The organism is Citromicrobium bathyomarinum, from assembly GCF_021021475.1.
In the GTDB taxonomy this organism is placed as follows: domain Bacteria; phylum Pseudomonadota; class Alphaproteobacteria; order Sphingomonadales; family Sphingomonadaceae; genus Alteriqipengyuania; species Alteriqipengyuania bathyomarina.
In genome coordinates this window covers 54,749-108,312 of the sequence record NZ_JAINWL010000002.1, presented here as the reverse complement: position 1 = coordinate 108,312, position 53,564 = coordinate 54,749, and the positions used below count along the sequence as shown (strand labels likewise).

Sequence of the window (53,564 nt, the reverse complement as noted above, 5' to 3'; positions counted from 1 at the left end):
TGGGTGACCTTGTCGTCCTTGTGCTTCTCCTGCAGCTTTTTCATTTCCGGCTGGATCGCCTTCATGCTCGCCATGCTGGAGAAGCCCTTCTGGGCGATCGGGAACATCAGCCCGCGCACGATGCAGGTCAGCAGGATGATCGCGACGCCGAAATTGCCGACGACCGAGAAGATCTGGCGCAGCAGCCACAGGATCGGCTTTTCGAACCAGCGGAACCAGCCCCAGTCGATCGCGAGGCCGAACTGCGCGATGCCTGCATCCTGATAGGCATCGAGCACATTGCTTTCCTTCGCGCCCGCGAACAGCCGCGAGGTGCGGGTGATCTGGCGTCCGGGCTGCAGGGTCGCCGGATTGTAGATCAGGTCGGCGCGGAACAGATTGTCGCCGAGCGAGCGAAAACCGGTGTCAGGCGCGCTCCCGGCTTCGGGGATCAGCGCGCCCAGCCAGTAGATGTCCGTAAAGCCGAGCCAGGCCGGGTCGGCCCCGCCAGAGACCACCTTCTGTTCGACCACGTCGTCGTAGTCCGGCCCATAGTCGACCGTGCCGCCGAAGGTGCCGATCGGCCCGGAATGCGAAATCCAGGTGCTCTTGCTCGCGGTCAGGCTGGTGCGGGTAATGGTCGCGAAGGGGGAGACGACCACCGGCGCGTCGCCGGTATTGGCAACGGTCTGCTCCGCGGTGATCATGTAGTTGTCGTCGATCGACAGGCGGATGCGGAAGCGCTGGCCCTGCGCATTGTCCCACCTGAGATCGATCGGGGTGTCGGGCGTCAGCGCCTCACCGCTCGCCTGCCACACGGTGTCCGCACCAGGCACCTGCGTGCCCTCGCCCACGAAGCCGAACTGCGCGAAGTTCTGGATCGGCGTGCCGGCGGGCGCGAACAGCTGCACCGGGCCGCTATCCTTGTCGACCGTCGCGCGGTGGTCCTTGAGCTCGATATCGTCGATCCGCGCGCCGACGAGGTTGATCGACCCTTCTACGCGCGGCGCGTCGATCGCGACGCGGTTGCCCGCGCTCAGAGCTTCGTCGAGATCGACCGCTTCATCGATCGCGGCGGCGGCGATGGCGGGATTTTGCCCCGTGTCCTGCGTAACGCGCTGTTCCGGCGTCGTCGCCCGGTCGACCTGCTCAGTCTCCGGCGGGGTCGGATAGTAATAGGTGACCGCGGCTTCGTAGCCGAGAATCAGGATGCCGCACAGCACCACGGCGAGGATGAGATTGCGCTGGTTGTCCAAGAACTGCGGTCCTGCTGGTAGTCGTAACGCGAAAGGGAGCGGGGTTGGGCCTTGGCCCTAGGGCACCGGGTCCGGGCCGTGGCCACCCCATGGATGACAGCGCATTATACGCTTGAAGCCCAGCCATCCACCCTTGATTGGCCCATGCTTCTCGATCGCCTCGATCGCATATTGGGAACAGCTGGGCTGGAACCGGCAGGAGGGCGGCAGGATCGCGCTGGGGCCAAGCTGCCAGCCGCGGATCAGCAGCACCATGACACGTCTGACCGGCTTCATCTCGTGCGCTTCCTGCGCGGCGGACGCCCGCGCTGCCCTTCGCCGCGTGCAGCCTTCGCCAGTGCGCCGACCAGTTCGCTGGAAAGCTTGGTGAAATCGCGTTCCACCCCACCATCGCGGCCGATCAGCACATGATCGTGATCGGGCAGGCCGTGTTCGGGCAGATGAGCCCACAGCAGCTCGCGAAAGCGGCGCTTCATCCGGTTGCGCACGACCGCGTTGCCGATCTTCTTGGTCACGGTGATGCCGTAGCGCATCCCGCGCCCCTCGTTGGGGCGCACCAGCAGCACGAAGCCGCGCGCGGGCACGCGCAGACCGCGATTAGCCGCGAGGAAATCCGCGCGGGCGGTCAACACATCCTGGCTGGTTACACGCGTGCTCATGGAACCCGGAAAGGCAAACGGGCCCCCGATCGGGAGCCCGCAAGCTTGAGCGTCAGGCACAAGAGCCCTCGCTCGCGTAAAAGCCGAATCGGCTTACGCGCAAAGCTTCTTGCGGCCACGCTTGCGGCGTGCGGCGAGAACCTTGCGGCCGCCGGTGGTCGCCTTGCGCGCGAAAAAGCCGTGGCGACGCGCACGAACGAGATTGCTGGGCTGGAAAGTCCGCTTCATGATACCCTCGAGAAAACTGGATCGACCAACCGCGCAAGGCGCGAATCGGTCTCAGGTGCCTCCGACCCGAAAGGCCGGAACTTCAAGCGCGCGCCACTAAGGGATCGCGGCGGTCACGTCAAGATAGGCGATGCGTGGTGCAGCGTCCGGCGCGTTGTCGTTCGCGGCGGCACCGATCGTCCGAGCGAGCCACCCGCGCATGTCCTGCGCATCGAGCCAGCGGGCCCGGGCATTGGGCACCGAATTGGTCATCGCGTAGAAACTGCGCGCGCCCTCATCGCTCATCCCCATTTCGCGGTAATAGTCGAGGTAATAGCGGTGCTCTGATGCCCCGGCGGCAAAGTCGCGCGCCTCGCGCCCGCGGTTGTCGCGCCAGGAATGGACCGCGAAGCGCGCGCCATCCTCGACCTCGCGCCGGACGCCGGCAAGGAAGAGCTCGACCGCGCCCGAGCGGACCGATCCACCAGCAGGCACCCGCGTATCCAGCCCCGCCTCGCGGATCATCCGCCCGACTTCCAGATTGGCACGGTCGTTCTCGGTCCCCGGTGCCTCCACCAGATCGAGCGTGCGCAGCCCCGGATACGCGTTCAGCAATGCGGCGAACTGGCCCGGGGTCGCCGCATTGGTCGTGCCCACCAGAACCGCGCGCGAAGGATCGACCACGCGGAACGGGCCGAACGCGGCAATCGCGCTGGGCGCGCGAGCCCGGAAGGACGAAATCGCGCGATCGGCGATGGCGTATTCCAGCCGCGGCTCATCGACGAAATCTTCGGCATAGAGGAATTCGGGTGCCGCATCGTCCTCGTAGAAGCGGGGATCGCTCTCCTCGATCCACTCTTCCGTTTCCGTCACCTGAATCACCCAGCTCTCGGCCTGCGAGGGGGAAGGGAGCAGGCCGAGAGACGCGATCAGTGCGGGTATGAGGGGGATTTGCCAACGCACCGGCAAATTCTTGCCGCCCGCCGCGTTACCATTGCCCTCGTGAAAATGGTTGCCGTGCCGCTAACCCTTTCAGCGGGCGGGGAGCATTGCCAACTCGACAAGCCAGCGGCGACGCGGCAGACATTGCGGGGCTGGCCGCGTGGCGGCCGCTCTTGGGGGAGGGCCTGCTTGTGGTCGCGCTGGTGCGCACGGTCGCCTATCTCGGGCTCGAAGCCCGCAGCGTCGAGGTGCAGTGCCAGCTCGCCTCGGGCCTGCCGCGCTTCTCTGTCGTCGGTCTGCCGGACAAGGCGGTGAGCGAGAGCCGCGAGCGGGTGCAGGCCGCGCTCGCCGCGATGGGCCTTGCGCTGCCGCCCAAGCGGATCACGGTCAACCTCTCGCCCGCCGACCTGCCCAAGGACGGATCGCATTACGACCTGCCGATCGCGCTGGCGCTGCTGGGCGCGATGGGCGTGGTCGATCGCGAGCAGCTGGCGGACTTTGTCGCGGTCGGCGAGCTTGCGCTGGATGGGCGGATCGTCGGCTCGCCCGGCGTGCTGCTGGCCGCGATGCATGCGAGCGAGGCCGAGTGCGGGCTGATCTGCCCCGCTGCGCAGGGCGCGGAGGCCCGCTGGGCAAGCGGCATCCCGGTGATCGCAGCGCCTGATCTGGTCAGCCTGCTCGGCCATCTGAAAGGCACGCAGCAACTCTCCGCACCGCCGCTTGGCGAGGTCGAGGATGCCGTGCCCGGGCCAGACCTGAAACAGGTCAAGGGGCAGGAGACTGCCAAGCGCGCGCTGGAGATCGCCGCCGCAGGAGGTCACAACCTGCTGATGAGCGGGCCGCCGGGTGCGGGCAAGAGCCTCCTCGCCGCGTGCCTGCCCGGCATCCTCCCTCCGCTCACGCCAGCCGAGGCGCTGGAGGTGAGCATGGTGCAGTCGGTCGCTGGCCTGCTGGAGGGCGGCCGGATCAGCCGGTCGCGGCCCTTCCGCGCCCCGCACCATTCGGCGAGCATGGCGGCGCTGACCGGCGGCGGGCTGAAGGTGCGGCCCGGAGAGGTCTCCCTCGCGCATCTGGGTGTGCTGTTCCTCGACGAACTGCCCGAATTCCAGCGCCCGGTGCTCGATTCACTCCGCCAGCCGCTGGAGACGGGCAAGGTCGACGTCGCGCGGGCCAATGCGCATGTCAGCTTCCCTGCGCGGGTCCAGCTGATCGCGGCGATGAACCCGTGCCGCTGCGGGCACCTCGGCGATCCCTCGCTCGCCTGCAGCCGCGCGCCCAAGTGCGCCGCCGATTACCAGAGCAAGGTCAGCGGGCCGATGCTCGACCGGATCGACCTGCATGTAGAAGTGGAGCCGGTCAGCGCCGCCGACCTCGCGCTGCCCCCGCCTGCCGAGGGTAGCGCCGAGGTCGCAGCGCGGGTCGCGGCGGCTCGCGCGCTGCAGGGCAGGCGCGGCGAAGAGGCCGGCGTGCGCACCAATGCCGAGCTGGACGGTGACATGCTGGAGCGCTTCGCCACGCCCGATGAGGCGGGCCGCATGCTGCTGATGCAGGCGGCGGAGGCGATGCGGCTCTCCGCGCGGTCATATGTGCGGATGCTGCGGGTCGCGCGGACCATCGCCGACCTTTCGAACAGTGAGCAGATCGGCCGGGTCCATGTGGCCGAGGCGCTCAGCTACCGACGGCAGGCACCGCGCGCCTAGCCTCCAGCCCGATCGCGGGAATGGGATTGCAAAGTTGCGGCCCGCCCCATAGCCCTCCCGCAAAAGACACAGGAGAGGGTGGACTATGAGGATGATCGGTTGGGCGGCATTGGCCGCAGCGTCTGTGACCGGGGTTGCGGCGCACGCGCAGGACGATCTCGACGCGACCATCGTGCGCACCGACTATGGCATTCCGCATGTGACGGCGGATAGCTGGGAGGGGATCGGCTACGGCGTCGCCTATGCCTATGCGCAGGACAACTTCTGCCTGCTGGCGGAGGAGTTCGTGACCATACGGGGCGAACGCTCGATATATTTCGGGCCCGAAGGCACGGTGCTGCACGGTTCGAACGAGACCGACAACCTCAGTTCCGACGTCTTCATGCGCTCCGTGATCGACCTGCCGCGCCTGCGCGCAGGCGCGGGTGCCCAGGGGCGCGAAGCGAACCTGCTCGCGGCGGGCTATGTCGCCGGATACAACCGCTTCCTGCGTGACGCTGGCACCGAAGGCATCCCCGCCGAATGCCGGGGCAAGCCGTGGGTCAAGCCGATCACCAATGACGACATGCTGCGCCTGACCGAGAAGCAGATGCTGCTGGCGAGCGCGATGCCCTTCCTCCCCGCGATCGCCAACGCCGCGCCTCCCGGAATGCCCGCGCAGGCGTCCGCGATGGATCTGCCCGAGCGCGAGGACATGGGCGTGGGCTCCAACGGCTGGGCCTTCGGGGGAGATGTGACGCAAGACGGGCGCGGCCTGGTGATCGGCAACCCGCACTTCCCGTGGCAGGGGCCCAACCGCTTCTGGCAGGTCCACGCCACCATCCCCGGCAAGCTCGACGTGATGGGCAGCACGCTGGCGGGCGGACCGATCCCGACGCTGGGCTTCAACCGCGACATCGCGTGGACCCATACGGTCACCGCCGCGCGCCACTTCACGCTGTTCCAGCTCGCGCTCGATCCGACGGACCCGACCCGGTACGTCGTCGACGGCAAGCCGATGGAGATGACCAGGCGCACCGTCAGCGTGCCGATGCCCGATGGGGCGGAGCCGGTGGAGCGCACGCTCTATTCGACCATCTACGGCCCCCTCGTGGCGATGCCGCAGGTCGGCCTCGCGTGGACCGACACCATGGCCTTCTCGATGCGCGACGCGAACAGCGCCAACCAGCGCGCGCTGGGCACCTGGGTGCGTATCGCGCAGGCGACCAATGTCGACGACGTGCGCAAGGCGGTGACCGAGACGCTGGGCATTCCGTGGGTCAACACGATCGTCGCCGACCGTTATGGCAATGCGCTGCACGCCGATGTCACTTCGGTGCCCAACGTCTCGGCCGAGAAGGTCGCGGAGTGCGCCACGCCCTTCTCGGGCCTTGTCGCCTCGCGGCTGACGCTGCTCGACGGCGCGCGCTCGGAATGCAACTGGACCGTCACGAAGGGCACGCCCGTGCCCGGCCTGCTGCCTGCCAGCGAGCAGGCGATCCAGCAGCGCCGCGATTCGGTGACCAACAGCAACGACAGCTACTGGCTGAGCAATGCGAGCGCGCCCAACAAGCAGCTCTCCCCCATCTTGGGCGCCTGGGGCGAGCCGGTGACGCTGCGCACCCGGGCCAACTTCCAGGAGACCGACGCGGTGCTGGCGATCGGCCCGCTGACCCGCGAACGCGCGCAGGCGCTGGCCTTCTCCAACCGCAGCCTCGCGGCGGAGATGGTGGTCGACCCGCTGCTCTCCCTCTGCGAGGCCGAACCGGCGGCGAAGGGGGCGTGCGGCGTGCTGGCGGGGTGGGACCGCCGGGTCGAGATCGACAGCCGCGGCGCGTTCCTGTTCACCACCTTCTGGGACAAGGTGAGCAAGCGCCCCGACCTGTGGAGCACCCCGTTCGACCCTGCCGACCCGGTCAACACCCCGCGCGATCTCAACACGCAAGGCGAGGCAGGCACCAAGCTGCTCGCCGCGCTGGTCGAGGCGGCAGGCGAGGTCGAGGCGAAGGGCATAGCGCTCGACGCGCCGTGGGGCGAAGTCCAGTTCGCACCGCGCAACGGCACGCGGATCCCGATCCATGGCGGACCGGGCGATGCGGGCATCCTCAACGTGCAATACGCCAACCCGATCGAGGGCGGGATCACCCCGTTCCACGGAACCAGCTACATCCAGATCGTCGGCTTCGACGAGGACGGGCCGGTGGCCGACGCGATCCTGAGCTACTCGCAATCGACCAACCCCGCCTCCCCGCACTACGCGGACCAGACGCAGGCCTACGCGATCAAGGCCTGGAACCGCCTGCCCTTCTCGCCAGAGGAGATCGAGGCCGCGCGGCAGGGCGACGTACTGCGAATCGCGGAGTGAGCAAGACCTGTCGGGGCCGGCCGGAGGGTCGGCCCTGACACACCTGACACACCTGACACACAGTCCAGGGGTAGAAAACCGGACCCTTTGTGGTCACGGGCTCACAACGGGCTTGGGGTGCGGATCGACGGTTGAAAGAGCGCCGTCCGTATTAGCTGGGCAGTGGTGTGTAGGACAGCGACAAGAAATGACTCCCACTTATTCTCGCTGCCTGCTGATTGTCGTAACAGGAGCTTAAGGACGGGATGAGAAATGGCTGAACGGATAATTGGACTAAGTGCCTCAAAAGATTACGTCATTTACGTCGATGCCGAAGTACCTGACGACGAAGACTCGCCCATCACGATCTTGGAAGATGGCAATTGGAAGATTCATAGAGGCGATCGTTCAGACGCCTATCAAGTCCTCCACCAACAATGTTCAGACTATATTCGCGAAGCGGCCATCGACAAAGCCGTCATTAAAGCAAGTGCAGTCATGGGCCGAGGCGCTGCCAAGCTTGGAATGCTTCATACAGCGGAAGTAAGGGGAGTGATCATTGCTGCAGCCTCATCGGTCTGCTCGGTGACACAAATGAAAAAGGCGGTCGTCAGTCGAACTTATGGCGATCGCAATGTCGACGACTATATAGATGACGATGCTTTCTGGGACGAACACACTACTGGCAAAAAACTTCGAAAAATGAGTCGAGAGGTTGCAATGCTAGTAGTGGCAGCGAGGAACAAATCATGACAGGCTTCACCTCTGGCGTGAAGGTCGGGAGGAAGATTGGCAACGGTCATTTCGGTCAGGTCCACGAGGCTCTTGATCCTGCCCACGGAGACGTCGCCGTTAAGATACTTCGCCGCGGCGTAACGCTAGATGATGCCAACTGGGCGAACTATAAGGAATTCCACCTCGGCGAAGCTAAGAGGCTTTCCCGCGCTGAACACCGTAATGTCGTGAAGGTTCACTACGTGGTCGAGGGTGACGGCGGAGACAGTGTTGCAATATGCATGGCGTTCTGTCCCGGCGGCTCGCTCCAAGAGCAATTCGAGCGCGGCCCGATGACACTTTCTGAAGTTAAAAGAGTGGGCACACAAGTCTTGCACGGACTTGGCGCTTTACACCAAAGAGGAATGCTCCACCGCGACATAAAGCCCGCAAATATCCTGATTGATGCCGATGCGGTGGCACAGCTGGGTGACTTCGGGCTGGTGACGGACGACTTGGTGCTAGGTTACGGCTCGCAAGCTGGATATAGCGATCACATCGCTTACGAGGTTTGGAATGGTGTCGGCACCAGCGCAAAGTCCGATATCTGGGCCTTAGGCATGACGCTCTATCGCCTTTTGCATGGCAAAACTTGGTACGACGAAAGTCCCGATCCACGCGACCTTGTTCGTCACGGAGGTTTCGCCGACACACTTCGCTGGCTTCCGCATGTTCCAAAAGACTGGCGTCGGGTGATCCGCAAGATGCTTGCTGATGATACGGCGAAGCGGTTTCAGAGCGCCCAACAGGCGCTGAATGGTATCGCCCCGCTATCAGTCGAACCAGCGTGGGAGACCAAAGTAGCTGACGACTTAATTGAATGGCAAAGAACCAAGGGACAGCGGCGACTTCGGGTTGAATGGAAGCGTCTATCAGCGCGAAAACACGAATGGCGGGCCTGGAGCGAGCCGCTCAAGCTCGGACGCGACCGCAGCCTCGGACAGTCCAAAGGAATTGTGGGCCGGCATAAAGCTGAGACGGATTTGCGAGACTTCCTTTGTGGCTAAATTGAGCGCAACTTTCGTGGGAGCAAATAAGAGCCTGAAAAGTCAGAAGCCCTTGGCTCCCGAAGGTTGAGCTGTTTGGCAGCCTCTCCCCTTCGCTCACTAGAGCATTTCTTACAGTATGCCTTCTTGGAATTAACGTTGACCGGCGCACGCCAGTTCCTTCCACAAGAGCGGCATCTTGGGTGGGCAATGTACAGATTGGGAGTATTGCGTTTCATATTTCCCCTCTAAGGGTGGGGATAAGCTGTGAACAAATCGTGAATCAGTTTGAGCGTACTGTCAAGCAAGTGGCGCACTGATTAAGCCCAACTGCCTTGATTGCGGGTCCCGAGCGTATGCGAAATACCGCCAATCTCCGCTGCGTACGACCGCCCGATGTCGCCTTGCGAACGACCAAAGCTACTTTGCCCAAATCTTATCCGGGAGCCACCCCCACCCCCTCCAGCGTCGCCCGCGCCTCGTGCGCGATCCGTTCGGCTATCTCTCCGAACATGGCCTCGAGCGGGGAGCCGCGGCGCCAGACGGCGGCGATCGAGCGGCTGGCGGACCAGTCCTCCACCTCTACCCGGCGCACAGAGTTATTCGCGCTGGCGTCGGACAGCAGGTAGAGTTCGGGCAGCAGCGCCAGCCCCAGCCCGCTGGCGGCCATCTGGCAGATCGAATCGAGGCTGGTGCCCTCGTAATCGCCGAGCACCTGTGCGCCGAGCTCCTGCGCGGTCTGGACCACCTGCCGGTGGTGGTGGTGCCGCTTGTCGAGTCCCAGCAGCGCCGCCCCCGCCAGGTCCGCACGGGTCACACGATCACGCTCGAACAGCGGATCGTCGGGCGGCGCGACCAGCACCAGCCGTTCGCGAAACAGCGGCTGGATCTCGATATCGTCGCCGGTCAGCGGCAGCGGCGCGAGCATCAGGTCGAGATGGCCGCGCCGCAGATCGTCCAGCTGCTCGTCCGGAATACCGTCGCGCACGTGCATCCGCACATCGGGATAGGCGCGGTGCAGGCGCGAGATCACCACCGGCATCAGATAGGGGCCGAGCGTGGGTGTGACGCCGAAGCGGATCGTGCCGACCAGCCCGCCTGAGGCTTGCGCGGCGAGCTTGCGGATATCGTCGACCCCGATCAACACCTGCCGCGCACGCTCGATCACCTGCCGCCCCACCGGGGTCGGGATCGCGCCGGTCGAGGTGCGCTCGACCAGATCGCACCCCAGCCGCACCTCCAGCTGCTTCACCTGCTGGCTCAGCGTCGGCTGGGTGACGTTGAGCGCATTGGCCGCGCGACCGAAATGACCGTGATCGTCGAGCGCGACGAGATATTCGAGCTGGCGGAGCGAAACCATGCCGTGATAGATAGTGCCTATCGGATCGGCTCTGCAAATCAATTGGTATCAATTGCAGTGCGGACCTAGGTTGTTTTCAACACAAGGAGAGCAAGCATGAGCCAGCCACGCCTCGACAACCTGCGCCAGCGCCACCGCGCGCTGGATCGTCTGATCGACACCACCCGCGCGCTGGCGCGGCAGGAAGAGGTCAAGCGGCTCAAGCGCCTGCGGCTCCGCCTGAAGGACAGGATCGCCGCGCTTTCGCTGCCCGATCGCACCACGGCCAAGGGATAGGCATTTCATGATCGTATCGGCAGCAGCCGCCCTGCGCGACTTCCTGAAGCAGGAAAGCGCGGGCGGCATCGTCCTCATCGCCGCCGCGGCGCTCGCGCTGCTGGCGGCGAACACCATGTTCTCGGGCAGCTATTTCGGCGCGCTCGACACGCCCGTCAGCGTGGCAGTGGGCAGCTTCGCGATCGACAAGCCGCTGCTGCTGTGGATCAACGACGGGTTGATGGCGGTGTTCTTCTTCCTCGTCGGGCTGGAGGTTAAGCGCGAGGTGGTGGAAGGCCAGCTGTCGAGCTGGAACCAGGCCTCGCTCCCGCTGGTCGCGGCGATCGGCGGGATGGCCATGCCTGCGCTGATCTTCGTCGGCCTCAACATGGGCAGCCCGGCCAATATCTCCGGCTGGGCGATCCCCGCCGCGACCGACATCGCCTTCGCGCTGGGCATCCTCTCGCTGCTCGGCCCGCGGGTGCCGGTGGCGCTGAAAGCGCTGCTGCTGGCGATCGCGGTGATCGACGATATCGGCGCGATCACCATCATCGCGCTGTTCTATTCCGGCTCGATCGACACCGCCATGCTGGGCGGCGGCGCGCTGGCGCTGGCGGCGATGATCGTGCTCAACCGGTTCAAGGTCGGGTCGAGCATCCCCTACATCCTGCTCGCGATCGTGCTGTGGGTGTTCATCCTCAAGTCGGGCGTGCACGCCACGCTGGCAGGCGTCGCCGCGGCGATGACCATCCCGATGCGCGCGCGCGACGGCTCGCAGCCGCTCGAGAGGATGGAGCACTTCCTGCACCCGTGGGTCGCCTTCCTGGTCATCCCGATCTTCGGCTTCGCCAATGCGGGCGTCTCGCTGGGCGGGCTGGAATTTGCCGACCTGCTCGCGCCGCTGCCGCTGGGCATCGCGCTGGGGCTGCTGATCGGCAAGCAGATCGGCATCTTCGGCTTTGCCTTCATCGCGGTAAAAACCGGGCTGGCGCGGCTGCCCGAGAACGTCGGGTGGCGACAGGTCCACGGCGTCTCGCTGCTCGCCGCGATCGGGTTCACCATGAGCCTGTTCATCGGCAACCTCGCATTCGACAGCGCGGCGCAGGTGGATGCGGTGAAGATCGGGGTGCTGGCCGGGTCCGTGATCGCCGCGCTGGCGGGGTTCTTCCTGCTCAAGGCGGGCCTGCCCGCTGCGGCAGAGACGCGGGAGGAACAGACCGCCCCCGCCTGATCCTTTCCCCTTCGCCCGGGTTCCCTCCCCGCACCCTCCCCCCGGGCGACGGTTTGCGCGTGGCAGGTCAGGCTTGACCTTGCCGCGCGCAGGCCGGACCACGGCGGCCATGACCAAACCCGTCACCCTCTGGGGCCTGCCGCATTCCCTCTACACCGGCCGCGCGCGCAGCTATCTGCGCAAGCAGCGCATCGCCTATATCGAACGCCCGCCGACCCAGCCCGATTTTGCGGAGCGCATCCTCCCCGCGATTGGCCGCGCGATCATCCCGGTGGTGGAGCTGGCGGACGGCACAATCATCCAGGACACGGTCGACATCATCGACTATTTCGAGCGTTCGGGCACCGCGCATGGCCCGGTGCCGCACCCCGCTTACCCCGCCGACGCACGCCTGCTCGCGCTGGCGCATCTGTTCGAGATCTATGCCGTCGTCGGCCTGACCCGGCACGCGATGCATTATCGCTGGAGCTATCTGGGTGAGCAGGAGGCTTTCCTGCGGCACGCCTTCGCCACCGGCAGCGATGCGAGCCGCGCCGAGGCGACGATGGGCCGGATGCATTCCTACCTGCCGATGCTGGGCGTCGATGCGGCGACGATTCCGGCGATCGAGCAAAGCTATCACGAGCTGCTCGCCCATCTCGACGCGCATTTCGAGGACTACCCGTTCCTGCTGGGCGCGAGCCCGAGCATTGCCGACTACGCCATGTTCGGCCCGCTGTTCGCGCATCTGGGGCGCGATCCGGTACCGCTCGCGATCATGCAGCGCGAGGCGCCGCACGTGTTCCGCTGGGTCGAGCGGATGCATGCGCCCGACCTCGACAGCGTGGATTATCCCATGCCCGCGCCAGAGTTTCCCGATGGCGACCTGCCCGCAACCCTCGCCCCGCTGCTCGCGCAGATCGGCCGCGAGCTGATCCCCGACCTGACCGACCGGCTGGCCTTCCTGCGCGACTATGTGGCTCAGCATAAGCCAAAGGTCGGCGATCCGGTCGCGGACAAGCCCCACCGCCGCGTGATCGGCACGGTCGAGACCTCGTTCCGCGACGTGGCCTATACCGGCGGTGTGCAGCCTTACACCTTCTTCCTGTGGCAGCGGCTGATCGATGCGGGACGGCATCCGGAGGCGAGAGCGCTGTTCGCCAAACATGATCTGACGGCGTTGATCGACATCGACCTGCCGATCCGCGTCGAACGTCGCGACCAGATCGAGGTGTGGGGCTGAAACGCGCCCGATAGGCCGCCCGGGCAAACCTGACAGGGTTTGTAACTGGAGCCCGGCGGCGCCCCGGCTACCTTGCGAACTCCACTTTGCCGGGAGCTTCATCCATGAGTATCGCCTTCGCCCTCGGGCTCGCCCTGTCGCCTGCCCTTGCCTTGCAGAGCCTGACCATCGTCGACGGGCCCAAGCCCGACGCGAACGGCATGGCGGTCGACTATGGCAACGGCGTGTGCCGGGTCAGCCTGTTCGGCAAGGATGGCGATGGCGAGCAGATCCGCGCCGAATTCTCGCGCCGATTGCGCGACGGCAATCTGGGCGTGTCGCTCTACGGCCCGTTCATCCGGAAATTCCGCCAGGCCGATCCCGACGCGAACTACCCCGTCACGGTGGTGTTCGACACCGGCAGCAGCGCACCCTCGCGCTCGGGCGGATACGATGTCGGCGGGTTCGAGGAATATGCCTGGGCCGGCTGGGGTCCGGGTGCGGCATCGGATGCCACCTACGCCGCGTTGAAGGGGGCAAGCTCGTTCTCCGTCGAAATGGATGGGAACAGCTACGGCCCCTTCACCTGGACCGGTACGGGCGCGGTGTGGACCGCGCTGGACGATTGCGAGACCGATAACAGCTGATGCCGTCCCGGCTGGTCTCGTTCGTCCTTGCCCTGCTGCTGCTGTCGACGGGAGGGGTCGCGGCAGCGCAGGGCACCGATACCCAGGCCGCACGCGCGCAGTGGTGGTCCAGCCTTGAGGCATGCAGTTCGCAGAACCGTGCCGCATGCGACCAAGCGGTCGAACTCGCCGCGCAGCTGTTCGAACGCACCGATCGCGATGTCGCAACCACCTGGATGAAGGCCTGCCTTGCCGGGGATCAGGACCGCTGCGAAATCGGCTATCGCCGGTTCAAGAACACCAGTTTCGCGGAAGACCCGCACCCGATCTCCCACATGTTCGCGCGCGTTTCCTGCTTTGCGGGAATATCCGACCTGTGCCGTCCGTGGGACGATTTCGAGACCACCGATCCTGGCAAGCGCGCGCTGGTGATGGCGGACATGTGTATGCAGGGCGCATTGCCGGGGACGTGTTACCGCGCGCTGGCGTACTTCCGGAACGAGAAGGGCTTCTACAACGCGATCACCTACGACCTCGCCGAGACGGTGTGCGAGCGGTACGAATCGGGCAGCGCCTGCCGCGTCTGGGCGGAGGCGCTGGAGGCCAACTGGGATCATCGCCGCGCCTACCGGTTCCATCGCAAGGCGTGCGAAACGGGATTGCAGGAAAGCTGCCCCGACGCCGCGCGACTGAAGAAGCGCGTCGACTACGAAGATCGCCAGGCAGACGCTGCCCGAGAGGCGCAGGTGCGGCGCGAGGCGGCTGCACAGCAGGCCAGCGCATGGCGATCGCAGGCCTATAACGCAGGCTACACCTCGCCCGGCACCTACCGCGCGCCGACCACGCCCTTCGGCAGCTCGGCGCGCGATATCGCCAACTGGCAGCGGTACGAGAAGAACCTGTGCCTGGGCAATCCGGTCAACAAGTACTGCTGAGCGAGAGCGCTACGTCGCGAGCCCAAAAATGCCACCGGCGGGCACTGGCGCTAGATAAGCCCGGCGGTGAAGGCGATATAGAGCGCGTAACCGGCTACCAGCGCCAGACCTTCGATCCGCGAGATCCGCGCGCCGGTCCATGCCAGCACCATCACCCCCAGCGAGACCGCGATCAATAGCGGCAGATCGAAGCCGAGGATCGATTGGGGCACCGTCGTGGGCGCGATCGTCCCCGTGACCCCGCCGATGAACAGCACGTTGTAGATGTTCGATCCGAGCACGTTGCCCAGCGCGACTTCGGACTGCTTGCGCAGCGCGGCGACCGCCGAGGTCACCAGTTCGGGGAGCGAGGTGCCGACCGCCACGATGGTCAGGCCGACCAGCGTCTCCGACATGCCGAATTCTCTGGCGATGGTGACCGCCGAATTGACCAGCAGCGTGCCGCCCCCGACGATGCAGGCCAGCCCCGCCAGCAGGAAGGCTGTGGACACGGCCCAGCCGGGCTGGCGCTGCGTCTGCGTGTCGAGCGCGGGGTCGATATTCTCCAGCGCCGCAGCCTTGTCGAACGCGGCGCTGTGCGCGGCGGCGCGCTTTTCCTGCCGGTAGGCGAGCACGAGGTAGCCGACCATCAGCACGATCAGCGTCAGCCCGGCCACCCTGCCCAGCCCGGTGGTCAGGCCCAGTGCCAGCAACGCGACCACTGCCAGCACGCCCACGCCGCCATCGCGCCACAGCGTGCCGCGCGCGACCGCTATCGGTGCAAGCAGCGCCGCCACGCCGAGGATCAGCATGCTGTTGGCGATGTTGGAGCCAACGATATTGCCCAGCGCAATTCCCGGCGAGCCTGCCAGTGCCGCCTGCACGCTCGCGGCGAGTTCGGGCATCGAAGTGCCCATGCCGACAATGGTCAGGCCGATCATCAGCGGCGATACGCCCAGCTTGCCCGCGATCGCGACCGCGCCGCGCACCAGCAGCTCGCCACCCACCACCAGCAGAACGAGGCCCGCAATCAGAATAAGGATCGTCATGGGAGGAAATCCAGCAGGACGCGCAGCCCACCCAGCAGGGCGGCGGCGGCCGTGGCCTTGGCTGCCCTGGCATTAAGGATCTGCGCGCGGTTGAGGGCGACGACCAGCCGGTTGATATCGGCATAGTCGAAGGTTTCGTGCTTGCTGACCCGGCGCACGCGCTTGCCGCTCGCGCGTAGCCAGAACCACGCGGAAAGCACTGCCGCGATCACGATCGCCGCATCGAGGAGATAGACCAGCGCCTGCATCACGTGCGATCCGCCTTATCAGACGGCGCTACCGAAGGTGCGCGGGGGAATGAGTGCCAAAAGGACATGAGTAACGGACCGGGCTGAGCTGCGGAAAACATCTCGTTCCGACATCACGAGCGCGCAAAACGCACTCGCCAGAGGGGCCCGGTAACGTGGTGCTTTTATAATCCGCGGCGGTGCTCCGCGCAATCAATATCGATGCGCGAACAGCGCCTTGCGCCAAGCGGCGTGGCCCGCGGGCTGTTACTCCGCCGCTTCGCGCGGCAGGTCCTGCGCGGCCTCGCCGTCGGCAGGGGCACCTTCGCGGCGGTTGCGCCCGGCTTCGGGCAGATCCTTGCGGGCCATCATGTTGAGGTCCGCCGGGCCCAGAATGCGCCCGTCATGCGCCAGCATCGCGACCGGGCCGATCGGCATGCGGTCGCGCTCATCGACGATCACCGGGTCCATCCCGATGCCTTCGACGCCGTATTTGAGGCCCCAGTGCCGCAGCGAGACCATCGCGGGCAGCAGGTCGAAGCCCTTCTCTGTCAGCGCATATTCGACCCGGCGGCGATCCTGTTCGTCCTGCACCCGGTCCAGAATGCCGTGTTCGACCAGCCTGCTGAGCCGATTTGACAGGATATTGCGGGCGATGCCCAGCTCGCTCAGGAATTCCTCGAAGTGGTGCACGCCGTTGAAGCTGGCGCGCAGGATCATGAAGCTCCAGCGTTCGCCCATCACCTCCAGCGCGGCGGGCAGCCCGCAGGCGCTCAGCTCCTTCAGCGGTTCGCGAACGTCTGTACCCATCGTCAACCTCTCCAAATGGCAGGCTTACCCCAAATGCGCGGGGTCACAAAATTGAAACTCGGTTTTTAGTTGCAACCTGCAACCTAGTCAGATAGGTAGTGATTCGCAACCTAAACTGTCCGGCCAATTCTGCGGCCCGAATTATCGCCAACAGGAGATCGAGATGACCAACCGCGTGAACCCCCTTCGCCAGCTCGCCATTGGCAGCGTTGCCGTGCTGACCACCGCGCTCACCTTCGGCGCGACCGTCACCCCCGCACCGGCCTACGCGCAGTCGGGTGCCTATTACCGCGCCACGCTGCAGCAGCCGGTCGAAAAGCGGACCGAGATCATCCGCGGCGGCACTTTCATCTGCTCGGGCACCGTGTGCGTCGGCACCAAGGCCCGCTCGCGCCCCGAACTGGTGTGCAAGAAGCTGGCCGGCGAATTCGGCCCGGTCGCGAGCTTCTCGGTCGCGGGCAAGGACGTGGACGAGGCGACCCTCGCCAGCTGCAAGACCGAAGAAGCCTGATCGAACGATCCACCTGCCGGTCGGCCTCCCAGACGACCGGCAAAGGAAAAGCCCTCCGGCCATTATGGCCTGGAGGGCTTTTTCATGGCGTCGCGAATGGACGCAACGAGGGGAACGCGGGGCCCGGTGGCCCCACGCTCCGCTCGCGAAACTCTATCCGATGATAGCAGCCACCGGGGCGATTAGCCCTGGCGCGCCTTCATCCGCTTGTTGGTCTTGTTGATCACATAGGTCCGGCCGCGACGACGGATCACGCGATTGTCGCGGTGACGGTTCTTGAGCGACTTGAGGCTGTTGCGAATCTTCATGGCACTACCCTGGAAAAATCATCGACCGAAAAAATCGACTGCAAAAGAAACGGCACCGCAGAACAGCCTGCGATGCCGGCATCATTGCGGCGCTATCTAGTCACGAAGGCTCTAAAGTCAAGCATCGCGGTCGCGGGCACCTGCGCGGCCCCACGCGACGGGGCACGCAATGGGGCACGCTTTGCCCGGTCCATGCGTTATCGCGATGCCAGACCCGGTTTCGCGCCCGAATTCAAGCACTATCGCCAGAGGATGCCCACCGCCATGATCGCCCGCCACAGGACTTTCGCCCTTATCGCAGCGATCGCCGCGCTGCCGCTTTCCGCCTGCACCACCGCGCGCCCTGCCGGCCCGATCGAGGTGACCCGCTTCATCGCGCCCGATTCGCGCGCGCAGCTGGGAGACACCACGCTCAGGGTGGAGACCGCGCCCGGGTCGGAAGAGCAGGGCCTCGCGATGCTGCCTTACACGCAGGCCGTGGCGCGCGAGCTGAGCACGTTCGGCTATACCGAGAACGCGCGACCCGCAGCACGCCAGCTCGCCAGCGTCAGCGTCGAGCGCGAGCAGCTGACCGAAGGCGGGCGGCGCAGCCCGGTCTCGGTCGGCGCGGGCGGATCGGCGGGCAGCTATGGCAGCGGCGTGGGGCTGGGCGTGGGCATCAACCTGGGCGGCGGCGCGGACGAGCGGGTGATCACCCGCCTTTCTGTCAGTCTTCGCGACGTGACAAGCGGCACCGTGTTGTGGGAAGGGCGCGCGCGACTCGACGCGCCGGTCGGCTCCCGTCTTGCGCAAAACGACGCAGCGGCAGCGGCTCTCGCCGAGGCGCTGTTCCGGGGCTTCCCCGGCAACAGCGGTGAAACCATCGAAGTGGAGGTCAATCCTTGAGCAATATCACCATCGACACAGGCTTCGACAGCGGCAGCATCGAGGTCATGACCGTGCACCAGGCGAGCGCGATGCTGCGCCTGAAGAACGACCACCAGAGCGAATTCAAGCAGTGGTTCCACTTCCGCGTCGCCAATACCGGCGGGCGCGAGCTGGTGATCAAGATCGTCGGCCTGAACGACAGCGCCTATCCGGCGGGCTGGCCGGATTACAACGCCTGCGTCAGCGAAGACCGCGCCTTCTGGGGCCGCGCGCCCTCCACCTTCGACAAGGACGAGGAAGGCGGCACGCTGACGATCCGCTTCACCCCGACCTGCGATCTGGTGTGGTTCGCCTATTTCGCGCCGTTCTCGATGGAACGGCACCACGATCTGGTCGCCGAATGCGCCAGCACCGAAGGCGTGACCTACCGCAAGCTGGGCGAAACGCTCGACGGGCAGCCGCTCGACTGCCTCGAGATGGGCGAAGGCGAGACGCAGGTCTGGCTCTACGGCCGCCAGCATCCGGGCGAGAGCATGGCCGAATGGTGGATGGAAGGCGCGCTCGAAGTGCTCGGCAATCCGGCGGATACGCTGGGCCGCGCGCTGCGCGAGAAGTGCCGGTTCCACGTGGTGCCCAACTGCAACCCCGACGGCAGCCGCCGGGGCCATCTGCGGACCAATGCCAAGGGCGTGAACCTCAACCGCGAATGGGCCGAACCCACCGCCGAAAATTCACCCGAAGTGCTCGCGATCCGCAACGCGATGGACGATACCGGGGTGCATTTCGCGATGGACGTCCACGGCGACGAGGCGATCGACGCGGTGTTCCTCGCCGGGTTCGAGGGCATTCCGAGCTGGAGCGACGAGCATGGCGAGCGATTCTATCGCTACCAGCGGATTCTCGAACGCCGCAGCCCCGATTTCCAGACCGCCAAGGGCTATCCCAAGTCCGGCCCGGGCAAGGCCAACCTGACGATCAGCACCAACCAGGTGGCGGAGCGCTACGCCGCGACCGCGATGACGCTGGAAATGCCGTTCAAGGACAATGCCGACTATCCGGACGAACTGCAGGGATGGAGCCCCGAACGCTCCAAGCTGCTCGCCCGCGATTGCCTCGGCGCGCTGCTCGAATGGCTGGAGAGCGACGGGGGCTAAGGCCAACCCTGCTCCTCCCCCTCAAGGGGGAGGTTGGGTGGGGGTGTACCCCGGGCCGATGGCTGGGCGCCCCCACCCCCGGCCCCTCCCCATGGGGAGGGGAGTTGCGGTTAATCCAGATGGGCCGGGCCGAACCCGTGGGGCAGCAGGTCCGACAGGCGCAGTTCCATCACCTCGTGCGCGCCGACGCACAGGATCGCCGGGTCCGTGCCGCCCAGCTGGGCGATTTCGTTGAGCACCTGGCGACAGCGGCCGCACGGCGTGATCGGGGCATCGCCGCCCTTGCCCTTCGGGCCGGTCACCGCGAGCCGTTCCAGCCCGCCGCGCCGCCCTTCGGCCAGAGCCTTGGCGACCGCGACCGTCTCCGCGCACAGCGACAGGCCGTAGCTCGCGTTCTCGATATTGGTGCCGGTGATGATCGCGCCGTCGGCAAAGCGCAGCGCGGCGCCGACCGGATAGTCCGAATAGGGCGCATAGGCAGTGGCCGCCGCCTCGCGCGCTGCGGCAATCAGTTCGTCATCATTCACGGTCGCACCACCATCCATTCGATCGGCTCCTCGCTACCGGGGCCCACATAATTCTCGTTCGCGGTCCACAGCAGCCAAGGCCGCCCGCCGTAATCCGGCTCGAACCGCGTGCGCACCAGCCACAGGTTGCGCTCGATCCGCGCGGCGACGCCGTGTGCGGCCTCGAACTCGCGGCTCACCTTGAGGATCGCCGGCTTGCCCGCATGGGCCTCTATCTGGTTGGCGAGGATCGTCAGCTCGCTGCGCACCTGCCCGCTATCGACCGGATCGATGCAGTCTGCGCCGGGATCGCTCAGCTCGATCGCGGGCGGCAGCAGCGCGGGATCGCGCGGCACGATGGTGACGAAATTGGCCGACTGCCCGTCCGCCGGGACGCAGGGGTCGAATCGGTGGACCGCGCCGACCTCCAGCCCCGCCTTGCGCGCGGCGACCAGCGCGCGGGTGAATTCCGCCGACCGCTCGCCATCGCCCGCGCTGGCGGACAGATAGACGAAATCGGCGCCGCTGCCCTTCAGCACCTCGAAATTGACGCCCGCAGTGCCGCGGGAGAGGTCCACGCCCTGTTCGGGAAACGCGCTTTCCTCCGGCCGCCAGTGGCGCAGATCCTGATAAAGCCACACGGCGACGCCCACCGGCGCGGCGATCAGCAGCACCAGCAGCGCCTTGAGCCACAGCGGGCGCTTCGTCTTGCGGGCCATTTTGCGCCTAGCCACGAATGTGCAGGACGCAGATCAGCGTGAACAGCCGCCGCGCAGTCGCGAAATCGGTTTCGACCTTGCCCTCCAGCCGCTCGACCAGCAGCTCGGCCGCGCGGTTGTGGACGCCGCGGCGGGCCATGTCGATCGTCTCGATCTCTGCCGGGGTCGCCTTGCGAATCGCCTGGTAATAGCTGTCGCAGATCGCGAAATAGTCGCGGATCGGGCGGCGGAAGCGCGCCAGACCCAGCAGGATCGTCTCCAGCTCGTCCCCCCTTTCGGTCGTGACATCGAGCGCAAGCCGGTCGTCGCGTACCGACAGCGCGAGATGATAGGGGCCGTGCGCCCCGCGCTCCGCAGAACGGACCGGCTTGAAGGTGTTCTCCTCGATCAGATCGAAGATCGCCACCCGCCGCTCCTGCTCGACATCGGCATTGCGCCACAGGATCGTCGAGTCGTCGAGCGAGATGTTAGAGATGCGATAATCGGCCATGTCGTTACGGGTTGCCTTCGCAGACTATCGGGGCCTCGGGCAAGGCGCTTAACGCTTGTGCGCGATATTCACAGGGGGGCGAGGCATTTCTCCTGGCCGGATCGCTTGCGGGCCGCCGCCGCCTCGCACAAGAAGCGGGCAATGTCCGATAGCAGTCTGATCCTCGATTCCGCCCCCGCCAGTTCCGCAGGCGACGCCCCCGCCACCGCCATTGGCGAGGAAGGTCGCTCGCTGCCCTCCAACGTGGAGGCCGAGGCCGCCTTCCTTGGCGCGGTGCTGATCGACAATTCGGTCTACGAGGAACTGCCCAACCCGCTACGTCCCGAGCATTTCTTCGTCCCCGCGCACCGCCTGATCATGGAACGCGTGCTGACCATGATGGAGCGAGGCGCGACCGCGAGCCCGGTGACGCTCAAGCCCTATTTCGATGGTAACGAGCATCTCGAACCGCTCGGCGGGACGACCTATCTCGCGCGGCTGACCGCGGACGGTCACGGACTCCTCGCAACGCGCCAGCTGGCCGAGCAGATCTACGATCTCGCACTGCTGCGCGAACTGGTGACGGTGGGCCGCGCGCTGGTGGGCGGCGCGCTCGATACCTCGGAAACGGTCGAGCCGCTCAAGCAGATCGAGAAGGCCGAGGCCGCGCTCTACGAGATTGCCGAGGGGACCAACATCGGCTCCGACGCGAGCACCTTCAAGGATGCCTCGATCGCCGCGCTGAAGCTGGCGCAGAAGGCGATGAATTCGGATCGCGGCCTGTCGGGCCGCACCACCGGCCTCTCGACCATCGACGACAAGACCGCCGGCCTGCACAATTCCGACCTCGTGATCCTCGCCGGGCGTCCGGGCATGGGCAAGACCTCGCTCGCGACCAACATCGCGTTCAACACCGCGTACGAATACTTGAAGCAGATGCGCGACGGCGGGCCGGACAGCGGCGGTGCGCCGGTCGCCTTCTTCAGCCTCGAAATGAGCGCGGACCAGCTCGCCACGCGTATCCTTGCCGAACAGGCGGAGATCAGCTCCGAAAAGCTGCGTTCGGGCGATATCGGGCGCGACGAGTTCACCCGGCTGTCCGAAGCGAGCCAGCGTCTCGCCGACCTGCCGCTCTATATCGACGACACCCCCGCGCTCACCATCGATGCGCTGCGGATGCGCGCGCGGCGGCTGAAGCGGAAGAACAAGATCGGCCTCGTCGTGGTCGACTACCTGCAGCTGCTGCAGGGATCGGGCCGCGCCAACGACAACCGCGTGAACGAGATTTCGGAGATCAGCCGTGGTCTCAAGACCATGGCCAAGGAGCTGGAGCTGCCGGTGATCGCGCTGTCGCAGCTGAGCCGTGCGGTGGAACAACGCGAGGACAAGAAGCCCCAGCTGGCCGACCTTCGCGAATCGGGCTCGATCGAGCAGGACGCCGACATGGTGTGGTTCATCTACCGCGCCGAATATTATCACAAGGCGCAGATGCCCAACGTGCCCGACGGCTCCGAATCGCCCGACGACGCGCAGAAATACCAGGACTGGATGGAGGAGCATCAGAAGCTGGTGAACAAGGCGCTGCTGATCGTCGCCAAGCAGCGCCACGGCTCGACCGGCAACGTGCCGCTGATCTTCCAGAGCGAATACACCAAGTTCAGCTCGCCCTCCTATCGCGACTATTCGGACTTCGGCGAGGAGTAGGTGCAGGTCCGCGCACCGGATTCACGTTGAAAATCGCGGCGCGAGCCCCTATAGGTCACTTCGATCCCGAAATTTAAGTGCATGGAGTGCCTTCGCTTATGGCGCGCGTTACCGTTGAAGATTGCGTCGACAAGATTCCCAACCGCTTCGATCTCGTGCTGCTGGCTGCAGAGCGCGCGCGCGAAATCTCGGGTGGTGCGGAAATCACGCTCGACCGCGACCGCGACAAGAACCCGGTCGTCGCGCTGCGCGAGATTGCCGAGCAGACCGTGAAGCCCAAGGACCTGCAGGAAAGCATGGTCACCAACCTGCAGAAGATCCTGCCGGACGATGATGACGAGGTGGATGAAATCGGCTCGCTCAGCCAGTCGGCCGAAGCTCTGCGTGTGACCGCGGCGACCCCGGCCCGCTCGACCTCGGTCGGCGGCGACTACGAAGGCTGATCTGCCTTGGGCTGACAACGCAGCCCTCCCGAACACGCTGAAGCGGGGCGGACCTCTCCGGAGGTGCCGCCCCGTTTTTCGTTTCGGCGCCCGTTCATCCAGACCATGCGAACCGGAGAGAACCCCGCTTTTGCAGCGGGCAAACTGCTATATGTAATGAAGCTGCAACACGGCGCGCCTCTTCACCCGCGCGCAGAAGGAGACGGGCAGGCATGGCGGTCGTCGCGATCTACAGCGTGAAGGGCGGGGTCGGTAAAACCACTTTCGCCGCCAACCTGGCATGGTGCGCGGCGACCCATTCCAGCCGCCGGACCCTGCTGTGGGATCTGGATGCGGCAGGCGGCGCGGGCTTCCTGCTGGGCGTCGATCCGAAGAAGAAACGGCTCGCGACCAGCGTGATCAGCAAGGAGATCGATCCTGCCAAGCTGATCCGCAAGACCGGCTACCCCAGGCTCGACCTGCTGCCCGCGGACGAATCGATCCGCGCGATCGACGCGCAGCTGGCCGAGATCGGCAAGAAGAACCGGATCGCGAAGCTGACCGCCGATCTGATCAAGGATTACGACCGGCTGCTGCTCGATTGCCCGCCGGTGCTCAACGAACTCTCCAGCCAGATCGTGCGCGCCGCCGATCTGATTGTGGTGCCGATCCCGCCCTCGCCCCTGTCCGCCCGCGCGCTCGAGATCGTGCGCGAGGAAGTGAGCGCGGAGGGCAAGAAGGCCCCACCGATCATGCCGGTGTTCTCGATGGTCGATCGTCGCCGCACGCTGCACCGCGATGCGATCGCGGCCTCGCCGGACTGGGCGGTGATCCCCGCGTCGAGCGCGATCGAACAATGCGCCGCGCACCAGGCCCCGGTCGGCGCCTTCGCCCCGCGCAGCCCGGGCGCGCGCGCGTTCAAGGCCCTGTGGACCCGGATCGAGCGCACGCTCGCGAAGGGCTAGTCTCCGCTTCCGCGACCGGTCTTTTCCTGCAGCGCATCGATGCGCAGCGACGCGTCGGCCTTGCTCAGTTCGGGATCGAACGCCTCGGGCTCGCCAGCCTCTTCGGCCAGCGTTTTCAGATAGCTGGCCTGCGCGCCGGTCATCCGTTCGTCGCCGGTGGTCCAGTTTTCGGGAGCCTTCTCGGCATTCGAGGTCGGCTCGGCCTTGGGGTGCTGGGTGATCTCTTCCACGCTACGTGTCTCCTTTCCCGTGCAACGAGCGATGTTCCTCATACGTTCCCGTTGAGCACGATCGCACAGGCTGGCGCTGGGGAAGAGGCACGCTATGACGGCATCATGCCCGACGCCCCCTCTCCCGCAACCGAGCGAGCGCCGATGCTCGGCGGCCGTTTCGCCGACCCGCTGATTCGTGCGCTGACGGTGTTCCTTGCCGGGATGGTGCTGCTGCTCGCGCTCGACCTGGTCAGCGAGCCGAGCGGTCGGGCGGGCGAGGATATCGCGATCGACCGGGCGCTGTCGGGCACCGACCATGCGTTGGCCACGGTGGTGGGCGACATCGGTGAAGAGACGCCCGATGCTTCGGATGCGGACAGCGCGGAACGGCGCGAGCGGGCGCAGTCGGCGGCGTTCTTCGTCGAGCAGGCGAACCTCGCCTGGCGACGCGGCGAGATCGACCAGACGGACGCTGCCGAGCAGGATCGCGGCGCCTCCGCGCTGCTGACTTTCCTTGGCGAATTGTGGACGCTGGGCTGGCTGCTGCTGCCGCTGGGCGCGCTCTCAGCGCGGCTGACCTGCCCCGCCACGGGCATGCGCCATCCCCAATGGCCGGTAATCTTCGCGGGCGAAGCGCTGGGCGGCTCGGCCGCGTTGATCGCGCTCGCACTCGCGCTGCACCAGCTGGGCCTGCCGGCGCAATTTGTGCTCGCCCCGCTGGTCAGCGCGATCGTGGTCGTCAACGCGTGGCGGCTGCGCGATCATGCGCGGCTCGACCGGGCGACTACGCTGCTGCGGCTTGCCCCCCTGCTGGTACTGCTGACCGTGATCCTGATCGGCGCTCGGATCGTCCTCGTCAGGCTCGGCATGCTGGGCTGACGACTGCGCGCGTGACGGCTCGACGGGCGATGTGCTTGTGCTAGAGGCGCAGGCGGACGGACAGGGGGCAGACGGGCATGAGCGATATTCCCGAGGCGATCGGTACGGCAAGCGAGGGCGGCCTGTTCGCGCGCGCGATTTCGCGTGAGAGTGGCGGCAGCGCTCTCGACGCGGACGGACACTTCGCGGAAACCGCCTGCCTCAATTGCGGGACAGAGCTGGTCGGCCCGCATTGCCACACCTGCGGTCAGGCGGCGCACCTGCACCGCACCCTGTCCGCCGTGGGGCACGATCTGGTCCACGGCGTGCTCCATCTCGACGGCAAGCTGTGGCACACGCTGCCGCTGCTCGCGTGGCGGCCGGGCGATCTCACCCGCCGCTATATCGCAGGCGAGCGCGCGTTCTTCGTCTCGCCGATGGCGATGTTCCTGTTCACCGTGTTCCTGATGTTTGCGGTGTTCCAGGCGGTCGGCTTCACCACCCCGGCGGACATCTCCATGCCCGACATGGAACAGATCGACGGTGCTCTCAAGCAGGAGCGCGAGGATCTGACCGACGAGCGCGCCGAACTGGTAACGAGCCTCGACGCCACCGACGACGAGGCGGAAGCTAGCCGGATCCGCAGCGAGATTGCCGATGTCGATGAGGAGATCGCGTCGATCGAGGCCGGTCGATCGGTTCTGACGGACAAGGATTTCGGCGAACCCGGCATGCACGTCACGATCGGCGATCCCCGGAGCAGCGAGTTCCTGCATCACCTCAACGAGAAATGGCGCAAGAACCCCGGGCTGATGCTCTACAAGCTGCAGTCCAACAGCTACAAATTCTCGTGGCTGCTGATCCCGCTATCGCTGCCCTTCGTGTGGCTGCTGTTCGCGTGGCGGCGCGAGTTCAAGGCCTACGACCACGCGGTGTTCGTGACCTATTCGCTCAGCTTCATGTCACTGATGTTCATCGCGCTGTCGCTGCTGGCGAAGGCGGGTGTCGGGTTGGGGTGGCTGTTCACGATCTTCGCGACGATCGCGCCGCTGCATATCTACCGCCAGCTGAAGCAGGGTTACGCGCTGTCGCGCTGGTCGGCGATCTGGCGGCTGCTCGTGCTGCTGTTCGCGATCTTTATCGTGCTCTCGCTATTCCTGCAGACCCTGCTGTTGCTGGGCGCGTTCTGAAGCGGTCAGGGAGGAGGCGGCTTGCAGATGGCAAGCGTGCTGTGACGCTGGTCGATCAATACGATATGCCCCTGCAACGCATGGGCCCCGATCAGCACTTCGGGATAATCCGTGGCAACCTTTACCGCGATGCCTTCCAGCCGCGCGCCCCCTATCTCTACCGGTCCGGCGAGCTTCGCATCGAAAATGTCGATGCGCGTGTTGGTCAGGCTGCCGCCACCGGCAGGGCCTGCCGCAGTCCCTTCCAGATCGGCAAAGACCGCGCCCGGCACAACCATCGTGACATTGGCACCGGTATCCACATTGCCGGTCGTTTTGAGCGCGCCGATCGTGACCGGAATCCGGAAAGCACGTTCAAAAGTCATCGCCTCCCGCAGCGAGGCGGGCATCTCCCGGCTGCGATAGAATGTCAGGCGGCGGGTCGAAAAATCGATCGCCAGCAACCCGTCGGCGAAGAACTCGCGCCCGAGGATGCCTGAGAAGGCGGCTTCGGGAGATACCCTGCTGCGATAGTCGCGCGCGATCACCGACAGGTCGCGACGCTCCAGTCCGCCCAGCGTCAGGCTGGCAATCCTGACCTTGTCGACCTGCGAACTGCTGACGCCATCGGAAGTCTCGTCCTTGCCATCGGCGGGCAGGTTCAGCGCATCGGCGAGCGTGGCGTCGGCACGGCCCATTCCGCTGGCACCTGTATCCAGCGCGAAGACGAAAGGGCCTTCGCCATTGACCATTGCATCGAGATAGATCCGTCCGTCGATCGTGCGGAACGGCAGGCTGAACACCGCCTCGGCGGGCGCTTCGATGGCGAGAGCGCAGGCGCTATCACGGTGAGTGTCCGGTCCGGCAGCGCGGGCCGGAGCGGCTGCGATCATCCCGGCCAGAATAGTATACGTAATAAAGTGATTGAAAGACAACGCGAAACCTCCCTGCTGTATTATCCACTTAATACAGCAGGGAGGAGCGGGTCAATCGGTCCCGTCGAGCTCGCCGTCGGTGGGCTCGGATGTCTCGCGCTTCTCGGCCACGTCGTCGCGCAGGTCGGCGGCCCCTTCGCTGACCTTGTCGGCCGCGACCACGGTCGCTTCTTCCAGCTTCTCGCCCACAACTTCGGCATTGGCGGCGGTGTCGGCGGCGGCACCTTCGGCAAACGCCTTGCCGCTTTCCTGGGTTTCCTCGGAACAGGCGACGAGGCCCAGCGAGGCGGCGGCAAGGGCAAGCAGAAGAGCGGTATTCGGGCGGTTCATGGCAAGTACTCCCTGGCGTATTAGCAAATGTTAACCATCATCGGGCGAGCGGGGTTCCCGCCGCCCATGCGACCTCTAGCCCAGCCGACGCGTGGCGAGAGCAGCAAATTGGCGAAATGCCGCTGCGGGACATGAAAAGGCCTCCCGGGTGACTGAAGGTCCAGTCGCGCGGGAGGCCTGAATACTAAGCCAGCTACAGATCAGCCAAGCAGAGGGCGTTACGCGCCTTGCGGAGCAGTGCCACCTTCCCCGCCGAAGCGCTTGCCCGCCTTGGGCACCGCCGATCCGCCGACGCTGCGCGGCTTGCGCGGGCCGCGGGGCTCGTCGGGCCGGTCGAGCTTGCCGTCCTTGAGCAGCTGGTCGATCTCCTCACCCGTCAGCGTCTCGAATTCGAGCATCGACTGGGCGAGCAGGTGCAGCTGGTCTTCCTTGTCGGTCAGGATCTGGGTCGCACGCTTGTGCGCCCCTTCGACCAGCGCACGGATTTCCGCATCGATCAGCTTGTTGGTCTCGCCCGAACCCATCGTGCGCGCCGACTGGCCCATGCCGAGGTAGCCTTCCTGCTGCTCCTCGTACTGGAGCGGGCCGAGCTTGTCGGACATGCCCCACTTGGTGACCATGTTGCGCGCCAGCGAGGTGGCGTACTGGATGTCGGAGCTGGCACCGCTCGACACCTTGTCGTGCCCGAAGATCAGCTCTTCGGCGACGCGCCCCCCCATGGCGACGGCGAGGTCGGCATGCATCTTGTCGCGGTGGTACGAGTAGTTGTCCCGCTCGGGCAGGCGCATCACCATGCCCAGCGCACGGCCGCGCGGGATGATCGTCGCCTTGTGGATCGGGTCCGATGCCGGCTCGTTCAGCGAGACGAGCGCGTGGCCCGCTTCGTGATAGGCGGTCATCTTCTTCTCATCGTCGGTCATCACCATGGAGCGGCGTTCGCTGCCCATCATGACCTTGTCCTTCGCGTCCTCGAATTCCTGCATCGCGACCAGCCGCTTGTTGCGACGCGCAGCCAGCAGCGCGGCTTCGTTGACGAGGTTGGCGAGGTCTGCGCCGGAGAAGCCGGGCGTGCCGCGCGCGATGGTGCGCGGGTTCACGTCGGGCGCCAGCGGCACCTTTTTCATGTGCACGTCGAGGATCTTCTCGCGCCCTTCGATGTCGGGCACGGGCACCACGACCTGACGGTCGAACCGGCCCGGACGCAACAGCGCGGGGTCGAGCACGTCGGGGCGGTTGGTCGCCGCGATGATGATGATGCCTTCGTTGGCTTCGAAGCCGTCCATCTCGACCAGCAGCTGGTTGAGCGTCTGCTCGCGCTCGTCGTTCGAATTGCCGAGGCCATGCCCACGGCTGCGACCCACGGCGTCGATTTCGTCGATGAACAGGATGCACGGTGCGTTCTTCTTCGCCTGTTCGAACATGTCGCGCACGCGGCTCGCACCAACGCCCACGAACATCTCGACGAAGTCGGAGCCCGAAATGGTGAAGAACGGCACGCCCGCCTCGCCCGCGATCGCGCGGGCCAGCAGCGTCTTACCTGTACCGGGCGAGCCGACCAGCAGCGCGCCCTTGGGGATCGTGCCGCCCAGCTTGGAGAAGCGCTGCGGGTCCTTCAGAAATTCGACGATTTCTTCCAGCTCTTCGCGCGCTTCGTCGATCCCGGCGACGTCCTTGAACGTCACCCGGCCCTGCTTCTCGGTCAGCATCTTGGCCTTGGACTTGCCGAAGCCCATCGCGCCGCCCGCGCCGCCATTCTTCTGCACCTGCCGCAGCGCGAAGAAAGCGATGCCCAGGATCAGCAGGAAGGGCAGCGACTGGATCAGGATGACCCAGAAAATGCTCATCTGCTCCTTGGGCGTGCCCGAATAGGTGACGCCATTATCGTCGAGCAGCTTGGTCAGGCCGCTGTCGTTGCCGACCGGCACCGTGTTGAACGTCTCGTCGTTCTTGAGCACGCCGGTAATCCGGTCGTCGGAGATCTGCACCTCCTTGACGGTGCCGCTCGCCACGCGGTCGCGGAAGTCGGAATAGCTGATCGTGGTGCCGGTGTTCTGGCTGGCACCGCCGAACATCGAGACCGCAAGCAGCAGGGCGAGGAAGACCCCGCCCCAGATCATCAGGCTGCGGATCCACGGGTTGGGGCCGCCGCCCCCCGGACCGCCAGGGCCCTGCCCGTCGGGCGTGTTCTGTTCGCTCATGAAAAACCGAGTCCTTTCGCCTGTGAATGTAGGCGCAAGGGGATGAATGACAAGTTGCGCGCGCCGCTTGTGCGCGCGGTGTCACGCAATCGGCTCAGAAGCTGAAGGCGCGGCGGGCCAGCCCCTCGGACGCACGGCGGTTGCCCCGCGTGGCGTCGGGCGCATCGCGCCGCTCGGCAGAGGTTGAGCTGCGGATTGGCACGACGCGCGAATCCTCGGCCTGGGGCGCAGCATGCGGGCGGCTTTGCGGGCCGGGAAGCGCGCGCTGGCCACCGCCCGGCGGCGTCCCACCAAGGCCCATCTGATCGAGCTTCGCCTCCAGCGCATGGTGCAGATGCTCGAGCCCCTTGGCGGCGGGCGACCAGTTGGCGAAGGCGGCGATCGGCTCGCGCCGCACCGCGACCTGCTCGACATGGCTGCTCGCCGGGACGACGGGCCAGTTGGCACCCGCATTCTCGCGCACCCAGCGGTGCAGCTTGCGCCGCTGGTCGTACATCGAGAGCACCGGAAGCACCGGCGGATGGCCCGGGCGCTTCGCCAGTTCCGCGCGAATAAAGCCGAACGCGCGCGCGGCGAGCGGGGAGGCGGGCAGCGGGACCACGATCAGGTCGGCGGCTTCCATGATCTGCTCGCTCACCTCGTTGATCATCGGCGGGCAGTCGAGCACGATGCGTGGATACTCGCCCTTCATGAAGTTGAGCATCTGCGCCAGCCGCTTCTTCGCGCCGATGCGGGCCAGCTGCACGGGGAGATCGCGCAGGCTCTGGTCGGCCCCGATCAGAGAGAGGCGGTCGTATCGGGTCGGCTCGATCAAGTCGCGCGGGGCGCGGGCGTGGTGGAAGGCGGAGATCGCCTTCTGCACCTTGCGCTCTTCATGGCCCAGCAGGAAACCCGCCCCGCCCTGCGGATCGAGATCGTAGAGCAGCGTTTCGTGGCCACCGGTCTGCGAGAAGCGCCAGGCGAGGTCCACCGCCATGGTCGTTTTCCCGACTCCACCCTTCATGCTGTAGACGGCGATGACGGCCATGTGCGCTTTCCCCCTGCTTGACGGTCCGAATCGGTTATCGGCAAATGTCTGACTAACATTAATCAAACACCGTCCATGCGCCTACTCAAGCCGCACAAAGCGCCCGAACCCGGGCTGGGACACGCTTTCGCAAACAGGTTAACGGGGGCGGTATGGGAGCTGCGGTGCCAGCCCGCACTCCCGTGCAGGCCGGTGCCGAGACAATGGCGATCGCCCTACATGCCGCGCGCGATCACCATCTTCATGATCTCGTTCGATCCGCCGAAGATGCGGCTGACGCGGCTGTCGCGGAACATGCGGGCGATGGGGTAATCGTTGATATAGCCCGATCCGCCATGCAGCTGCAGGCACTTGTCGACCACTTCGCCCTGCAACTCGGTCAACCACAGCTTGGCCATGCACGCGGTCGGCACGTCCAGCTTGCCCTCCAGATGCTGCGCGATGCAGTGATTGACGAAGACCTTGGCCGCGGTTGCCCGCGCCTTCAGCTCCGCGAGTGTGAACTGGGTGTTCTGGAAATCCCAGATCGTCTTGCCGAAGGCTTTGCGCTCCTTGGTGAAGGCGATCGTTTCCTCCAGCGCGCGCTCGATCGTCGACATCGCGCCCATCGCGATGATCAGGCGTTCCTGCGGCAGCTCGCCCATCAGCTGGTAGAAGCCCTTGCCTTCCTCCCCGCCGAGCACGTTCTCCGCAGGGACGAACACATCGTCGAAGAACAGCTCGCTGGTGTCCTGCGAGTCGAGCCCGATCTTGTCGAGCTTCTTGCCCCGCTGGAACCCTTCCGCACCGTCGGTCTCCAGCAGCATCAGCGAGATGCCCTTGGCCCGCTCGTTCGGGTCTGTCTTGGCGACGACGATGATGAAGTCGGCGATCTGGCCGTTGGAGATGTAGGTCTTGGCCCCGTTGATCTTGTAGCCGTTGCCGTCCTTCAGCGCGGTGGTGGTGATCGATTGCAGGTCCGATCCCACGCCCGGCTCGGTCATCGCGATCGCGCTGACCAACTCGCCCGAGACCAGGCGCGGCAGGTACTTCTTCTTCTGCTCTTCGGTCCCGTGGCGCACGAGGTAGGGCAGGATGATCGTGTTATGCAGGCTGGCGGCGAAGCCTTCGACATTGTGCCGGCCCTGCTGGTCGATCACCACCATTTCGTGCCGGAAATCGCCGCCGTGACCGCCATATTCCTCGGGCACCGACGCACCGAGCAATCCCGCCTCGCCCGCCTCGCGCCAGAATTCGCGGTCGACCTGGCCATCATCGCGCCACTTGAGGACGCGGGATTCTGGCGCGTGCTTTTCATAGAACTTGCCGACCGCGTCGGCGAACACCGCGATCTCTTCTTCGTCCATGAATTCGGGCTGCGGCACGTCTAATGCTGGCATTGGAGATCCTCTCGAAGCTTTTGTTTTGCGGACGAGACTAGCGAACCGGTTGCAAACTGCAATCGGTTCGCTGCGCTAGGAAACCGCGCCGGATTCCCGAAATTCCGTAATCTCGCCCTCACTCAGGCCCAGCTCCGCAAGGATGTCGGAAGTATCGTTCCCCGGCATCGGCGCGGGCGAAGGCGTTGCGGTTGCGGTGCCCGAATAGCGCGGCGCGGGCGCAGGCTGCGGGCTGTCCGCCACGTCGATAAAAGTTTCACGCGCGGCCATATGCGGATGCTCGCGCGCCTCGCTCATGGTCAGCACCGGGGCGTAGCAGACGTCGCTATGTTCCAGAGCCTCGTCCCACTCGGCGCGGGTCTTGGTTCTGAAGATCGCGGCGAGCTTGTCCTTGAGCGCGGGCCACTGCGACGGGTTCATCTGCGCGTCGAAGTCCGGGTCTTCCGCAAGGCCCAGCCGCGCGCGCAGCTCGGCATAGAATTGCGGCTCGATGCTGCCGATGCTGACGAACTTGCCGTCGGCAGTCTCGTAGGTGTCGTAGAAATGCGCGCCGGTATCGAGCAGGTTTGCGCCCAGATCCTCGCGCCACACGCCCTGATTGGCCATACCGTGGATCATGCTCATGAGCAACGCGGTGCCATCGGTCATCGCGGCGTCGATCACCTGGCCCTCACCGCCACGCGCGACGTTCAGCAGCGCCGAGACCATCCCGAAGGCGAGCATCATCCCGCCACCGCCGAAATCGCCGACCATGTTGATCGGCGGGGTCGGCTTCTCGCCCGCCCGCCCGAAATGGGCGAGCGCCCCGGCGAGCGCGATGTAGTTGATGTCGTGCCCGGCATAGGGCGCGTAAGGCCCCGTCTGGCCCCACCCGGTCATCCGACCGTAGATGAGCTTTGGGTTGTCGGCGAGCAGCACTTCGGGCCCCAGCCCCAGCCGCTCCATCACTCCGGGCCGAAAGCCTTCGATCAACCCGTCGGCGCTGGCGCACAGCTTGCGCGCGAGCGCGATGCCCTGCTCGCTCTTCAGGTTGAGCGCGATCGACTTGCGCCCGCGTGCGAGAATATCCTTGTTGGAGATCGGCTGCGAGCCGCCGCGCCCGCCGCTCGCACGGTCGATGCGGATGACCTCCGCGCCGTGGTCGGCCAGCATCATGCCGCAAAACGGACCCGGCCCGATGCCTGCGAATTCGACGATGCGCAGCCCTGCGAGCGGGCCCGCCATTACCTGCCCTTCCAGTTGGGTGCGCGCTTCTCCGCAAAAGCCGCCGCGCCTTCGCGCGCGTCCTCGCTCATGAACACCTGGGGCATCAGCTTGCCCTGCTCGTCCCACCGCGATTCGAGGCTCCAGCCGCGCGATTCCTCGATCACCTGCTTGGAGACTTTCACCGCGAGCGGACCGTTGGCGGCGATCGCCTTTGCCAGCTCCATCGCCCCGTCCATCACGCTGCCATCGGTCACCCGGTTGACCAAGCCCAGCTCGTAAGCGCGGGGGGCATCGATGAAATCGCCGGTCAGCGCCAGCTCCATCGCGACCTTGGGCGGGATCTGGTCGGGCAGTTTCATCAGGCCGCCGGCCGCCGCGATGAGGCCGCGCTTGACCTCGGGAATGCCGAACTTCGCACCACTATGGGCGACCACCATGTCGCACGAGATCATCAGTTCGAGCCCGCCTGCCAGCGCATAGCCTTCGACCGCGGCGATGATCGGCTTGGCCGGGCTCTTCTGCGTCAGCCCGCCGAAGCCGCGCCCTTCCACGATCGGGCTCTCCCCGCGCAGGAAGCCTTTCAGGTCCATGCCCGAACAGAAAGTGCCGCCCGCGCCGGTCAGGATCGCAACGCGCAGATCGTCTTCGGCATCGAGCCGGTCGAGCGCGGCGGCGATCGCTTCGGCTGCCGCCTTGTTCATCGCGTTTTTGGCGTCGGGCCGGTTGATGGTGATGACCAGGACGCCGTCCTTCACCTCGGTCAGAATATCGTCGCTCATGTCTCTCTCCCATGCGCCTTCGCGATTACGTGGCGCTTTGCAACCGATGCTGCATAAGCCCGCACGCAGGGTCAAGCGGGAAGCGAGCGGAGCACGCCTCGCGGATAATGCGAATGCGTTCCACTTACATGCGCAGCCTCTTAAAGCGCCGCCATGTCGCGCGGCGCAATCCGATTCTGGTACGTGGTTCACAAGTGAAGCAGCCTGATTCCCGCGCCGTTCCTGCTGATGCTGTGCATCACCGGACTGCCGCTGATCTTCCATGACGAGATCGATGCCGCGCTGGGGGAAGATTACGACTCCACGTTCGCCGGCGCGCCCTCGGCCGAAGGCGGCACCGCCAAAGCCGATGTCGAATGGGAACTGCCCGTCGTGCCGGGCGTGACCCCGACCGGCCGCGCGCTCTACGCCGGCGAGCAATATGTCGATGCGGCCAACCCGCTGGAGATCGACAGCTGGGCGGTGTTCGACCTGGGCGCACGCTACGTCTTCGCGGCGGGCGATGTGCCCGTCACCTTGCGCCTCGCGGTCGAGAATGTCGGCAACCAAGCCTACTGGGCCTCTGCCTTCGACACCTTCTCGAACGCGCTGCTGCAGGGTCGCCCACGCACGGTGCGCGCCTCGATCTCCGCCGACTTTTGAGCAGACCAAGACCAACGGCTCGTGCCCCGAAAACCACCGCGCACGAGCGCAACGTCACGCCTTCTCCGCCGACAGGGGCGCGTTGTGGCGCAACTCTGATGCTCTGAGAAAACTGGCGCACCCGACAGGATTCGAACCTGTGACCTCTGCCTTCGGAGGGCAGCGCTCTATCCAGCTGAGCTACGGGTGCATCGCGCGATGCGGATGGCGCGCTTAGCAAAGCGAACGGATGTGCGCCAACGGAAAATCCTCGCCGCGCATCATCTTGCCGCGCGTTAGCGGATTGGCAAGGGACGGTCGCTAGCCTTGTGCAGTCATGAGCGACCTCGCCCCCGATCATTTTCCCGGCCATCCGCCCGTCCGCGCACCCGGCAGCGACAGCGACGGGTTCGAGCGGGGCAATGCGACCCTGATCGAGCAATGGGCGGCGGTGGAAGATGCCGCCCGGGTGGTCGCGCTGCTCGCGGGGCAGCCCGCGCCCGAGTTCGACGCCCCCGATCAGGCACTGATCGCCCGCCTCACCAGAGCCGACGCTGGCCGCACGCAAGCCTCCATCCTGGCGCTCGACGAACTGGTGGCGACGATGCGCTTCGGGCTCGACGCGCTGCTCGCCGCGCACGGGACGAGCGCCGATCCGCGCCCCGCGGCGCATTGCCTGTGGCGCGAATACCAGCGCGGCCGCGCGGCGACCCTGCGCGAAGCGGCGCTGGCAACGCGCGGCTGACCACGCTGCGCTTGACAGCGGTGTTCACCTCCTGTTCTTGAGGTGCATGGCCGAATCGTCCTTCCTGCTCGACCCTTCCACCAGCCCGGCACCCGCAGCGGCCCAGCATCCCTGCGATGCCAGCGGCGCGGCCCGCGGGATCATGCGGCTGTTTGCGCGCAATGATATCTGGTGCACGACCGAGATGCCGCTGCGCGGAGGGCGCCGCGCGGACCTGATGGGGATCGATGCCAAGGGCCACGTGATCATCGTCGAGATCAAGGTATCGCGCGCCGATCTGACTGGCGACGCCAAATGGACCGATTATCTGGACCATTGCGACAAGTTCTACTGGGGCATCGGCACGCATCTCGACCGGGCAATCCTCGAAGGAGAAGCCTTCCTGCCCGAACGGTGCGGGCTGATCGTCGCCGATGGCTACGATGCGGAGATCATCCGCCCGGCGGCGCGGCATCCTCTGGCTCCGGCGCGGCGCAAGGTCGAGGTGGAGCGGCTCGCCCGCACCGCGATGCGCCGCACGACCGTCGCCTGCGATCCTGATTGCGCGCCCTGGGGCGGCGAGAAATAGCGGAGCAGCCGGTAAAATGGCCGCATGCCGGGTCTTCGCACAAGCCCCTCGCCTAATCTTCGCGCGCGCGGCATAAGGCGCGCCATCATGCTGATTGCCCTGATCCTTTCCACCATGGCGATGGTCGCCATCGTGGCGCTGCGCTATCTCGCGATCAGCGGGGCCTTCGCCGCGCTGACGACGCGGGTGCGACCCGGCCATCACGCGGGGCTCAGCACACAGATCCGGCGCGAGATCGGCTGGTCGCTGGTGTCCGCCGCGATCTACGGCATTCCCGCAGGTGTGGTCGCCTGGGGCTGGGACAGCCTGGGCTGGACCCGGATCTACGCCGACTGGAATGCCTACCCGCTGTGGTATCTGCCGCTATCGGTGTTCCTGTATCTTTTCGCGCACGACACCTGGTTCTACTGGACGCATCGCTGGATGCACGAGCCGCGCGTGTTCCGCGTGGCGCACGCGGTCCATCACGCCAGCCGCCCGCCGACCGCATGGGCCGCAATGAGCTTTCATCCGATAGAAGCACTCACAGGTGCGGTGGTTATCCCGCTGCTCGTCTTCCTCGTGCCGATTCACATCGCTATGCTGGGGGTGGTGCTGACCGTGATGACCGTCATGGGGGTGACGAATCATATGGGGTGGGAGATGTTTCCGCGATGGCTGGTCCGGTCGCCTGTGGGCGGATGGATCATCACCGCGAGCCATCACCAGCTCCACCACGAACGCTACCAATGCAATTACGGGCTCTATTTCCGGTTCTGGGATCGTTTATGCAAAACCGATCGAGGTCTCTCGAAAAGCTTTCAACCCTGACGCTCGCCACCGCGGCGATGCTCACGCTCGGCAATGCGCCGGGGGTGCGGCAGGATGTGGTGGTCACCGTGGTCGACCTGCGTTCGACGCAGGGCACCGTGCTCGCGTGTCTGACCGACAGATCGGGCACCTTCCCCGATTGCGCCCACGACGAGACCTCGCAAAAGCGGGTCGTGCGGGCCAATGCGCGGGTTACCATCGTATTCAACGACGTTCAGCCGGGCGAATATGCGATCTCGCTGCTGCATGACGAGAACGGCAACGGCAAGGCGGACAAGACGCTGTTCATCCCCAAGGAGGGGTTCGGCTTCTCGCGCGATGCCAAGGTCCGCTTCGGCCCGCCGCAATTCTCCGCCGCAGCCTTTACCGTGGGCGCGGATTCGCCGGTCTATCAGACGATCCGGATGCGCTATCTCAGCCGCTAGAGCCATACCCGCCGACGGAGCGCCTTCCCGGGGCGAAGCATAACCTTAAATTTACCACGGTGCTGCACAACGGACCCGAAGTTTAAAAAGGGTCTGTTTTTGTGATGGATAGCTTGCGCGGAAATCCTGGCGTGTTCGACGAACTGCAGGACGACACGTCGTGGGAGGAGAGCGACACCGACGGCGAGCTGTCGGTGGACGAGACGCCGCCCTCCCTCGTCGGCCAGGACGAGCGCCGGATGCAGGTGCGCGCCTATAACTACTGGGCGGGACTGCTGGGCGACCGGACTTTCCCCAGCGTGGAGGATATCGAATCCGACCGGCTGCCCGATTTCAGCGAAAACAGCGTGCTGCTGGATTTCACCAGCGGCACGGAAGACCCCGCGATCGTGTTCCTGGGCGACAAGCTGGCCGGCGAATGCCATTGCGATCACCCGATCCGGACGCTGGCCGACGTGCCCAGCCGATCGCTGCTGAGCCGGATTACCGACCACTATCTGCAGATCCTCGCCAACGAGGCACCGATCGGGTTCGAGGCAGAATTCGTCAACGATACCGGCGCGACCGTGCTCTATCGCGGAATCCTGCTGCCCTTCTCGTCCGACGACGAGACGATCGACTTCATCTACGGCGTGATCAACTGGAAGGAAGTCGCCGACCAGCTGACCACCGATGCGCTGCTGCTCCAGATCGATCAGGCGCTCGACAGCGGGGCGCGCCCGCAGAGCGAGGATGACGACGAACTGCCCGCCCCCGAGCGGCGGGTTACCGCGGTCCCGTCGATCACGCGCTGGGCGGATGGCCCCGGCTCGTCCCCCGACCAGTCCCATGGTGAGGAAACCGCACGCGAAGCCGCGCGACCGGTGCCCAACCCCGTCCCCAGCCCCACGTTCGCCCGGCTCCACGCGCATGTCGGCGGCGGCCCGCTCTCGCCGCCGATGCCGGGCGCGACCGGAAACGATGGATCACGGGGGTCTGCAAACGCGACCGGCCTCCACGCCTGCCTCGCCGAGGCACGCGCGCTGGTCGAAGCCGCCGGGCATGTCGATGCACGCAGCCGCGTGGCGCTCTACGCTGCGGTGTCGCGTGCGCATGATGTCGCCCTCGCCGCGCAGGCGGAGCCCGACGCCTTTGCCGCGCTGCTGCACGAGCATGCAATCGAGGCTGCGCCGCGCGCGCCGATGACCCCGGTGGTCAAGCTCGTCTTCGGGACGGACTACGACAAGTCGCGCATCGCCGAATATGCCGCCGTGCTCGCCTTCGCGCAGCGCGAGGGGATCGCCCATGGCGCCCTCGCCGCTTTCCTCGACGCGGCGGACGGCGGCCTGAAAGGCGTGGTTGCGCGCGAGCGGGCCTTCCGCCGCGAAGCCGCAGGCAAGCCCGCCGCCGGCGGCGCAAAGGCACGCGTGCGCCGCAAGCTGGCCACTCTGCCCGCCCAGCCGATCGACGCGATTCCGGTCGAGGGCGCGGAGTTCTCCGTCTGCGTGATCCGCCGCGATGCCGACGGGGCAATCGCCTTCCTCGGCGAAGTCGCCGATGACGAGCGTCTGCTTGCCCGCGCGGCGAAACATCTGGCCCACGCCACGCGATAACCCCCGTTTGTGCCGCATCTTGCGGCATTGAGGGGTTCACTCCGCGCGAGAGGCCCGCTAGCGCGCCTTGGATGGGGATTTTCACTCGCCGACCGGTCCGCGTGCAACCCTTCTTCGGGTATCGCAACCGCGAGCGGCTGGTGCTCGTGGGGCGGACCCAGCGCTCGCGCCCGCCCGAGTTCGAAGAAGCGGGGCGCTGGCGCACGTTCCGCGTGATGATGTCGCAGTTCTTCGCCTCGGAAGTGCGCAATGTCGGCGTGACCTTGTGCCTGACCCGTTCCGACGGGGAGGATTTCAGCTACACGACCACCTCCGACGACGACGGCTATTTCCGCTTCGAGATCGATCTGGAGGGCGACTGGCCCTATCCCGCGCAGACCGCCTGGGAAGTTGTCCGGCTGGGATGGGACAACCGCGACGGGCACCAGAGCGTCACCGGCCATGTGCTGGTGCCGGGAGCAGACGCGCAGATCGGCGTGATCTCCGACATCGACGATACGATCATCGAAACCGGGATCACCGGCGGCTGGCACAATGTCGTGCGCAACTGGAAGCGGATCTTCGCGCAGATGCCGCACGAGCGGATTCTGGTGGAGGGCGCGGACTCCTTCTACGGCGCGATCGGTGGCGGGCTGACGGTGAGCGAGTCCGAACCACCGACCGGTGCCGTCATTCCCACAACGCACCGGCCGTTCTTCTACATCTCGTCCTCGCCGTGGAACCTGTTTTCCTACCTCGTCGCGTTCCAGCGCTCGCGCGAATTGCCGCTGGGCGCGTTGTTCCTGCGCAACTGGGGCTTCAACCGCGCGACCATCGGCAAGAAGAGCCACGGCGCGCACAAGCATCAGGCGATTGGCGAGATCCTCGCGCATTTCTCGCACCTGCGCTTCGCCTTCATCGGCGACGACACCCAGGGCGACCTGCCCGCCTTCGCCGAAGCGGTCGCGCGCGAGCCCGATCGGATCGCGGCGGTGTTCATCCGCACCACCGAAAAGGCGCTGTCGGAAAAGGAACTTGACGCGAAACGGGTCATCGAGAGCTTTGGGGTGCCCCTGTGGCTGGGGAACAGCTATGCCATCGGTCGGGATTTCCTGAGAGCAGCAGGGGTGGCACCGCATGGGGAAACATCGCGCATCGTGGAAACGGTGGGTCCGCGAAATGGAGAAGAAGCCTAAGGAACCAGGCGGCTGCTGCCTGGTCCAGATGATCTTCGTCCTCGCGCTGACGATCCTCGCATACAACCTGTACCACGGGGTCTGGCCGGATCTGCGCCATCACCTGCTCGACAAGGCGGACCTTGCCTTCACCTTCCGCAACGATGTCGAGGTGCGCGGGCCGATCGCCTACGGGCGGCACGAGGATCAGGTTCTCACCATTACCCGCAGAGAGGCGGCGCGCAGCGATGCAGCGCTGCCCGTGCTGGTGTTCTTCCACGGCGGCAGCTGGGCGAATGGCAGCCCCGAGGCTTACGGCTTCATCGGCCGCAATTTCGCGCCGCGCGGCTTCGTGGTGGTCAATGCCGGTTACCGGCTGGTCCCCGAAGGACGCTATCCGGCGATGCTGGCGGACAGCGCGGCGGCGGTGAAGTGGACCGCGCGCAACATCGGCAGATATGGCGGCGATCCCGACCAGATCTATCTGATGGGCCATTCCGCCGGGGCCTATAACGCGGTCATGCTGGGGCTGGACCGGCGCTGGACCCGCCGCCTGGGCCTGCCCGACGACACGATCGACGGCGTGATCGGGCTGGCCGGGCCGTACGACTTCCTGCCGCTGGAGGGAGAGGGGATGACAAACGCGTTCGGCGAAGCAAAGCCGCTCGCCGCGACCCAGCCGATCCGCTTCGCGCGCAAGGATGCGCCCCCCATGCTGCTGATCACCGGCGCGGACGACGAGCAGGTGAGCCCCGACAATGTGCGCAAGCTCTACGATGCGCTCGCCGCGAAGGGCGCGCCCGTCCGGCGCGTGGTGCTGGAGGACATCGGCCACATTACGCTGGTCATGGGCCTCGCCAAGCCGTTCGATCAAGACCGGCGGGTGAAGGACGAGGTCTCCGGGTTCCTGCGCGAGCAGATCCGCGATGCCGCACGCGAACGCGTCCGTTCGGAGCGCCGCGCACGCGAGATGGCGGCGACCCGCGATGCCGACAGCCCGCCTGCTCGCGAAGTCCGCGACCCGGCTCCTCCCGCAGCGCAAGCTTCAGGAGACATTCAGCCCGCCGGGGGCTAGCATGCCGGCATGATCGCGCACCTCCCCCGCATCACGATGCCCCCCCTTGCGCTGCGGCGGGTTGTGGCCCGATTCGTCGCGCTGCTGCTCGCTTTCTCGCTGACCGCCCAGCCCGCGATGGCGCAGAGCATCCTGCGCGATGCGGAGACCGAGGCGCTGCTGCGCGACCTTGCCGATCCGCTGGTCGAGGCGGCGGGGCTGCGGCCCGGCAATGTCGACGTGGTGCTGGTTAACGACCCGTCGATCAACGCCTTCGTTGCAGGCGGGCAGGTGGTCTATCTCCACTCCGGCCTGATCAACGCGGCGGACAGCGCCAACGAGGTTCAGGGGGTGATCGCGCACGAGCTCGGCCACATCACCGGCGGCCACGTGATCAACACCGACGGGGCGAGTGCGGCGCAGACCATCTCCATCCTCTCGCTGCTGATCGGGGTCGCGATGGCGGCAGCGGGCGGCGGCGATGCGGCGATGGGCGCAATCATGGCCGGGCAGCGTGCGGCGATGGGCAAGTACCTGGCCTTCAATCGCACGCAGGAATCCTCTGCCGATGCCGCCGGGGCGCAGTTCCTTTCCGACGCCGGGATTACGGGCAAGGGCTCGCTCGAATTCTTCGGCAAGCTGCTCAACCAGGAATACCGCTACAGCCGCAGCCAGAGCGAAGAGGCAGGGTTCAACCGGACCCACCCGCTCTCGGGCGATCGTATCGCACGCCTGCGCGAAGTGTACGAGAAAGACCCTGCGTGGAACACGCCGCCCGATCCGCAGCTGCAGGCCCGCTTCGAACGCGTACGTGCCAAGCTTTACGGTTATCTCGCCGAACCCGCCCGGACGCTCAAAGCCTATCCGGTGACGCGGACCGATATCCCCGCGCGCTACGCCCGTGCCTATGCCTATCACAAGGATGCACGGATCGATCAGGCGCTCGCCGAAACCGACGCGCTGATCGCCAGCGATCCCGACAACCCCTATTTCCTCGAACTGCGCGGCCAGGTGCTGCTCGAATCCGGACGGCCCGACGAGGCGCTGCCCGCGCTGCGCCGCGCGACCGAGCTGACGCAGAACGAACCGCTGATCGCATCGCTGTTCGGCCATGCGCTGATCGCGACCGAGGATCGCAGCCACTACGACGAGGCGGAAAGCGTGCTGCGCGCCGCGGTTGCCAAGGACCGCCGCAATCCCTTCGCGTGGTATCAGCTGGGCCTGGTCTACGCCGCGAAGGGCGACATGCCGCGCGCGCATCTCGCCAGCGCCGAACAGCAGGTGATGCAGCGCCAGTATATCGAGGCGCTGCGCAGCGCCCAGCTCGCCGAATCCGCCCTGCCCGAAGGCTCGGCAGACTGGCTGCGCGCGCAGGATGTGCGGATGCAGGCGCAGGCCGCACTCGAAGCCGCGCGCGAAGACAGCTAGAGGCCCTTTCCCATGAAGAACGAAATCCTGCGCCTGGTCGGGGTGCTCGCACTCGCACTCCTCGGCGGCTTTCTCGGCGCGTGGCTGTTCGCAGCGACCGGCCTCGGCGACCGGCGGACAGAGGCCTACCTGCTCGACAATCCCGAAATCCTCCCGCGCATGGCGGAGGAACTGCAGACGCGCGAAACCGAACGGCGGCTGGCACAGGTGGGCGACGAATGGCGCGAGCCGTTCCCCGGCGCGGTCCTCGGCAATCCGAAGGGCAGCCGCACCTTGTTCGAGTTCTCGGACTATAATTGCGGCTATTGCCGGATGAGCCTGCAGCACGTGCAAGAACTGATCGCGCGCGATCCCGAACTGCGCGTGGTGATCAAGGAATGGCCGATCTTCGAAGGCAGCGACGTCGCCGCGCGGATGGCGCTCGCCGCTGCCAAGCAGGGCAAGTACGCCGCGTTCCACGATGCACTCTACAAGAAGGAGGTGGCCGACAGCCAGACGGTCGACCAGGTCGGCAAGGCGATCGGCCTCGACATGGAGCGTGCCCGCAGGGATGCGCAGGGGCAGGATGTGACGATGGAACTGATGCGCACTGCCGCGCTGGCGCAGGATCTCGGCTTTACCGGCACGCCCGCGTGGATCACCGGCAACCGGATTCTGCAGGGCGCGCAGGGCACCGAGCGCCTGGCGCAAGCGATCGAGGATAGCGCCGAAACGCCATGATCCGCCCAGTTTCCATCGCGGCGTCGATCACCCTGTCGCTCGCGGCGGGGCTTGGCGCGCTGCCCGTGCAGGCGCAGACGCCAGAGGCTCCTCCGGCTGCGATCGACGCGCCGCGCGCAATCCTGCCCCCGGAGATCGCCGAACTGCGCCGGCAGGACGAGCGCGTCCTGCAGCTCGGCTACCGCCTCGTCACCGGCAATGCGCGGTTCTGCGCGGACAGGACCCACACCGCCGGGCTGCTGCTGCACGACATGGGCGCCTATGGCGAGGGCGAGGCCCTGCGCGGTCTGCTCGGCCTGACCGGCGATATCGGAGTGCAGGCGCTGGTGCCGGATGGTCCCGCCGCGCGCGCGGGGCTGCAGGTGGACGATACCGTGCTCGCTGTGGGCGACCTGGTGATTGCCGATATCCCGACCGAGAAGTCCAAATCGTGGGAGCGGATCGAGACGATCCGCGCGAAGACCGAAAGCCTGCTCGCGCAGACCGGCACTCTACCCATCACCGTTCGGCGCGCGGACAAGCCGGTCACGCTGACCGTCACCGGCGAACCCGCCTGCCGCAGCCGGTTCGAGATCGGCGAAGGCGGCCGCGCCGTGGCCGACGGGCACCGGGTGGTGATCGGCCCTGAATTTGCAGGGATCGACTATCCCGATCCGTTGCTCGCCGCGGTGCTGGGCCATGAGTTCGCGCACAACATCCTGCGCCATCGCGAATGGTTCGACGCCAATGGTGGGCGCAAACAGAACACGGTGCGCCTGACCGAGCGCGAGGCGGACCGGCTGATGCCGTGGCTGCTGGCCAATGCAGGCTTCGATCCGGTCGCGGGGGCGCATTTCTTCGAACGCTGGGGCCCGCGCCACGGCGGCTGGATCTTCCGCGCCCGCAGCCATGACGGGTGGGACGAGCGGGCCGAGTTCATCCTCGCCGAAATCCCGCTGATCGAGGCGCAGCTGGCGCAGGGCGACGGGGCCGACTGGGCCGACTGGGCGACCGGTTTCCGGCGCGAAGAGCTGCCGGGCAAGGATCTCGCCGGGCGCTAGGCAGCGGCCTCTTCGTTATCGAGCGCCTTGGCGTAGGGCGACGACAGAGGCCGTGCCATCACCCGGCGGACCATCGGCTCGAAGAACTCCAGCGGCTCGCTCTCGTAATCCGGGTCGAACGCGGCCTGGTCGTATTTCTCGCAGAATTCTTTGCACGCTTCGTAGTGCGGATGATCGCGGAACTGTTCGCGCGCGTTCTGGTCCATGCCGAGGAAGTGGAAATAGTAATAGCCCTGGAAGGCGCCGTGGTTCTGGCAGATCCAGTGCACCTCCTCGCTGACGAAGGGCTTGATGATCGAGGCAGCGACTTCGGGATGGTTGTAGCTGCCCAGCGTATCGCCGATATCGTGGAGCAATGCCATCACCACGTAGCGCTCGTCCCGCCCGTCGCGATGGGCGCGGGTGGCGGTTTGCAGCGAATGCTCCAGGCGGCACACCGGAAAGCCGCCGAAATCGCCGTCGAGCAGCTTGAGATGGTCGAGCACGCGGTCGGGCAGGCCCTTGGCGAAGGCCATGTATTCGCCGCTGATGATCGCCCAGTCCTGGGCGGTGCCTTCCTTCATCTCGCGGAATTTGGCGCGCTCTGCGGCCGAATGCAGCGTGTCTGCTGGTTGCATTGGTCCTCTCCTTGGCGTGAGAAACTAACCGATCACCGCGGCTTGCGCAAAAGTTTGTGAGAATGCGGCCGGTTGCGCTAAATGGGGGCCATGGCCGTGCTGCCCTACCGCCCCGCCCCGTTCTTCGCGAACAAGAATCGCGCCTTCTGGAACCTGCAATTCGCGGGCTGGGGCGGCGCGATGCTGCTGCGCTGTGTGCAAGGCCTCGTCAACGGGCAGGGCCTCGGCCTGCTGGCGATCGTGTTCCCTGCAACCGTGACGGGCTTTTCGCTCAGTCTGCTGCTTTCGGTGATCTATCGCAACCTGATGGGCCGGCAGCCGCTGGTCACCTGGGGGTTGACCACACTCGCCCTCGCCACCGCGCTGAGCGTGCTGGTCCTGATCGAGGCATGGGTGGCCGGGCTGTACTATTTCGATCGCGAAACCACGCTGACCCAGCTGTTCTTCCTCTACCTTGCGGTGGAGGGCCCGCTGCTGGGTGCGTGGACCGGGCTCTATTATGCGATCAACTATTTCCTCCAGCTGGAGGAGCAGGCCGACCGGCTTGAACGGCTGGAGGCGCAGGCGACCAGCGCGCAGCTGGCGATGCTGCGCTATCAGCTCAACCCGCATTTCCTGTTCAACACGCTCAACTCGATCTCCACGCTGGTGCTGCTCAAACAGACCGAGCCCGCCAATGCGATGCTCACCCGCCTGTCGCGCTTCCTGCGCCACACGCTGGTCTCGCAGCCGGGCGGCACGGTGACCGTGGCGCAGGAGGTGGAGACGCTGAAGCTTTACCTCGATATCGAGCGGATGCGGTTCGAAGAGCGGTTGCAGACCGAATTCGACATCGCGGACGAAGCGGCCGAGGCGTGCCTGCCCTCGCTGCTGCTGCAGCCGCTGGTCGAAAACGCGATCAAATACGCGGTCTCCCCGCTGGAGGAGGGCGCGAAGATCTCGCTCACCGCGCAATTGTCCGGCTCGCGCCTGCGGCTGGTGGTGTCGGACACCGGGCCCGGGCTCAAGACCCCGCTGGATGCGACCGGCACCTCGCTCCCACGCAGCGACAGCCCGGATTCGACCGGGGTCGGCCTCGCCAATATTCGCAACCGGCTCGCCCAGGCGTATGGCGAGAACCATCTGTTCGAAATTCGCTCCCCGGTTCAGGGCGGCTTCACGGTGATTATCGAAATCCCGTTCGAGCGTGAAGGCGAAGACATTGCCGCAGCGCTCGCACCGCCGCCCGAACTGACCACACACCCCTCGCTTCTCGGAGAGGCGCGGGATGGATGGTCGACCGAGCGGCGGCACGGGAAACAGGATGCTGGACCGGCCGTTGATTCACCGGCGTACCCCCGCGCCATGGGCCCCAGCCCGATTGGATAGTGAGAAAATGACCATCAAGACGATCATCGTGGACGACGAGAAGCTGGCCATTCAGGGTCTGCAACTGCGGCTCGAGAAGTTTGAGGATGTCGAGATCATCGACACCTGTTCGAACGGGCGCGAGGCGATCCGCAAGATCAAGACGCTGCGCCCCGACCTCGTCTTCCTCGACATCCAGATGCCCGGTTTCGATGGCTTCGGCGTGGTGCAGGGCGTGATGGATATCGAACCGCCGCTGTTCGTGTTCGTCACCGCATTTCAGGAGCATGCGATCCGCGCGTTCCAGGCCAATGCGCTGCATTACCTGATGAAGCCGGTCGACGAGGACAAGCTGGCCGACGTGATCGAACGCGTCCGCCAGCGGATGACCGAGAAGCGCGGCGCGGACGAGGCGGAAAAGCTGATGAACGTGCTCGCCGAAGTGGCCCCCGAAGCCGCCGAGGAATTGCAGGACGGCGCGGCCGACGGATCGGACCGGTTCGAGAAACTGCTCAACGTCAAGGACCGGGGCAAGATCTTCCGCGTCGAGGTCGAATCGATCGAACATATCGAGGCGGCGGGCGATTACATGTGCATCTATACCGGCGATAATTCGCTGATCCTGCGCGAGACGATGAAGGATCTGGAACGCCGACTGGACCCGCGCAAGTTCCAGCGGGTCCACCGCTCGACCATCGTCAATCTCGACCAGGTGCGGCAGGTGAAGCCGCACACCAACGGCGAGTGCTTCCTGGTGCTGAGCTCGGGCGCAGAGGTTAAGGTCTCGCGCTCCTACCGCGACGTGGTCGCGCGCTTCGTGCATTGACCGCTTAGGTCGTCATTGCGAGGAGCGGAACGACGAAGCAATCCATGGTGCCATGGATTGCCGCGCGGTCCCGGACCGCTCGCAATGACGAAGATTTGCCAATGAGCGATTTCACTCTTCCCGGCTTCGACCTCGATGCCTTCGTGCGCGCAACGCTGGCGGAGGATCTGGGCGAAGGCCTGCCCGGCGGCGGGCGCGACGTGACCTCCGAAGCCGTCATCCCGGCGGATGCAAAGTTCACCGGGGTGATGGACAGCCGCGATCCGATCAGCGTGGCGGGACTGCCGATCGCAGCGGCGTTCTTCCGCGCGCTCGACCCCGACTGCGCGATCGAGCAGCTGGTCGAGGACGGCGCGCAGGTCGCGCCTGGCACCGACCTGATGCGGATCGAGGGCAATGCCCGCGCGCTGCTGACCGCGGAGCGCGCCGCGCTCAATACGGTGCAGCACCTCTCCGGCATTGCCACGCTGGTGCGCAGCTACGTGCAGGCGATGGACAATCCGGACTGCACATTGCTCGACACGCGCAAAACCCTGCCCGGGCTGCGCATGCTCGAAAAATACGCGGTGCGGATGGGCGGCGGCGCGAACCACCGCATGGGCCTGTGGGATGCCGCGATGATCAAGGACAATCACGTCGCGGTGGCCGGATCGGTCGGCGAGGCGGTGCGCCGCGCGCGCGATGCGGGCGTTGCGGACATCATCTGCGAGGTCGACCGGATCGACCAGATCGGCCCCGCACTGGATGCGGGCGCAACCCGCCTGCTGCTCGACAATATGGAACCCGATACCCTGCGCGAAGCGGTCGCGCTGGTTGCCGGGCGCGTCCCGACCGAGGCCTCTGGCGGGATCAACCTCGATACGATCCGCGCCAAGGCGGCGACCGGGGTCGATTACGTATCGGTCGGGCGACTCACCCAAAGCGCGCCCGCGGCCGATATCGGCCTGGATTTCACCACCTTGGCGTGACCCGCGGCTTGCGGAGACCCGCGCCATACGGCACCGTCGATCCCTCGGGACACCAGGGGAGCACATCGGTGAAGCCGCAATCCATCAAACTGTTCGACTATTTCTACCTCGGGGCGATGTTCATCGGCCTGCTGGCCTTCATCACGAGCTATCCGGCACTCAAGGCGCAGCTCGCGGCGCAGGCAGCACAGACCGGCGTTGCCGTTCCGCCGAGCGTGATCTGGATCGGCTATGCCGTCGGCGCGCTGATCGGCCTGCTGATGTGGTATCTGGTGTCACAGCGCCGGGTGGTGATCGCCAAGTGGGTGATCGTCGCCTTCTTCCTGTTCTCGCTGATCGGGGTGGGCGACTATTTCGGCGGGCCGCTGGTGCTATCCCGCATTTACGGCCTGGTCGGCCTGCTTGCGCAGGCGGCTGCCGTGGTCATGCTGTTCCGCGGCGATGCGATCCGCTGGCTCAACGGCACGCCGACGGACGACGCACCGCCTCCCCCCGACGCCTGAGCCATGCGGCGAATCGCGCTGGCGCTGGCGCTGGGCGCCGCTCTGGCAGGCACCGCCAGCGCGCAGAGCTATCAGTGCACACCGCCGCGCAGCGTCGCGGTGCCGGGTGTCGCGCGCGAGGGGCCGACCCGCGCGATGCCGGTTACCGGCTACGTCCTCTCGCTCAGCTGGAGCCCCGAGTTCTGCCGCAACCGCAAGGAATCGCCACGCCATGCGCAGCAATGCTCGGGCAGCAAAGGCAGCTTCGGGCTGATCGTGCATGGGCTGTGGCCGCAAGGTGCCCGCAGCTGGCCGCAATGGTGCGAGGCGCGGAACGTGCGCCCCACAGGCGCGCAGCTCGCCCGGCAGATGTGCGTGCAACCCTCTGCCAGTCTCACGATGCGGCAATGGGCCAAGCATGGCAGCTGCATGGCGGACCGGCCCGACCGCTATTTCCGCATCACCCGCATCCTCCACCGCAGCCTCGACTGGCCCGACCTCGACCGCTTGTCGCGCAAGGAGGGGCTGACCGCAGGCGACATTCGCGAGGCGTGGATGCAGGCCAACACCAACTGGCGGCCCGAGATGATCGCGGTGATCCTCAACGAGCGTGGCTGGCTGGAGGAACTGCGGCTTTGCTACGGGCGCGACTGGCTTCCGACGGCGTGCAAACGCTCGGCGCGCGGGGCAGCGGATGATGCTCCGGCGAAGATCTGGCGGGGGCTTTAGCCCCGACGCTCGTTGAAAAAGCCCCGCAGCATCTTCGCCGCTTCCTCCTCCCCCATGCCCGAATAGACTTCGGGCCGGTGGTGGCATTGCGGGTGGTCGAACACGCGCGCGCCGTGCGCCACCGCGCCGCCCTTGGGATCGGCAGCCCCGTAATACAGCCGTCCGATTCGCGCGTGGGCTATGGCGCCTGCGCACATCGCGCAGGGCTCCAGAGTCACCCACAGGTCGCAGCCTTCGAGTCGCTCCTGCCCCAAGGCCTTCGCTGCGGCGCGCAGCGCTAGCACTTCGGCATGGGCGGTCGGGTCGGCGAGCGTGCGCGGCGCGTTGTGCGCCGAGGCGATCACTTCGCCATCGCGCATAACCACCGCGCCGACCGGCACTTCGCCTGCATCGGCGGCCAGTTGCGCCTGTGCCAGCGCGGCTTGCATCGGATCGGGCAAGGGCCATCGCGTCATGATGAAAAATGCGCTAGAAGCGCAGGGAGCGGCTCGCAAGCGCGAGTCCTTGTTGACGATTCGGCAATTGGCCGCTAAGCGCGGCGACTTTCCGGCACAGACCGATCACCATTTTTGAGAAGAGATAAGCCATGTCGCGCATCTGCGAACTGACCGGCAAGGGTCGCCAGGTCGGCCACAATGTCAGCCACGCGAACAACAAGACCAAGCGTGTCTTCCTGCCCAACCTCCAGAACGTCACTCTGATGAGCGAAAAGCTGGACCGCAGCTTCAAGTTCCGCGTCTCGACGCAGGGGCTGCGTTCGGTCGAGCACAATGGCGGTCTCGACAACTGGCTGCTGAAGACCAAGGACGAGAAGCTCTCGGCCCGTGCGCTCAAGGTCAAGCGCGAGCTCAAGAAGGCGGCTGCACCCGCCGCCTGAGCCTTTCGGCTTTCACATTCGAATCAGGTCGGGCGCGTTCGCAGGTTGCTGCGAAACGCGCCCTACGTGTGTCTGCAAGACACGCGCTGCTGTCCTACATCGCTCGCCCGCGCTAGCCTGGCGCGGCTCTTTCACATCGTCGGTCCACCCGCCGGATTCGCGCTAACAGCGGGCGAGGTTTTTCAGCCCCTGGACTGTGTGTCAGGTGTGTCAGCGCTTGGGCGGCGAGGGCGATTCGCGCCTCGCGCCGTCAGTCGGGCATCGGCCCCACGAACAGCAGCGGGTCGAGCCGCGAATCCTGCCATTTGAGGCTCCAGTGCAGATGCGGGCCGGTCGCGCGGCCGGTCGCGCCGATCGTGCCGAGATACTGGCCCTGCTTCACCCGCTGCCCCTCGCGCACGACGATGGTCGCGGAATGCAGGAAGGCGCTGTTCAGCCCCATCCCGTGGTCGATCATCAGCAGCCGCCCTTCCAGCGTGAAGGGGTCCTGCGCGACCAGCGTGACCACCCCGTCGGCAGGCGCGACGTAAGGCACGCCTGCGCCCGGCGCGATGTCGAGGCCGGAGTGATAGGGGCCGGGCTTGCCCTGATAGACCCGCTGCGAACCGAATCGGCCGGAAATGCGCCCGGTGACCGGCCAGACGAAGTCCTGCCGCCAGCCGTCCGCCCCGGTCTGCTTCGCACGCGCGGCGACGATCTGGGCCAGTTCGCCCTCGCGCAATCGCTGGAACTCCGCGCTGCTCCGCCCCGCACGATAGGGCGCGTTGATATATTCGAGCTTCCAGTCGCGCGGGCGGATCGTCAGCGGGCTGGAGATGGTCCGCCCATCCTCCAGCGTCGCGACCAGCTCGATCTGCGGACCCTGATCGCGGTCGAACGCGGCGAAGAAATTGCCATCCTCGTCGAACCGCAGCGACTGCTCGCCCAGCCGTGCGCTGCGCGTATTGCTGGGCACTTGCCCGCGTATCCAGCCGCCCTGTTCCAGCTCCCCGCGAAACGAGAAGGTGGTGCGGGCAGGCGCGGGAGCGGGTGTCGGAGTGGCGACAGGCCACGGTGTCGGGCTCGCGCGCGGCGCGGCGACCGGCTGGACGACTTCGCGCAGGTCTGCGGCGTCGCGGGGTGCCGAACAGCTGCCGAGCAGGATCGCGAGCGAAGCGCCGGTCGCGGCGGCGAGCTTCGTGGGCTGCAAGCTCACACCTGGCCGGTCAGGCGGCGGGTCGCAATCTCGCAGCTCGCGTAGGCCTCCTGATGCTCCGCGCTCCAGTAACGCAGAGTGTCGAGCGGAATCGGCTCGCCGGTGATCGCACAGGGGACGTAACGCCCGTTGCGGATCACACGAAAGGAGTTGGGGCCATAGTGAAGCTTGGCAGGCTGATCGCTGGAAGTGGTAAGCATGGCCGCAATATAGCGATCCTGCGCCGCCGAAACACCCTCTTCAGAACAGGTCGCCCTGTCCCGAGGGCGGCGGGGGGCTCTTTCGCCTGGGCTTCGGCGCAGCGGCGGGCGTTGCGGGCGGCGGCGGCGCATCGCCGGTGCTTGCCGCAACCCGCCCGTCGGCGAACTTGAGGCTGAGCGTGCCTGCCGCGCGCGCATCCCCGGCACTGCGGACCAGCGCGCCCTGCCCGTCGAACACCATCGCATAGCCACGCTTGAGCGGCGCATCGGGGTCGAGCGAGCGGAGCATGGCGACATTTGCCGCCAGCCGCTCGGTCGCGCGGGCGTGGCGGGTGGTCAGCGTGGCGGGCATCAGGCGGACATGCTCCAGCCGTTCGCGCGCCTGGCCGAGCCGCCAGTTGAGCGTTGCCGGGCTCAGCCGCGCCGCCGCTTCGCCGAGCGTGGCGCGCCCGATCGCAACCCGGTCGACCAGCGCGCGGCGGTGGCGTTCGGTCGCATCGTCGAGCGCCTGGGCCGCCGCCTGCAGCAGCGCGTCCGGCCTGGGCAGTCGCTGCGAACAGGCCTCCAGCCGCTCGCGCCCCAGAGACACGGGCCGCGTCGCGCAGCGCATCTGCCGCGCACCGAGATCGGCGATCCCTGCGGCCAGTTCAGCGCGCACCGGCACCGCGCGTTCGGCGGCGGCGGTGGGGGTGGGCGCACGGTGGTCGGCGGCGAAATCGGCGAGCGTGGTGTCGGTCTCGTGTCCTACCGCGGAGATCACGGGTATCTCCGATTCGGCGATCGCGCGGACCACCTCTTCCTCGTTGAAGGCCCACAGATCCTCGATCGAGCCGCCCCCGCGCGCGACGATCAGCAGGTCGGGCCGGGCAATCGCACCGCCGCGTTCAAGCGCGTTGAAACCGCGCACGGCAGCGCTCACCTGCCCCTTCGCGGTCTCTCCCTGTACCACCACGGGCCACACGATCACGTGGCTCGGGAAACGGTCCGACAGGCGGTGGAGGATGTCGCGAATCACCGCACCCGTGGGCGAGGTGACCACGCCGATGGTGCGCGGCAGGAAGGGCAGCGGCTTCTTGCGCGCATCGGCAAACAGCCCCTCCGCCTCCAGCCGCGCCTTGGTCTTCTCCAGCAGCGCGAGCAGCGCGCCTTCGCCCGCCAGCTCCATCCGTTCGATCACGATCTGGTACTTGGAGCGCCCGGCATAGGTGGTGACCTTGCCGCTGGCGATCACCTCCACCCCGTCCTCGGGCCGGAAGGCGAGGCGTGGGGCGGCGGACTTCCACATCACCCCGTCGATGACCGATTTTTCGTCCTTCAGGCTGCAATAGAGGTGGCCCGAGGCCGCGCGCTTCACGCCCGACAGCTCGCCGCGAATGCGCACGAAGCCGAAGCGATCTTCCACCACGCGCTTGAGGCTGCGCGAGAGATCGCTAACGCTCAGCGGCTCGGAATTGTCGCCCGGGCGGCTCTCGGCTAGCAGCGCAGGGTCAGCATCGTCGGAATAGGAAGCGCTCATGAATATCCTTCTGCTCGGATCGGGGGGCCGCGAACATGCGCTGGCGTGGAAGCTGGCCGCCGCGCGCTCGTGCACCATGCTCTACGCCGCGCCGGGCAACCCGGGCATCGCCGATCACGCGGACATTGTCGCGCTCGACGCGGGCGATCACAAGGCCGTGATCGGCTTTTGCCACGAGAAGGGCATCGACCTCGCCGTGGTCGGCCCCGAAGCGCCGCTGGTCGCGGGGCTGGCGGACGATCTGCGCGCTGACGGCATCGCGGTGTTCGGCCCCGGCAAGGCCGCCGCCCAGCTTGAAGGCAGCAAGGGCTTCACCAAGGATCTGTGCGCGCGCGCGAACATCCCCACCGCGCGGTACGAGCGGGCGACCTCGCTCGAAGCTGCATGGGGCGCGCTCAAGCACTTCAACGCGCCCTTCGTGCTCAAGGCGGAC

The 53,564-nt window shown here is 66.3% G+C and carries 61 protein-coding genes and 1 tRNA gene (2 of these 62 running past the window's edge); 35 read left to right on the top strand and 27 right to left on the bottom strand.

What is annotated here, in order from left to right:
* From yidC to K7H93_RS08410, 5 genes are all read right to left on the bottom strand, one after another.
* Nucleotides 1–1,235, bottom strand: the 5' portion of a protein-coding gene (yidC, locus tag K7H93_RS08430; RefSeq protein ID WP_230783256.1) for a membrane protein insertase YidC. Its footprint begins 523 nt before the window's first position; only the first 1,235 of its 1,758 coding nucleotides appear in the window; the start codon lies at nt 1,233–1,235; its stop codon lies off the left edge, out of view.
* A 57-nt stretch (nt 1,236–1,292) separates the two neighbouring features.
* Nucleotides 1,293–1,511 carry a membrane protein insertion efficiency factor YidD gene (yidD, locus tag K7H93_RS08425; RefSeq protein WP_029140352.1) on the bottom strand — a complete coding sequence of 73 codons (219 nt, stop codon included), beginning with the start codon at nt 1,509–1,511 and terminating at the stop codon, nt 1,293–1,295.
* The gene (gene rnpA, locus K7H93_RS08420) at nt 1,508–1,894 is read right to left on the bottom strand and encodes a ribonuclease P protein component (protein WP_226662983.1); all 387 of its coding nucleotides are present in this window, start codon (nt 1,892–1,894) and stop codon (nt 1,508–1,510) included. Before rnpA ends, yidD begins: the two co-directional genes overlap by 4 nt.
* Before the next feature lie 93 nt (nt 1,895–1,987).
* Nucleotides 1,988–2,122 carry a 50S ribosomal protein L34 gene (rpmH, locus tag K7H93_RS08415; protein WP_010235936.1) on the bottom strand — a complete coding sequence of 45 codons (135 nt, stop codon included), beginning with the start codon at nt 2,120–2,122 and terminating at the stop codon, nt 1,988–1,990.
* Between the two features lie 96 nt (nt 2,123–2,218).
* On the bottom strand, nt 2,219–3,064 hold the full coding sequence (locus K7H93_RS08410) for an alpha/beta hydrolase (protein WP_230783255.1): 846 nt from the start codon (nt 3,062–3,064) through the stop codon (nt 2,219–2,221).
* Nucleotides 3,065–3,234: 170 nt separating this feature from the next.
* On the opposite strand from K7H93_RS08410, the gene K7H93_RS08405 reads away from it, so the two are divergent.
* The 4 genes from K7H93_RS08405 (at nt 3,235) to K7H93_RS08390 (ending at nt 8,847) form a co-directional block, all read left to right on the top strand.
* Nucleotides 3,235–4,743 carry a YifB family Mg chelatase-like AAA ATPase gene (locus tag K7H93_RS08405; RefSeq protein ID WP_230783753.1) on the top strand — a complete coding sequence of 503 codons (1,509 nt, stop codon included), beginning with the start codon at nt 3,235–3,237 and terminating at the stop codon, nt 4,741–4,743.
* An 85-nt stretch (nt 4,744–4,828) separates the two neighbouring features.
* Nucleotides 4,829–7,087: a penicillin acylase family protein gene (locus tag K7H93_RS08400; RefSeq protein ID WP_230783254.1), complete on the top strand. Its 2,259-nt coding sequence runs from the start codon at nt 4,829–4,831 to the stop codon at nt 7,085–7,087.
* 252 nt (nt 7,088–7,339) lie between these two features.
* Nucleotides 7,340–7,819 (top strand): hypothetical protein, encoded by a 480-nt coding sequence (locus K7H93_RS08395; protein ID WP_230783253.1) that lies wholly within the window; start codon nt 7,340–7,342, stop codon nt 7,817–7,819.
* On the top strand, nt 7,816–8,847 hold the full coding sequence (locus tag K7H93_RS08390) for a serine/threonine-protein kinase (RefSeq protein ID WP_230783252.1): 1,032 nt from the start codon (nt 7,816–7,818) through the stop codon (nt 8,845–8,847). Before K7H93_RS08395 ends, K7H93_RS08390 begins: the two co-directional genes overlap by 4 nt.
* A 415-nt stretch (nt 8,848–9,262) precedes the next feature.
* Here K7H93_RS08390 and K7H93_RS08385 read toward each other — a convergent pair whose 3' ends face one another.
* Nucleotides 9,263–10,186 carry a hydrogen peroxide-inducible genes activator gene (locus tag K7H93_RS08385; RefSeq protein WP_230783251.1) on the bottom strand — a complete coding sequence of 308 codons (924 nt, stop codon included), beginning with the start codon at nt 10,184–10,186 and terminating at the stop codon, nt 9,263–9,265.
* A 96-nt stretch (nt 10,187–10,282) separates the two neighbouring features.
* Here K7H93_RS08385 and K7H93_RS08380 point away from each other — a divergent pair, with 96 nt between their 5' ends.
* From K7H93_RS08380 to K7H93_RS08360, 5 genes are all read left to right on the top strand, one after another.
* The gene (locus tag K7H93_RS08380; RefSeq protein ID WP_230783250.1) at nt 10,283–10,462 is read left to right on the top strand and encodes a DUF465 domain-containing protein; all 180 of its coding nucleotides are present in this window, start codon (nt 10,283–10,285) and stop codon (nt 10,460–10,462) included.
* A 7-nt stretch (nt 10,463–10,469) separates the two neighbouring features.
* Nucleotides 10,470–11,672 carry a Na+/H+ antiporter NhaA gene (gene nhaA, locus K7H93_RS08375; RefSeq protein WP_230783249.1) on the top strand — a complete coding sequence of 401 codons (1,203 nt, stop codon included), beginning with the start codon at nt 10,470–10,472 and terminating at the stop codon, nt 11,670–11,672.
* 109 nt (nt 11,673–11,781) lie between these two features.
* Nucleotides 11,782–12,894 (top strand): glutathione S-transferase family protein, encoded by a 1,113-nt coding sequence (locus K7H93_RS08370; protein WP_230783248.1) that lies wholly within the window; start codon nt 11,782–11,784, stop codon nt 12,892–12,894.
* 104 nt (nt 12,895–12,998) lie between these two features.
* Nucleotides 12,999–13,520, top strand: a complete 522-nt coding sequence (locus K7H93_RS08365) for a hypothetical protein (protein ID WP_230783247.1) — start codon at nt 12,999–13,001, stop codon at nt 13,518–13,520.
* On the top strand, nt 13,520–14,434 hold the full coding sequence (locus K7H93_RS08360; RefSeq protein ID WP_230783246.1) for a hypothetical protein: 915 nt from the start codon (nt 13,520–13,522) through the stop codon (nt 14,432–14,434). Before K7H93_RS08365 ends, K7H93_RS08360 begins: the two co-directional genes overlap by 1 nt.
* A 50-nt stretch (nt 14,435–14,484) precedes the next feature.
* Here the strand turns inward: K7H93_RS08360 and K7H93_RS08355 are convergent, their stop codons facing one another.
* The 3 genes from K7H93_RS08355 to K7H93_RS08345 all read right to left on the bottom strand — a co-directional run bounded on the left by K7H93_RS08355 (nt 14,485) and on the right by K7H93_RS08345 (nt 16,499).
* Nucleotides 14,485–15,462 (bottom strand): calcium/sodium antiporter, encoded by a 978-nt coding sequence (locus K7H93_RS08355; protein WP_230783245.1) that lies wholly within the window; start codon nt 15,460–15,462, stop codon nt 14,485–14,487.
* Nucleotides 15,459–15,710, bottom strand: coding sequence for a hypothetical protein (locus K7H93_RS08350; protein ID WP_230783752.1), 252 nt, complete (start codon nt 15,708–15,710; stop codon nt 15,459–15,461). Before K7H93_RS08350 ends, K7H93_RS08355 begins: the two co-directional genes overlap by 4 nt.
* Before the next feature lie 246 nt (nt 15,711–15,956).
* Nucleotides 15,957–16,499: a winged helix-turn-helix transcriptional regulator gene (locus tag K7H93_RS08345; protein ID WP_010235959.1), complete on the bottom strand. Its 543-nt coding sequence runs from the start codon at nt 16,497–16,499 to the stop codon at nt 15,957–15,959.
* A 163-nt stretch (nt 16,500–16,662) separates the two neighbouring features.
* Between K7H93_RS08345 and K7H93_RS08340 the strand changes: the two genes are divergently transcribed.
* Nucleotides 16,663–17,010: a CC_3452 family protein gene (locus K7H93_RS08340; protein WP_054527124.1), complete on the top strand. Its 348-nt coding sequence runs from the start codon at nt 16,663–16,665 to the stop codon at nt 17,008–17,010.
* Nucleotides 17,011–17,192: 182 nt separating this feature from the next.
* Here K7H93_RS08340 and ykgO read toward each other — a convergent pair whose 3' ends face one another.
* Nucleotides 17,193–17,318, bottom strand: a complete 126-nt coding sequence (gene ykgO / locus K7H93_RS08335) for a type B 50S ribosomal protein L36 (protein ID WP_010235965.1) — start codon at nt 17,316–17,318, stop codon at nt 17,193–17,195.
* Nucleotides 17,319–17,510: 192 nt separating this feature from the next.
* Here ykgO and K7H93_RS08330 point away from each other — a divergent pair, with 192 nt between their 5' ends.
* Both K7H93_RS08330 and K7H93_RS08325 read left to right on the top strand, forming a co-directional pair.
* Entirely contained in the window at nt 17,511–18,203 is a 693-nt protein-coding gene (locus tag K7H93_RS08330; RefSeq protein WP_230783244.1) for a DUF4136 domain-containing protein, read from the top strand.
* Nucleotides 18,200–19,339 (top strand): M14 family metallopeptidase, encoded by a 1,140-nt coding sequence (locus K7H93_RS08325; RefSeq protein WP_230783243.1) that lies wholly within the window; start codon nt 18,200–18,202, stop codon nt 19,337–19,339. The genes K7H93_RS08330 and K7H93_RS08325 overlap by 4 nt, the downstream gene beginning before the upstream one ends.
* A 110-nt stretch (nt 19,340–19,449) precedes the next feature.
* Here the strand turns inward: K7H93_RS08325 and K7H93_RS08320 are convergent, their stop codons facing one another.
* The 3 genes from K7H93_RS08320 to K7H93_RS08310 are packed head-to-tail and all read right to left on the bottom strand — an operon-like array spanning nt 19,450 to nt 21,054.
* A complete protein-coding gene (locus K7H93_RS08320; protein ID WP_040378680.1) occupies nt 19,450–19,884 on the bottom strand; it encodes a cytidine deaminase in 435 nt (144 codons plus the stop codon).
* Nucleotides 19,863–20,564, bottom strand: a complete 702-nt coding sequence (locus tag K7H93_RS08315; protein WP_010235399.1) for a glycoside hydrolase family 25 protein — start codon at nt 20,562–20,564, stop codon at nt 19,863–19,865. The genes K7H93_RS08320 and K7H93_RS08315 overlap by 22 nt, the downstream gene beginning before the upstream one ends.
* Nucleotides 20,565–20,571: 7 nt before the next feature.
* Nucleotides 20,572–21,054 carry a UPF0262 family protein gene (locus tag K7H93_RS08310; protein WP_230783242.1) on the bottom strand — a complete coding sequence of 161 codons (483 nt, stop codon included), beginning with the start codon at nt 21,052–21,054 and terminating at the stop codon, nt 20,572–20,574.
* Between the two features lie 141 nt (nt 21,055–21,195).
* Here K7H93_RS08310 and K7H93_RS08305 point away from each other — a divergent pair, with 141 nt between their 5' ends.
* The 3 genes from K7H93_RS08305 (at nt 21,196) to K7H93_RS08295 (ending at nt 24,124) form a co-directional block, all read left to right on the top strand.
* Nucleotides 21,196–22,737, top strand: coding sequence for a replicative DNA helicase (locus K7H93_RS08305; RefSeq protein ID WP_054527123.1), 1,542 nt, complete (start codon nt 21,196–21,198; stop codon nt 22,735–22,737).
* Nucleotides 22,738–22,835: 98 nt separating this feature from the next.
* Complete coding sequence (rpoZ, locus tag K7H93_RS08300; RefSeq protein ID WP_010235404.1) at nt 22,836–23,180, top strand: DNA-directed RNA polymerase subunit omega; 345 nt, start codon at nt 22,836–22,838, stop codon at nt 23,178–23,180.
* A gap of 212 nt (nt 23,181–23,392) precedes the next feature.
* Nucleotides 23,393–24,124 carry a ParA family protein gene (locus K7H93_RS08295; protein ID WP_230783241.1) on the top strand — a complete coding sequence of 244 codons (732 nt, stop codon included), beginning with the start codon at nt 23,393–23,395 and terminating at the stop codon, nt 24,122–24,124.
* Here K7H93_RS08295 and K7H93_RS08290 read toward each other — a convergent pair.
* Nucleotides 24,121–24,354, bottom strand: coding sequence for a DUF3072 domain-containing protein (locus tag K7H93_RS08290; RefSeq protein WP_226662949.1), 234 nt, complete (start codon nt 24,352–24,354; stop codon nt 24,121–24,123). The genes K7H93_RS08295 and K7H93_RS08290 overlap by 4 nt on opposite strands.
* A 51-nt stretch (nt 24,355–24,405) precedes the next feature.
* On the opposite strand from K7H93_RS08290, the gene K7H93_RS08285 reads away from it, so the two are divergent.
* Entirely contained in the window at nt 24,406–25,215 is an 810-nt protein-coding gene (locus K7H93_RS08285) for a hypothetical protein (RefSeq protein ID WP_230783240.1), read from the top strand.
* A gap of 77 nt (nt 25,216–25,292) precedes the next feature.
* Entirely contained in the window at nt 25,293–26,384 is a 1,092-nt protein-coding gene (locus K7H93_RS08280) for a DUF3667 domain-containing protein (protein ID WP_230783239.1), read from the top strand.
* A 5-nt stretch (nt 26,385–26,389) separates the two neighbouring features.
* Here the strand turns inward: K7H93_RS08280 and K7H93_RS08275 are convergent, their stop codons facing one another.
* From K7H93_RS08275 to K7H93_RS08245, 7 genes are all read right to left on the bottom strand, one after another.
* Nucleotides 26,390–27,256: an aspartyl protease family protein gene (locus K7H93_RS08275; protein ID WP_230783238.1), complete on the bottom strand. Its 867-nt coding sequence runs from the start codon at nt 27,254–27,256 to the stop codon at nt 26,390–26,392.
* Between the two features lie 93 nt (nt 27,257–27,349).
* Nucleotides 27,350–27,628, bottom strand: coding sequence for a hypothetical protein (locus tag K7H93_RS08270; RefSeq protein ID WP_054525412.1), 279 nt, complete (start codon nt 27,626–27,628; stop codon nt 27,350–27,352).
* Between the two features lie 218 nt (nt 27,629–27,846).
* Nucleotides 27,847–29,826, bottom strand: a complete 1,980-nt coding sequence (ftsH, locus tag K7H93_RS08265) for an ATP-dependent zinc metalloprotease FtsH (RefSeq protein WP_276530710.1) — start codon at nt 29,824–29,826, stop codon at nt 27,847–27,849.
* Between the two features lie 94 nt (nt 29,827–29,920).
* Complete coding sequence (locus tag K7H93_RS08260) at nt 29,921–30,853, bottom strand: ParA family protein (RefSeq protein WP_230783237.1); 933 nt, start codon at nt 30,851–30,853, stop codon at nt 29,921–29,923.
* A gap of 215 nt (nt 30,854–31,068) precedes the next feature.
* The gene (locus K7H93_RS08255) at nt 31,069–32,232 is read right to left on the bottom strand and encodes an acyl-CoA dehydrogenase family protein (protein ID WP_230783236.1); all 1,164 of its coding nucleotides are present in this window, start codon (nt 32,230–32,232) and stop codon (nt 31,069–31,071) included.
* A gap of 75 nt (nt 32,233–32,307) precedes the next feature.
* Complete coding sequence (locus K7H93_RS08250; RefSeq protein WP_230783235.1) at nt 32,308–33,456, bottom strand: CaiB/BaiF CoA transferase family protein; 1,149 nt, start codon at nt 33,454–33,456, stop codon at nt 32,308–32,310.
* A complete protein-coding gene (locus tag K7H93_RS08245; protein ID WP_054525416.1) occupies nt 33,456–34,217 on the bottom strand; it encodes a crotonase/enoyl-CoA hydratase family protein in 762 nt (253 codons plus the stop codon). The genes K7H93_RS08250 and K7H93_RS08245 overlap by 1 nt, the downstream gene beginning before the upstream one ends.
* 228 nt (nt 34,218–34,445) lie before the next feature.
* Between K7H93_RS08245 and K7H93_RS08240 the strand changes: the two genes are divergently transcribed.
* Nucleotides 34,446–34,859, top strand: a complete 414-nt coding sequence (locus K7H93_RS08240; RefSeq protein ID WP_230783234.1) for a TonB-dependent receptor — start codon at nt 34,446–34,448, stop codon at nt 34,857–34,859.
* A 113-nt stretch (nt 34,860–34,972) separates the two neighbouring features.
* Here K7H93_RS08240 and K7H93_RS08235 read toward each other — a convergent pair.
* A tRNA-Arg gene (locus K7H93_RS08235) sits at nt 34,973–35,049 on the bottom strand.
* A gap of 126 nt (nt 35,050–35,175) precedes the next feature.
* Between K7H93_RS08235 and K7H93_RS08230 the strand changes: the two genes are divergently transcribed.
* The 10 genes from K7H93_RS08230 (at nt 35,176) to K7H93_RS08185 (ending at nt 44,374) form a co-directional block, all read left to right on the top strand.
* Nucleotides 35,176–35,583, top strand: a complete 408-nt coding sequence (locus K7H93_RS08230; RefSeq protein WP_230783233.1) for a hypothetical protein — start codon at nt 35,176–35,178, stop codon at nt 35,581–35,583.
* A gap of 46 nt (nt 35,584–35,629) precedes the next feature.
* A complete protein-coding gene (locus tag K7H93_RS08225) occupies nt 35,630–36,151 on the top strand; it encodes an MmcB family DNA repair protein (RefSeq protein ID WP_010235434.1) in 522 nt (173 codons plus the stop codon).
* Between the two features lie 87 nt (nt 36,152–36,238).
* Nucleotides 36,239–36,961, top strand: coding sequence for a sterol desaturase family protein (locus tag K7H93_RS08220; RefSeq protein ID WP_230783232.1), 723 nt, complete (start codon nt 36,239–36,241; stop codon nt 36,959–36,961).
* Entirely contained in the window at nt 36,919–37,386 is a 468-nt protein-coding gene (locus tag K7H93_RS08215; protein ID WP_230783231.1) for a DUF2141 domain-containing protein, read from the top strand. The genes K7H93_RS08220 and K7H93_RS08215 overlap by 43 nt, the downstream gene beginning before the upstream one ends.
* Nucleotides 37,387–37,490: 104 nt before the next feature.
* Nucleotides 37,491–38,978, top strand: a complete 1,488-nt coding sequence (locus K7H93_RS08210) for a PAS domain-containing protein (RefSeq protein ID WP_230783230.1) — start codon at nt 37,491–37,493, stop codon at nt 38,976–38,978.
* Nucleotides 38,979–39,049: 71 nt separating this feature from the next.
* A complete protein-coding gene (locus K7H93_RS08205) occupies nt 39,050–40,153 on the top strand; it encodes a phosphatase domain-containing protein (protein WP_230783229.1) in 1,104 nt (367 codons plus the stop codon).
* Nucleotides 40,137–41,207, top strand: coding sequence for an alpha/beta hydrolase (locus K7H93_RS08200; RefSeq protein ID WP_230783228.1), 1,071 nt, complete (start codon nt 40,137–40,139; stop codon nt 41,205–41,207). The genes K7H93_RS08205 and K7H93_RS08200 overlap by 17 nt, the downstream gene beginning before the upstream one ends.
* A 9-nt stretch (nt 41,208–41,216) precedes the next feature.
* Complete coding sequence (locus K7H93_RS08195) at nt 41,217–42,614, top strand: M48 family metalloprotease (protein ID WP_420840379.1); 1,398 nt, start codon at nt 41,217–41,219, stop codon at nt 42,612–42,614.
* 12 nt (nt 42,615–42,626) lie between these two features.
* The gene (locus K7H93_RS08190; RefSeq protein WP_230783226.1) at nt 42,627–43,334 is read left to right on the top strand and encodes a DsbA family protein; all 708 of its coding nucleotides are present in this window, start codon (nt 42,627–42,629) and stop codon (nt 43,332–43,334) included.
* On the top strand, nt 43,331–44,374 hold the full coding sequence (locus K7H93_RS08185) for a hypothetical protein (RefSeq protein ID WP_230783225.1): 1,044 nt from the start codon (nt 43,331–43,333) through the stop codon (nt 44,372–44,374). Before K7H93_RS08190 ends, K7H93_RS08185 begins: the two co-directional genes overlap by 4 nt.
* Here the strand turns inward: K7H93_RS08185 and K7H93_RS08180 are convergent.
* Nucleotides 44,371–44,991, bottom strand: a complete 621-nt coding sequence (locus K7H93_RS08180) for an HD domain-containing protein (RefSeq protein ID WP_010235464.1) — start codon at nt 44,989–44,991, stop codon at nt 44,371–44,373. The genes K7H93_RS08185 and K7H93_RS08180 overlap by 4 nt on opposite strands.
* Before the next feature lie 90 nt (nt 44,992–45,081).
* Between K7H93_RS08180 and K7H93_RS08175 the strand changes: the two genes are divergently transcribed.
* The 5 genes from K7H93_RS08175 (at nt 45,082) to K7H93_RS08155 (ending at nt 49,343) form a co-directional block, all read left to right on the top strand.
* The gene (locus K7H93_RS08175) at nt 45,082–46,359 is read left to right on the top strand and encodes a sensor histidine kinase (RefSeq protein WP_010235467.1); all 1,278 of its coding nucleotides are present in this window, start codon (nt 45,082–45,084) and stop codon (nt 46,357–46,359) included.
* A 7-nt stretch (nt 46,360–46,366) separates the two neighbouring features.
* Nucleotides 46,367–47,164 carry a LytR/AlgR family response regulator transcription factor gene (locus K7H93_RS08170; RefSeq protein ID WP_230783224.1) on the top strand — a complete coding sequence of 266 codons (798 nt, stop codon included), beginning with the start codon at nt 46,367–46,369 and terminating at the stop codon, nt 47,162–47,164.
* A gap of 101 nt (nt 47,165–47,265) precedes the next feature.
* Entirely contained in the window at nt 47,266–48,132 is an 867-nt protein-coding gene (gene nadC / locus K7H93_RS08165; RefSeq protein ID WP_230783223.1) for a carboxylating nicotinate-nucleotide diphosphorylase, read from the top strand.
* A 68-nt stretch (nt 48,133–48,200) separates the two neighbouring features.
* Complete coding sequence (locus K7H93_RS08160; RefSeq protein ID WP_100068243.1) at nt 48,201–48,635, top strand: hypothetical protein; 435 nt, start codon at nt 48,201–48,203, stop codon at nt 48,633–48,635.
* Nucleotides 48,636–48,638: 3 nt separating this feature from the next.
* Nucleotides 48,639–49,343 carry a ribonuclease T2 family protein gene (locus tag K7H93_RS08155; protein ID WP_230783222.1) on the top strand — a complete coding sequence of 235 codons (705 nt, stop codon included), beginning with the start codon at nt 48,639–48,641 and terminating at the stop codon, nt 49,341–49,343.
* On the opposite strand, the gene K7H93_RS08150 is transcribed toward K7H93_RS08155, so the two are convergent.
* Complete coding sequence (locus K7H93_RS08150) at nt 49,340–49,798, bottom strand: nucleoside deaminase (protein WP_226662885.1); 459 nt, start codon at nt 49,796–49,798, stop codon at nt 49,340–49,342. The two genes, K7H93_RS08155 and K7H93_RS08150, sit on opposite strands and share 4 nt — an antisense overlap.
* A gap of 131 nt (nt 49,799–49,929) precedes the next feature.
* On the opposite strand from K7H93_RS08150, the gene rpmB reads away from it, so the two are divergent.
* Entirely contained in the window at nt 49,930–50,220 is a 291-nt protein-coding gene (gene rpmB / locus K7H93_RS08145; protein ID WP_010235480.1) for a 50S ribosomal protein L28, read from the top strand.
* A gap of 250 nt (nt 50,221–50,470) precedes the next feature.
* On the opposite strand, the gene K7H93_RS08140 is transcribed toward rpmB, so the two are convergent.
* From K7H93_RS08140 to xseA, 3 genes are read right to left on the bottom strand one after another with little or no spacing between them, the layout of a single operon-like run.
* Complete coding sequence (locus K7H93_RS08140; RefSeq protein ID WP_230783221.1) at nt 50,471–51,415, bottom strand: M23 family metallopeptidase; 945 nt, start codon at nt 51,413–51,415, stop codon at nt 50,471–50,473.
* The gene (locus K7H93_RS08135) at nt 51,412–51,615 is read right to left on the bottom strand and encodes a DUF2093 domain-containing protein (RefSeq protein WP_230783220.1); all 204 of its coding nucleotides are present in this window, start codon (nt 51,613–51,615) and stop codon (nt 51,412–51,414) included. Before K7H93_RS08135 ends, K7H93_RS08140 begins: the two co-directional genes overlap by 4 nt.
* A 40-nt stretch (nt 51,616–51,655) precedes the next feature.
* Nucleotides 51,656–53,131 (bottom strand): exodeoxyribonuclease VII large subunit, encoded by a 1,476-nt coding sequence (gene xseA, locus K7H93_RS08130; protein WP_230783219.1) that lies wholly within the window; start codon nt 53,129–53,131, stop codon nt 51,656–51,658.
* Between xseA and purD the strand changes: the two genes are divergently transcribed.
* A protein-coding gene (gene purD, locus K7H93_RS08125; protein ID WP_230783218.1) for a phosphoribosylamine--glycine ligase crosses the window boundary here: on the top strand, nt 53,130–53,564 show its beginning. It continues 843 nt past the right edge of the window; the window shows 435 of its 1,278 coding nt (coding positions 1–435); it begins with the start codon at nt 53,130–53,132; its stop codon lies beyond the right edge, outside the window. The genes xseA and purD overlap by 2 nt on opposite strands.

Excerpts from the sequence above, each read along its gene's own strand:
- K7H93_RS08185 (WP_230783225.1), top strand. The coding sequence starts at position 43,331 with ATGATCCGCCCAGTTTCCATCGCGGCGTCGATCACCCTGTCGCTCGCG.
- K7H93_RS08305 (WP_054527123.1), top strand. The coding sequence starts at position 21,196 with ATGTCCGATAGCAGTCTGATCCTCGATTCCGCCCCCGCCAGTTCCGCA.
- K7H93_RS08210 (WP_230783230.1), top strand. The coding sequence starts at position 37,491 with ATGGATAGCTTGCGCGGAAATCCTGGCGTGTTCGACGAACTGCAGGAC.
- rpoZ (WP_010235404.1), top strand. The coding sequence starts at position 22,836 with ATGGCGCGCGTTACCGTTGAAGATTGCGTCGACAAGATTCCCAACCGC.
- K7H93_RS08330 (WP_230783244.1), top strand. The coding sequence starts at position 17,511 with ATGCGTTATCGCGATGCCAGACCCGGTTTCGCGCCCGAATTCAAGCAC.
- K7H93_RS08175 (WP_010235467.1), top strand. The coding sequence starts at position 45,082 with ATGGCCGTGCTGCCCTACCGCCCCGCCCCGTTCTTCGCGAACAAGAAT.
- xseA (WP_230783219.1), bottom strand. The coding sequence starts at position 53,131 with ATGAGCGCTTCCTATTCCGACGATGCTGACCCTGCGCTGCTAGCCGAG.
- rpmB (WP_010235480.1), top strand. The coding sequence starts at position 49,930 with ATGTCGCGCATCTGCGAACTGACCGGCAAGGGTCGCCAGGTCGGCCAC.
- K7H93_RS08135 (WP_230783220.1), bottom strand. The coding sequence starts at position 51,615 with ATGCTTACCACTTCCAGCGATCAGCCTGCCAAGCTTCACTATGGCCCC.
- K7H93_RS08155 (WP_230783222.1), top strand. The coding sequence starts at position 48,639 with ATGCGGCGAATCGCGCTGGCGCTGGCGCTGGGCGCCGCTCTGGCAGGC.
- ykgO (WP_010235965.1), bottom strand. The coding sequence starts at position 17,318 with ATGAAGATTCGCAACAGCCTCAAGTCGCTCAAGAACCGTCACCGCGAC.
- K7H93_RS08400 (WP_230783254.1), top strand. The coding sequence starts at position 4,829 with ATGAGGATGATCGGTTGGGCGGCATTGGCCGCAGCGTCTGTGACCGGG.
- yidD (WP_029140352.1), bottom strand. The coding sequence starts at position 1,511 with ATGAAGCCGGTCAGACGTGTCATGGTGCTGCTGATCCGCGGCTGGCAG.
- K7H93_RS08370 (WP_230783248.1), top strand. The coding sequence starts at position 11,782 with ATGACCAAACCCGTCACCCTCTGGGGCCTGCCGCATTCCCTCTACACC.
- nadC (WP_230783223.1), top strand. The coding sequence starts at position 47,266 with ATGAGCGATTTCACTCTTCCCGGCTTCGACCTCGATGCCTTCGTGCGC.
- K7H93_RS08280 (WP_230783239.1), top strand. The coding sequence starts at position 25,293 with ATGAGCGATATTCCCGAGGCGATCGGTACGGCAAGCGAGGGCGGCCTG.
- K7H93_RS08385 (WP_230783251.1), bottom strand. The coding sequence starts at position 10,186 with ATGGTTTCGCTCCGCCAGCTCGAATATCTCGTCGCGCTCGACGATCAC.
- K7H93_RS08355 (WP_230783245.1), bottom strand. The coding sequence starts at position 15,462 with ATGACGATCCTTATTCTGATTGCGGGCCTCGTTCTGCTGGTGGTGGGT.
- K7H93_RS08320 (WP_040378680.1), bottom strand. The coding sequence starts at position 19,884 with ATGGATGGTGGTGCGACCGTGAATGATGACGAACTGATTGCCGCAGCG.
- rpmH (WP_010235936.1), bottom strand. The coding sequence starts at position 2,122 with ATGAAGCGGACTTTCCAGCCCAGCAATCTCGTTCGTGCGCGTCGCCAC.
- nhaA (WP_230783249.1), top strand. The coding sequence starts at position 10,470 with ATGATCGTATCGGCAGCAGCCGCCCTGCGCGACTTCCTGAAGCAGGAA.
- K7H93_RS08350 (WP_230783752.1), bottom strand. The coding sequence starts at position 15,710 with ATGCAGGCGCTGGTCTATCTCCTCGATGCGGCGATCGTGATCGCGGCA.
- K7H93_RS08190 (WP_230783226.1), top strand. The coding sequence starts at position 42,627 with ATGAAGAACGAAATCCTGCGCCTGGTCGGGGTGCTCGCACTCGCACTC.
- ftsH (WP_276530710.1), bottom strand. The coding sequence starts at position 29,826 with ATGAGCGAACAGAACACGCCCGACGGGCAGGGCCCTGGCGGTCCGGGG.
- K7H93_RS08310 (WP_230783242.1), bottom strand. The coding sequence starts at position 21,054 with ATGGCCGATTATCGCATCTCTAACATCTCGCTCGACGACTCGACGATC.
- K7H93_RS08395 (WP_230783253.1), top strand. The coding sequence starts at position 7,340 with ATGGCTGAACGGATAATTGGACTAAGTGCCTCAAAAGATTACGTCATT.
- K7H93_RS08170 (WP_230783224.1), top strand. The coding sequence starts at position 46,367 with ATGACCATCAAGACGATCATCGTGGACGACGAGAAGCTGGCCATTCAG.
- K7H93_RS08260 (WP_230783237.1), bottom strand. The coding sequence starts at position 30,853 with ATGGCCGTCATCGCCGTCTACAGCATGAAGGGTGGAGTCGGGAAAACG.
- K7H93_RS08275 (WP_230783238.1), bottom strand. The coding sequence starts at position 27,256 with ATGATCGCAGCCGCTCCGGCCCGCGCTGCCGGACCGGACACTCACCGT.
- K7H93_RS08315 (WP_010235399.1), bottom strand. The coding sequence starts at position 20,564 with ATGGCCCGCAAGACGAAGCGCCCGCTGTGGCTCAAGGCGCTGCTGGTG.
- K7H93_RS08215 (WP_230783231.1), top strand. The coding sequence starts at position 36,919 with ATGCAAAACCGATCGAGGTCTCTCGAAAAGCTTTCAACCCTGACGCTC.
- K7H93_RS08220 (WP_230783232.1), top strand. The coding sequence starts at position 36,239 with ATGCTGATTGCCCTGATCCTTTCCACCATGGCGATGGTCGCCATCGTG.
- K7H93_RS08380 (WP_230783250.1), top strand. The coding sequence starts at position 10,283 with ATGAGCCAGCCACGCCTCGACAACCTGCGCCAGCGCCACCGCGCGCTG.
- K7H93_RS08360 (WP_230783246.1), top strand. The coding sequence starts at position 13,520 with ATGCCGTCCCGGCTGGTCTCGTTCGTCCTTGCCCTGCTGCTGCTGTCG.
- K7H93_RS08225 (WP_010235434.1), top strand. The coding sequence starts at position 35,630 with ATGGCCGAATCGTCCTTCCTGCTCGACCCTTCCACCAGCCCGGCACCC.
- K7H93_RS08255 (WP_230783236.1), bottom strand. The coding sequence starts at position 32,232 with ATGCCAGCATTAGACGTGCCGCAGCCCGAATTCATGGACGAAGAAGAG.
- K7H93_RS08205 (WP_230783229.1), top strand. The coding sequence starts at position 39,050 with ATGGGGATTTTCACTCGCCGACCGGTCCGCGTGCAACCCTTCTTCGGG.
- K7H93_RS08365 (WP_230783247.1), top strand. The coding sequence starts at position 12,999 with ATGAGTATCGCCTTCGCCCTCGGGCTCGCCCTGTCGCCTGCCCTTGCC.
- K7H93_RS08150 (WP_226662885.1), bottom strand. The coding sequence starts at position 49,798 with ATGACGCGATGGCCCTTGCCCGATCCGATGCAAGCCGCGCTGGCACAG.
- K7H93_RS08390 (WP_230783252.1), top strand. The coding sequence starts at position 7,816 with ATGACAGGCTTCACCTCTGGCGTGAAGGTCGGGAGGAAGATTGGCAAC.
- K7H93_RS08230 (WP_230783233.1), top strand. The coding sequence starts at position 35,176 with ATGAGCGACCTCGCCCCCGATCATTTTCCCGGCCATCCGCCCGTCCGC.
- rnpA (WP_226662983.1), bottom strand. The coding sequence starts at position 1,894 with ATGAGCACGCGTGTAACCAGCCAGGATGTGTTGACCGCCCGCGCGGAT.
- K7H93_RS08200 (WP_230783228.1), top strand. The coding sequence starts at position 40,137 with ATGGAGAAGAAGCCTAAGGAACCAGGCGGCTGCTGCCTGGTCCAGATG.
- K7H93_RS08270 (WP_054525412.1), bottom strand. The coding sequence starts at position 27,628 with ATGAACCGCCCGAATACCGCTCTTCTGCTTGCCCTTGCCGCCGCCTCG.
- K7H93_RS08180 (WP_010235464.1), bottom strand. The coding sequence starts at position 44,991 with ATGCAACCAGCAGACACGCTGCATTCGGCCGCAGAGCGCGCCAAATTC.
- K7H93_RS08195 (WP_420840379.1), top strand. The coding sequence starts at position 41,217 with ATGATCGCGCACCTCCCCCGCATCACGATGCCCCCCCTTGCGCTGCGG.
- K7H93_RS08250 (WP_230783235.1), bottom strand. The coding sequence starts at position 33,456 with ATGGCGGGCCCGCTCGCAGGGCTGCGCATCGTCGAATTCGCAGGCATC.
- K7H93_RS08295 (WP_230783241.1), top strand. The coding sequence starts at position 23,393 with ATGGCGGTCGTCGCGATCTACAGCGTGAAGGGCGGGGTCGGTAAAACC.
- K7H93_RS08240 (WP_230783234.1), top strand. The coding sequence starts at position 34,446 with ATGCTGTGCATCACCGGACTGCCGCTGATCTTCCATGACGAGATCGAT.
- K7H93_RS08345 (WP_010235959.1), bottom strand. The coding sequence starts at position 16,499 with ATGGGTACAGACGTTCGCGAACCGCTGAAGGAGCTGAGCGCCTGCGGG.
- K7H93_RS08340 (WP_054527124.1), top strand. The coding sequence starts at position 16,663 with ATGACCAACCGCGTGAACCCCCTTCGCCAGCTCGCCATTGGCAGCGTT.
- K7H93_RS08245 (WP_054525416.1), bottom strand. The coding sequence starts at position 34,217 with ATGAGCGACGATATTCTGACCGAGGTGAAGGACGGCGTCCTGGTCATC.